Origin of the sequence: Bosea sp. 124 (assembly GCF_003046175.1) — a bacterium.
GTDB lineage: Bacteria > Pseudomonadota > Alphaproteobacteria > Rhizobiales > Beijerinckiaceae > Allobosea.
In genome coordinates, this window is the sequence record NZ_PZZM01000001.1 from 4,658,880 (window position 1) to 4,714,725 (window position 55,846).

Sequence of the window (55,846 nt, forward strand, 5' to 3'; positions counted from 1 at the left end):
GCAGGGGCGCGTCGACCGCGCGGAGGTTGATGCGGTCGTCGCCTATCTTCGCCGCGATCTCGGCCTGCACCACCGCGACGAGGAGGAGGATCTGTTCCCGCTGCTGCTCCGGCGCGCCCTGCCGGAGGACGATCTTGCTGGTGCGCTGGCGCGCCTCGCCGAAGACCACCGCCAGTCCCGGGTGATGGTCGAGGCCATCATCGAGATGCTGGTGGCGCGCCCCGGCGAGGATTCCGTCAAGCTCGGACGAGCGGGCCGCAAGCTGTTGCTCGACTATGCCGCGAGCGAGCATCATCATCTGGCGGCCGAGAACGGCATCGTGCTCGCGATCGCCCGCATCCGGCTGACGCGCGGCGATCTCAGGACCATGAGCCGGTCGATGCGGGACCGGCGCGGAGTGCCCGCCTGATGTCGCGCACTCTCGACCATCTCTTCGACCGCAACGTGACCTGGGCCCAGTCGAAGACCCGGGACGATCCGCAGTTCTTCCGGCGCATGGCCGAGCAGCAGGCGCCGCGTTATTTCTGGATCGGCTGCTCCGACAGCCGCGTCACGGCCAACGACGTGCTCGGCCTCGATCCCGGCGAGGTCTTCGTCCACCGCAACATCGCCAATGTCGTCCATACCAGCGACATGAACATCCTGTCGGTGATCGAATATGCCGTCGAGCAGCTGAGGGTCGAGCACATCATCGTCTGCGGGCATTACGGTTGCGGCGGTGTCCAGCGGGCTCTGGTGACGGAACGCGGGGCCATGCTGGACCACTGGCTCCAGCCCATCTCGATGCTGCACCGCAAGCACATGGAGACCTTCGAACGGATACCCGACGAGGCGGCTCGGCTCGACCGGATGTGCGAGATCAATGTCGAGATGCAGGTTCGCCGCCTCGCGCAGACGCCCATCGTGGAGAACGCCTGGGCCCGCGGCCAGGAACTCCATCTGCATGGCTGGATCTACGCGATCGAGGACGGCCTGCTGCGCGATCTCGGGCCGCATCTTTCCTCGATCGGCCAGCGCGACCGGCTTCCCTCGATCGACCATCGCGTCCTCCACCCGGCGGAAGCGGTGAGTGCCCTCCGGCGTCAGGCACTCGATGCGTTCGGGAGCCTGCCCGAACACGACGCCTCGAATCCACCCTGCTGCAGGGCGGGCGACCGCAATCCGCCGCATCAAGGCTGACCACGAGACAAGAGCGATCCCGATGCAAGACAACGAACTCATCACGGCCCTGACCTATACCGACAGCGATACCGCCGACCGGGCATTGCGGGCGGTCGCCCTCGAATTGCTGCAGCGGGGCTGCAAGCTCGCCGGGCTGGTGCAACACAACACGCCGCGCCCCGGTCGATCGCGCTGCGACATGATCCTGGAGGAGCTGGCGAGCGGCGAGCTGATGGGGATATCGCAGGATCGCGGCCCGCTGGCGCGGGGCTGCGCGCTCGACGTCGACCAGTTGCTGGGCGCGATGCAGATCGTGCGGGCGGCGCTCGACACCCGGCCGGACCTGGTCATCCTGAACAAGTTCGGCAAGACCGAAGCGGAAGGGGCAGGCTTCCGCCCTCTGATCGCCGAGGCCATCGAGGCCGAGCTGCCGCTGTTGATCGCCGTGCCCTGGCGCAACATCGAGAGCTGGCGCCACTTCGCCGGCGAGATGACGCGGGAGTTCGATCTCGCTTGCCTGCCGACTGACGGCCGCAGCCTTTGCGACGCACTCGGACTGGGAAGCCATCCAGCCGATGCCACGAAGCAGGGCGTCGCCTCGCAGCGGATGCTGTCCTGAAGGCGTTTCCGGCGAACTGACCTGCCGCCGGTTCCGGGAACTCCGCGATGGGGGGCATGAAGCCTGCGGTCGCGTAGCCAGCAACGGACATTCGGGCGTGAGTTGAAGATCGAGGCAGTTCGCCTGGTCAGGGACCGAGGGGTGAGCGTTGCGCAGGCATCTCGGGATCCGTAGATCCCGAGAACGCGCCGCGCGGATGGGTCAAGGAGTTCGCCGCCGATTCAGGTCAGGCCTTTCCCGGGCGCGGTTCAATCTCGACAGGTCACGCGCTGGCAGCCTCGCTGACAGTCCGCTCCGCCTCCATTTCCTTCATGTCCTCGAAACGGTCGGCGATGCGCGGATGCGCGCGGCCACCGTCCGATGCACCGATCGCAACCAGGACCTCGTCGGGACCCGGAGCATCGGCGATCTGGAAGGTTGCCGTGATGAAATGCGAGCGCTTGCCGGTTTCGCTCTTGTGGATCATCGGCAGCGAGATCAGCGCTCCCGGCGCGGTCCGGGTGTTGGTGAAGCTCAGGAAGGTCGAGCCCGAAACCGCTTCACGGAATGTATTGCCGAAACGCAGGGTGTGGATCAGTGCCGAGGCATGCTCGATCTCGCCATTGACGCCGACGATCGCAGCCTTGCCATAGGCCTCGACGCGCTCGTTCGGCAGTACGGCGGTCAGCCGCCGGGTCATCTCCAGACCGAGCGGGCGCGCAATACGCAGGATCTCGGGGCGAAGGTTCTCGACGAAGCCCTGGCCAGCCCAGGGATTCTTCACCACGGCTGCGACAACCACCATGGTGATCGGCCGCGGTGCCGCTTTGCCGCCCTCGATCATCGTCTCCTCGACGAAGGTCGCGATCTTACGCACACCGATATCCATGGCCTTCTCCCGCCGACTTGGCTTCAGTAACGGTTGAAACTAGTGCCGCGCGGCCGAGTGTCTTCCTGCGATTGCTAGGAAGCCTAGCATCCCGCATGCTGCGAAGCTAAGTAAGGTGGCAGCTCGACGAGGTGACATGGCCAGCCCCGTTTCACAGATGCATTCGCTGCGCGAGGTGGCCAGCCGGATCAATGCCGGTGTCGATCTGCCCGGAATCCTGCTCGATCTGGCCAAGGCCGCTTGCGATCATGGTGGCTGGAGCATGGGGTCGATCATGTCCGTCGACGTGGCGCATGGCTATGCCCATGTCTCTGTCCGCCATGATCCGACCCTGCTGCGCCGCAAGCTCGAAGACCGCTGGGAGCTGGCGACCAGCCCGGCGCTGGTGGCGCTGCAGACCGGAGAGCCGGTCTATATTCCCGATGCGCGCGCCTCCGACGAGTTTCCGGGCTATCGGCGCGAGGCCTTTGAGCGCGACTATCGTTCGGTTCTGGTGATGCCGCTGACCAGCGTCGATGCCGAGGGGCGCCCCATGGTCCTCACCCTGGCGTCGCGCGTGGTCAAGCCCCTGCCTTCGGACGACCTCGCCTTCATGGGCATGGTCGCCCATCTCGGCGCGATCGCCGTCGAACGGGAGCATCGCTTGCGAGCCGAGCGGCATGCCGCCGAGGAGCAGCGCCGCGCGCTCCATGCCCAGGGCGGCCTGCTGCAGGAAGTGCTGTCGGGCGGCTCGACCGAAGCTCTGGCGGCGCGGCTGCACGAACTCCTGCAATGCGCGGTTATGGTCGTCGATTTCGCCGATAACGGGCTCGTCGCGGAAGGTTCGCCCGTGCCCGACTCGTATGATGCGGTCGGGTGGAAGGGCGTGCTGGAGGCGGGGCAGGCCGATGCCATCGTCTCGACGGTCAGGGCTGCGGCCGGCCGTGGCGACACGAAGCCGACCACCATCGCCCTCGATGCCGCCGCTGGCAGGCTGACGCTCGCGGCGGTGATCGAGCCCCTGAGCGTCGATGCCGAGATCGTCGGCGCGCTTGTCCTGTTCGAGGAGGGGGAGGGCGACGATCTGCGCCGGCTCATGCTGGAGAGCGCCAAATTCGCGCTGAGCGTTCAGATGATGCGCAGCGTGATCCGGTTCCGCTTCGAGACGCGCACACTGACGGAGCTGTTCTTCGAGATCGTCGAGCGGCGCTGGCGCGACCCGCAGGACATCGTGCGCCGGGCGCGTCATCTGGGTTTGCAGCTCTCCCGGCCGCTGCGCATGCTCGTCGTCGACTTTCCCGGAGCGGCAGGCAGCGAGCGCGACGTCTCTCTGGAGGCGCATCAAAGTGTCCATCGCCTCGCCCGGCAGCATGGGCTGGGCAGCCATGTCATCGCGATCGGAACTGGCCTCGTCTGCCTGTTGTCGGAACAGGCCGGCGACAGGCGCGAGCGGCTGGATCGTTTCGCGCAGCGTTTGATCGAAACGCTGCGCCATGTTTTCCGCGGCGACCCGATCGCCATCATCGGCGGCGTCTGCCTCGGTCTCGACGATTATTCGGGCGAATGGGAGCGCGCCTGGCGTATGCTGCGGATCGCACGCAGCTTCCGGCGAAGCGGCGTCTTGTCGGCGCTCGACTTCGGCCCCCTGCCGATGCTGATCGGGGCGGCCGACTCGGCCGAGGTGCGGGCTTTCGTCGACGGCAGTATCGGTGTCGTCGTTGCCCATGATCGACAGCAGGGCACGCCCTATCTCGAAACGCTCGCGGCCTATCTCCGGGCCGGATGCCGCAGCCAGCCCTGCGCCGATGCCATGGGGCTGCACGTTACCACCTTGCGCTACCGGCTCTCCCGGATCGAGGAATTGTTCGACATCAATGCCGACACGCCTGAAAGGCGCTTTACACTCGAACTGGCTCTCAAAATGCACCACGTCATCGAGAGCAGCACCGTTTCAGCCCCCTGAAGCGCCGGAAGCTTTTGTGAAACCTTCCTCCGAATCGGAGGAAGAATACCGTCTTGGGTCTGCCTAGCCTCTCTTCATTGGTGACGACACCGAAGAGGACCGGCGATGCTGGCGACGGCGCCCCAACAGCCCGCTACGATTGATCCCGTCGCCTTGCGTCGGGCCTTTGGCACCTTTCTGACCGGTGTCACGGTCATCACGACCCATGACGCCGAGGGCCGCCCGCGCGGCATGACGGCGAATTCCTTCACTTCGGTCTCGCTGGATCCGCCCTTGTTGCTGGTCTGCGTCGGGAGGGGAGCGTCGAGCTTTTCGGCCTTCGACACCGCCGACAGCTTCGCCGTCAACCTGCTGCAGGAGGAGCAGAGGGAGCTCTCCAACCTCTTCGCTTCCAAATCCGCCGACAAATTCGCGAACGTCCCTTATGACCGCGTCCATACCGGCGCGCCCATCCTCGGTGACTGCCTGACCTGGTTCGATTGCAGCGTGCATCAGCGCGTCGAGGCCGGGGATCATGTCGTGCTGATCGGCCAGGTGCAGGCCTTCGGCACCAGCCCCTCGGCGCCTCTGGCCTTCTGCCGCGGCCGTTATGCCGCCGTGAAGGATCCGCTGCCACCGGGTTGGCTCGCCTCGAGCAGCATGGTCGTGAACTATCTTGTCGAATGGGACAGCAAGCTGCTGCTCTGCCGCGATGCCGGGGGTGGCTGGAGCCTGCCGCAGGCGACACGCCGCATCGTCGATGGCCGGCTGCCGCTCGCCAATGGCGAAAGCCTGCCGCTGCTGCCCGAGGACACCTTCCTCTATTCGGTCTTCGACGTCGCCGATGGCGACCCGGGCCATCTGGTTTATCGGGCGAGGCTTGCAGGTGATGCCGGCAGCGTCCCGCTGCCCGATGGCGTGCGCTTCTTCAGCTATGACGAGCTGCCCTACGAGCAGATTCTGACGCGGGAAACGCGCAGCGTCCTGCGCCGCTATGTCAGCGAGAGCAGCGGGCGCCGCTTCGGCATCTACATCGATTCCCACGATGGCGGGCGCTTCGCGATGGTCGAGGACACGCAAGCCTGGGCCGGCATTCCACAACTCTGGGAGCGCGGCGGCGCATCATGAAGACGACGGTCGAAACCCTTCAGGGCTCGCGCATCGGGCTGTTCATCGACGGCGCGTTCGTGCCGCCGCAAAGCGGTCGATACGTTCCGAGCTACGATCCGACCACCGCCGAGCCTTGGTACGAGTTCGCGCAAGGCGATGCGCGCGATGTCGACGCCGCCGTGCGCTCGGCTCGGGCGGCGCTGATCAACCCGGCCTGGCGGCGGATGACGCAGACGGACCGGGGCAAACTGGTGCGCCGGCTTGGCGATCTCGTTCTCGCCAATGCCGAGGAACTCGCGCAGCTCGAATCCCGCGACAACGGCAAGCTGATCAAGGAGATGCGCGCCCAGATGCGGGCGATCCCGGATTCCTACGCTTATTTCGCCGGCATGGCCGACAAGCTCCAGGGCGACACGATCCCTGTCAACAAGCTCGACACGCTGAACTTCAACCTGCGCGAGCCGATCGGCGTGGTCGGGATGATCATCCCGTGGAACTCGCCGCTGATGATGCTGACCGGCACGCTCGCGCCCTGCCTCGCCATCGGCAACACGATCGTGGTCAAGCCCTCCGAACATGCCACCGCCTCCGCGCTGGCGCTGGCGGAACTGGTGATCGAGGCGGGCATTCCGCCGGGCGTCGTCAATGTCGTGACCGGCGACGGCGTCACGACCGGCGATGCGCTGACGCGCCATCCTGGCATCGCGAAATACGTCTTCACGGGCTCCACGGATACGGGCCGCAAGATTGCCGGCAATGCTGCCGGCAATCTCGTGCCCTGCCAGATGGAACTGGGCGGCAAGTCGCCCCATGTCGTGTTCTCGGACGTGGATATCGAGCGCGCGGTCAATGGCGTCGTCTCCGGCATCTTTGCCGCCGCTGGCCAGACCTGCGTGGCGGGCTCGCGCTGCTTCGTCGAGGCGCCGGTCTATGAGCGCTTCGTCGAGGCGCTGGTCGAGCGCACGAAACGGGTCAAGGTCGGCCATCCGATGGCAGACGACACCGATATCGGGCCGCTCGCGCTCGCGGCGCAGCTCGACAAGGTCGAGCACTTCGTCGGCTCCGGCGTGCGCGAGGGCGCCAAGGTCGCGGTCGGCGGGCGCAAACCCCAGGACGAGGCGCTGGCGCGCGGCTGGTATTACGAGCCGACGGTGCTCACCGAAGCGCGCAACGACATGACTTTCATGCGCAACGAGATCTTCGGCCCAGTCGTCGGCGTCGTGCCCTTCTCGACGGAGGAGGAGATGATCTCTCTCGCCAACGACACCGAATACGGGCTCGCCTCCGGCATCTGGACCCGCGACATCGACCGCGCCATGCGCTTCGCACGCCATGTCGAGGCCGGCACCGTCTGGATCAATACCTATCGCTCCGCAGCCTTCATGTCCGCCAATGGCGGCACGAAGAAGAGCGGTTACGGCCGCCGCGGCGGCTTCGAGGTCATGCGCGAGTTCTCGCGCCTGAAGAACGTGGTGATCGACTACTCGGGCGCCATGCAGGACCCGTTCGTCATTCGCCTGCGCTGACGCGCTCTCAACGGCTCTATGGAGGCAACCGATGAAGTTCGCTCTCTCGCTCAATATGGAGCGCTTTTCTCCCGACGCCACAATGGCGGAGACGATGTCGAACATGCTGGCCCTCGCCCGCATGGCCGACGAAGGTGGCTTCGAAACGCTCTGGACGCCCGAGCATCACACGATCGAATGCACGATCTCGCCCAATCCGTTCCAGACGCTGACATGGTTGGCTCAACATACGAGCCGCGTCAGACTCGGCACCGGCACGCTGGTCGCGCCGTACTGGTCCCCGATCCGCCTCGCGGGCGAAGCCGCTCTGTGCGACCACCTGACCAATGGCCGGCTCGAATTCGGGATCGCGCGCGGCGCCTATCAGTATGAGTTCGACCGCATGGCCGGCGGCATGCCCCAGCAAGAGGGCGGCGCCTATATGCGCGAGCTCGTGCCGGCGGTGATGAAGCTCTGGGCGGGCGATTACGCCCATGACGGCCACCGTTGGAAGTTCCCGCTTGCAGCGGCCGTGCCGAAGCCGCTGCAAAAACCGCATCCGCGCGTCTGGATCGCCGCGCGAGATCCCGACACCTTCGACTGGGCGGTCGGTATCGGCGCCAGCATTCTTTCGACACCGCTTTCGGCTCCGGTGGCCGAGATCGGCGTGCTGGCCGACAAGTTCAACAAGGCCTGTGCCGACCATCCCGAACGTCCGCGGCCGCGTTTCATGATGCAGCGGCGCACCTGTGTCTATGATCGCAAGGATGATTGGGAGAGGATGGTCCGTTACAGCGTCGATTACGGCCGCTACTTCGAAAATCTGATGCAGAACATCGGCACCGTTAAAGACGGTTTCCCCGAGGGCGTTCCCTTCGAGGCTGTCGCCAACCGCGGCAACTACAACCCAGCAGCCCTGAGGGACAATCTGGTCTTCGGCACGCCAGACGAGGTCATCCCTAAGCTCGAAGTCTACGAGGCTGCCGGTGTCGACCAGTTCTGCCTGGGCCTGACCTACAACCTCCCGTTCGAAATCCAGGCGCGGGCGCTGCGGCTCTTCATCGACGAGGTCATGCCGCACTTTGCCGCCCGCGAGGCGGCTGCGGAGCGGGAGGTCGCCAGGCCGCACCTGGCAGCGGTCGGAGCCTGACGAGATGACGGTGCTCGCTGCCTGCGCCCTTCTTCCGGATGTCGCGGGAACGTTCGTTCGCGATGACGTCGCGCTGAATTACCGGGTCAGCGGCACGGGCGCATTGCCGCTCGTGCTGGTGCACGGCGTCGGCTCCTATTGCGAAGCCTGGGACGGCGTGATCGCGCGTCTCTCCGACAGCTTCCGCATACTCAGTTTCGATCTGCGCGGCCATGGCCGCTCGGAGCGGCTCAAGGGGCGCTATGAGATCGACGATTTCACGAAGGATGTGCTGGCGTTGGCCGATCATGTCGGCTTCGGGCGTTTCGATCTCGCCGGATTCTCGCTCGGCGGGTTGATCGCGCAGCGCCTCGCGCTGACCCATCCGGAGCGGCTGCGGCGGCTCGTCCTGCTGTCGACGGTCTCGGGGAGGACCGACGAGGAGAGCGAGCGTGTGCTGGCGCGGCTCGCCGCGCTCATGGCCGGTGACCGTGGCTCGCATTACGACGCCTCGCTGTCGCGCTGGCTGACCGAGGATTTCCAGGCGCGCAATCCAGAGTTGATCGCGGAACTGCGCCGCCGCAATGCGCAGAACGATCCCGATTGCTACGCCGCGGCCTATCGCGTGCTGGCCGAAACCGATTTCGGCGGACTGATCGACCAGATCCGCCTGCCGACGCTGATCGCCACCGGCGAACACGACCAGGGCTCCAACCCGCGCATGTCGCGCTACATGCATGAGCGCATCACCGGCTCGCGGCTGCATATCCTGCCGGGCCTGCGCCATTCCCTGCTGAACGAGGCGCCCGATCAGGTCGCGGCGCTGATGCGGGGCTTTCTCATGGGAACGGACGAGGGGGGCAAGGCGTGATCGTCGAGGAACGCATCTATCGCATCCGCACGGGCCGGATGGGCACCTATCTGAAGCTGGTGCGCGAGGAGGGGCTTGCGATCCAGCAGCCGATCCTCGGCCATCTCATCGGCTATTTCACCACCGAGATCGGCGCCTTGAGCCAGGTCACGCATCTGTGGGCCTATGCTGATCTGGAGGATCGGCGGCAGCGGCGCCAGACGCTGGCAGACGATCCGCGCTGGCAGGCTTTTCTGCCCAGATTGTCCGAGAATATCGAGCAGGCCGAGAACAAGATCCTGCTGCCGACGGATTTTTCGCCGCTGCGCTGATCGCGCGGCGCTCTCGGGAGAACGGGCGGAAAGCCGGCCTCGCAAGACAGCGCACAAGACAACCAGAAGGGGATAGCGGTGAGCGAAAGGCTGCGTATCGAAAACCTCTACAAGGTCTTCGCCAAGGATCCGTCCGAGGCCCTGCGGATGCTGCGCGCGGGCGGCACGAAGGAGAGCGTCTCCGAAAAGCTCGGCCATGTCGTCGGGCTCGACGACGTCTCGCTCAGCGTGCCGTCGGGCGCGATGTACATGGTCATGGGCCTGTCTGGCTCCGGCAAGTCGACGCTCGCCCGCTGCATCAACCGGCTGAACGAGCCGAGTGCCGGGCGCATCCTGCTGGATGGGCAGGACATCGTGCCGCTCGGCGAGAAGGCGCTGCGCGAGGTCAGGCGCACGCGCATGTCGATGGTGTTCCAGCATTTCGCGCTGCTGCCCAACAAGCGTGTCATCGAGAATGTCGAGTTCGGGCTGAAGTTGCGTGGCGTCGCTCCTGCCCAGCGTCGCCGCCGGGCGGAGGAGGTTCTCTCCGTCGTCGGGCTCGGACGCTGGGGCTATCACCTGCCGCATGAGCTTTCGGGCGGCATGCGCCAGCGCGTCGGGCTTGCGCGGGCGCTGGCGACCGATGCCGACATCCTGATCATGGACGAGGCCTTCAGCGCGCTCGATCCGCTGATCCGCACCGAGATGCAGGACGAATTGCTGCGCCTGCAGCGCACGTTCAACAAGACCATCCTGTTCATCACCCATGATTTCCAGGAGGCGCTGAAGCTCGGTACCCGCATCGCGATCATGTCGGAAGGCCGGCTGGTGCGCGAGGGCACGCCACAATCGATCGTGCTCGAGCCCGGCAGCGACTATGTCGCGGCCTTCACGCGCGAGGTCGACCGGGCGCGGCTGTTCGACGCCCGGTCGGTCATGAAGCAGCCAGCCGAGATCTGGCGCGGCCCAGCCGGCATTGTCGTCGGCGGTGGCGAGGGCGGCTTCCTGCTCGACCACCAGGAACATGTCGTCGCCGGGCTCGATGGAGCCGAGATCGCTCGGCTGCAGGCGACCGGCGAACTGCCGGACCAGCGCCGCTCCTATGTCTGCGTGCCGGAAGCGACCAAGCTCGTCGACGTCGCGCGCAGCTATCGCGCCGATCGTGCCGTGGGCGTCGTCGACGACAGCGGCAGGCTGGTCGGCCTGCTCGGCGCCGAACAGATTCTCGCGCGCATCGCCAGCCTGCCGGCCCCGGGAGCAGCATCATGATCAAGGCTGACGATCTCGCGATCTTTCCGATCGACCAGTGGATCCAGGAGGGCGTCCGCTGGCTGGCGCTGAACCTGCGGCCGCTGTTCCAGGCGATCAAATGGCCGGTCGAGAGCCTGCTCGGCTTCAACGACTGGGTGCTGCATGCGATCCCGTTCCCGGCGATGCTCGTCATCGTCGGCTTCATCGCCTGGCGCAGCGCGGGCATCGGAGTCGCGATCTTCAGTGTCGTCTCTTTGATCGTGATCGCCATGCTCGGCGTCTGGGCCGAGGCGATGACCACCCTGTCGCTGATCGCGACCGCGATCGTGTTCTGTGCGTTGATCGGCATCCCGATCGGAATTCTCTGCGCCCGCAGCGATCGGATCTGGCACATCGTCCGCCCGATCCTCGACATCATGCAGACCACGCCGACCTTCGTTTACCTGGTGCCGGTGGTGATGCTGTTCGGCGTCGGCACGGTGCCGGGCGAGGTCGCCGTCGTCACGGCCGCGGCGCCGCCACTGATCCGCTTCACCAATCTCGGCATCCGCATGGTGGAGCACGAGATCGTCGAGGCAGGCCTCGCCTTCGGCGCCGATCGCCGCCAGTTGCTCTGGGAAATCCAGCTGCCGCTGGCGATCCCGACCATCCTCGGCGGCCTCAACCAGACCGTGCTGACGGCGATGGTGATGTCGGTCGTCGTCGCGATGATCGGCGCGGAGGGCCTGGGTCTCGTCGTGCTCCAGGGCCTTGGGCGCCTCGATGTCGGTCGCGCCGCCGTCGGCGGCATCGCCATCGTCCTTTTGGCGATGATGCTCGACCGCATCACCCAGAAACTCGCCGAGCCCAAGCGCGGCCAGCGCGCGCCGCTGCTTCAGGCGCTGACGCGTCTGCTGCGGGGAAGGCCGCGCGAGGAGATTGCCGCCGAGACCGCGGCGGGGGCGAACCGGCAGGCGGCTTGATCCGTCCGTTTCGACGAAGAACCCGCCCGCAAAAGGCGGGCAGGGGACCAGAACCAGTCACACTCAAAGAGGAGAACGCGATGATCAGCCTGTCAGCCAAGCCGTTTATCAAGACCGTTGCAGCCGCGGCGCTCGCTGCCGTCACGCTACATGGGGCGGCATTCGCCCAAGCGCTGCCGGGCAAGGGCAAGACCGTGCGCTACGCCCAGAGCGACAGCCTCGGCGCCAATTACGTCACCGCCCAGATCATCAGCCGGGCGATGAAGGAGCTGGGCTACGAGGTGAAAATCTCGACGCTCAACACGACGCTGTTCTTCCAGGCGGCGGGGCAGGGCGACCTCGACCTCGCGACCGACGTCAACATGCCCCAGCGCGAGCCTGCCTTCCGCGCGGTCGAGAAGCAGGCCGAGTTGATCGGTACCGGCATGATCGTCGGCGGCGGCATCAACGGCTACCTGATGGACAAGAAGACCGCGACCGCGCACAACATCACCACGCTGGCGCAGATGAAGGACCCCAAGCTGGCCGCGCTGTTCGGCAAGGATGGGCGCGCCGACCTGATCAACTGCGACCCGGGCTGGAGCTGCGGCGACGTGGTCGATTTCCAGCTTGAGAAGTTCGGCCTCAAGGACACCGTCCGCTCGGTGCGTGGCAAGTACGAGACGCTGATGGTCGAGGCCGTGGCGCGGGTGAAACGCGGCGAGCCGGCCTTCTTCTACGCCTGGAGCCCATCCTGGGTGAACAATGCGATGATCCCGGGTGAGGATGTCGTCTGGCTGCCGACGCCCGAAGACGCGCTGCCGCCGAATGTGCCCAACCGTGGCTCGGCCCTGGTGCCCGGCGTCAAGGGCTGCGCCGGCGGCGCCGACCCCTGTCGGATGGCGATGTCGTCGTGGAACTGGGCCTCCGTCGCGAACAAGGCGTTCGTCGCGGCCAATCCGGCGATCAAGGCACTGATCGAGCAGATCAAGTTCCCCTTGGCGACCTGGTCGGCCTGGGAGTTCAACATCAACAAGAACGGAGCCAGCAGCGCCAACGTGAACCGCATGGCCGATGAGTGGATCTCGCAGAACAAGGCGATGTTCGACGGCTGGGTGAGCAAGGCCAAGGCGGCCGTCTAGTGCACTGTTTCCGGGGGGCCGTGGTCGAGAAGTCGCGGTCCCCCGATAATGCGACGGAAATACGAGCTGTAAAATATAGCTATGCCCGGTCTTTGTTTTGCCGCGCCCAGTGCTCTTCCGGGGACGCGGACTGGCTAACGGAGTGCGTCAGAACGAATTTTCGAGCCAAGCAAGTGGCAGCGGCGGTTGGGGTGAATATTGAGGCGAGAGATCATCTCGTTGCCAAAAAATACCATTTAATCAATGATTTCAGTGATTTCTGGCGGAAGGGGTGGGATTCGAACCCACGGTGGGCTTGCACCCACGGCGGTTTTCAAGACCGCTGCCTTAAACCACTCGGCCACCCTTCCTGTGCCGCAGTCATTGCCGGGCACGGAGCGGTTTGGCAAGCGCCGTCAGCACGGAACGCGTCCGGACTTTCATCAGCAAGCAGGCGGAGCGGCTTCCGGCTCAGCTCCCGCTCTTCTTGCGCGCCGGTCATTGCGGCGGGGTTGATGGGGGCGTGGCGGCGATGTCACGGCGCGTCTGAAAGACGCTGCGGCGCTCGCGAAAACCGGCCTCGGAGGGGACCGGGTTGACAGTTGCCGCATTTCCGACACCTTTGTGCCCGCTCAAGGGCAGACGGGGATAGCCCGTTGACGCTGTCGCGACTCGTCGCCCGGCGCTAACGATCCCTTAACAGGATTGACCGAAAACTCTGGCTTCGCCGCTGTCGCGGCTCGGCCGGCCTTTGGGTTTTCGGCGCAGAAAGCGGAACGACGGCATGATGCGAGGCGCTCGCCCTTCGGCACCGGGAACCCTTTCCGCAGCGACCGATACGGGCCACGCCCCGCCTTCCTCCGATCTCACGACCCGCGCCCTGCGCCTCGGCTGCGTCGCGCTCGCCGGTCTCTTCCTTGCCAATTGCGCCAACGATCAGGTCGCGCGTCGCGGCAAGTCGAAGGAAATCGGCGCGTTCCCGCAGTCGAAATACGGCCCGGCCAGCCAGCGCGTCGTTGCCGAGGGCGAAGAGGTGCCGAAGGGCGGCGGCCGTCAGTTGATCGGCAAGACCTATTCCGTCGCCGGCAAGCGCTACACGCCTTACGACAAGCCTGTCGGCTATACGGCCGTCGGCACTGCCTCCTGGTATGGCGAGGCGTTCCATGGTCGCCGCACCGCCAATGGCGAGGTCTATGACCGCCACGGCATCAGCGCGGCGCATCCGACGATGCCGCTGCCGGCTTATGCCCGCGTCACCAACATGCTCAACAACCGCTCCATCATCGTGCGGGTGAATGATCGCGGCCCTTATCATGGCGGCCGTGTCATGGACGTTTCGCAGAAAACCGCCGAGGCGCTGGCCTTCCGCCATCTCGGCACGGCGCGGATCAAGCTCGAATATCTCGGCCAGGCCTCGCTCGGCGGCTCGGACGACAAGTTGCTGCTGGCGACGCTGCGGACCGATGGCCAGCCGGCCGCGATCCCGGGCACCAGCGCCCGCACCATGGTCGCAAGCTCCGCCCCGGTTGGGGCAGGGCGCTCGCAGAGTGCCGATCTCGACGAAACGCCCGCGGTTGTCGAGGAGCAGGCCACATCCCGGCCGGTCGCCCAGAGCTATTCCACGGCTTCCGCCGCGCCGGCTCAGGCCTATGCGCCGCAAAGCTATTCGACCGCGTCAGCCGAAACCGTGCGGACGATCTCGCCTGGCACGCCGGTGGCCGCTTCGCTGGTCTCGACCTCGTCGGTCGCCGGTGTCCCGGTCCGGGGCGCGCCGCTGCCTCCGAGCCGTCCCTTCGATCTCGACACGATAGCAAACGCCGGCAAGCCGGTTCTGGTTCCGGCCGTGATCCGCTCGACGCTGCCGCCGAGCCGGAACACCGTGGCGAGCCTGTTCGCCGCGCCGGAGCGCGCGCCGACGCAGCGTTTCGCGGCGTCGCATCCGCTCAACCAGGCTCTCCTGCCGCAGCCTTTGCAGCCGCTGTCGCGGAATTGAACCGTTCGCGCCTTGACCCGGCGCGCCCGGCTCTGCTTCAGATCGGCGATGAGCGCGTCCCGTCCCATCTCTGACAGGATCCCATCCCCGCCCGCATGGCGGCGCAGCCGGATCGGCGTGCGAGCGCAGCGGCTGGCCGCAGGGCTCGCACTTGCCGCTGCCCTCGCCGCTATCCTCGCTGCGCCTGTGGCGCTCGCGCAGGGCTTCCAGTCGCCCGCCCCCTTCGCCGTGCTGCTCGACTCCGCCAGCGGCACCGTTCTCTACGAGAAGGCGGCCGACGAACTGATGGTGCCGGCGAGCCTCGCCAAGATCGCGACTGCGCTCGTCGCCTTCGAGGAGATCGTGCAGGGTCGGCTGACGCTCGACAGCGAGATCGGCATTTCGGAGAACGCCTGGCGCAAGGGCGGCGGCGTCTCCGGCGGCTCGACCATGTTCGCCCAGCTCAACAGCCGGGTGAAGCTCTCCGACATCCTGCACGGCATCATCGTCCAGTCCGGCAACGACGCCTCGATCGCGCTGGCCGAGGCTGTCGCCGGCGACGAGGCGACCTTCGCCCGGATCATGACCGAACGTGTCAGGGCGATCGGATTGACGAAGTCGGTCTTTCGGAACGCGACCGGGATGGGCGATCCGCAGCAGAAGGTCACGGCGCGCGAGTTGGCGCTGCTCTCCGACCACATCATCAAGACCTATCCGGAACTCTACAAGATTTTCGGGCAGCGCGAATTCACCTGGAACAAGATCAAGCAGCAGAACCGCAACCCGCTGCTGACGATGGATATCGGCGCGGACGGGCTCAAGACCGGCAATATCGACGATTCCGGCTTCGGCCTCGTCGGTTCGGCGGTGCAGAACGGTCAGCGCCTGATCGTCGTCGTCAACGGTCTCAAGACCGCGCGCGACCGCGCCAACGAGTCGCGCAAGCTGCTGGAATGGGGTTTTCGCGCCTTCGAGCCGCGCCGGATCTTCGAGGCCGGCGAGGTCGTTGGCGAGGCCAGCGTGTTCGGCGGCGAGAAGGGGCGCATTGCCCTCAAGGCCAAGGGGCCGGTCGCCCTGCTGCTGCCGCGTGGCAGCAGTGAGCGCCTGAATGCGCGCATCGTCTATCGCGGGCCGTTGACGGTTCCGGTTCAGGAGGGAGCGGAAGTGGCGCGGCTCCTGGTCACGCGCGGCGAAGTCAAGACGCTCGACATCCCGCTTTATGCGGCCGAGACGGTGCAGGCCGGCACGTTGCAGAGCCGCGCGCTCGACGCGCTGATGGAGGCTGCTACAGGCTGGGTCCGCAAGGCGCTGGGCCGCAGTTGAGCCCGGGCATGGCACCGGGACGTTTCATCACGCTCGAGGGCGGGGAGGGGGCGGGCAAATCGACGCTGGCGCGCAGCTTGGCGGACCGCGTCGAGGCGCTCGGCCTGCGCGTAAGCGTAACGCGCGAGCCGGGCGGCTCGCCCAAGGCGGAAGCGATCCGCGAGGCGATCCTCTCGGGGCGGGTGAAGCAGCACGGCGCCTTCGTTGAGGCGCTGATGTTCTCGGCCGCGCGCATCGACCATATCGACCGCCTGATCCGCCCGGCGCTGCAGCGGGGCGAATGGGTGATCTGCGATCGTTTCATCGATTCGACCCGGGTCTATCAGGGCGCGCTTGGCCGCATCGATGCGGGGCTGCTGGCCGAACTCGAAGCCGTCACGATCGACGGGCTGATGCCCGACCTGACGCTGATCCTCGATCTCGACCCGACCATCGGGCTTGCGCGTGCGGCGCGCCGCCGGGCGCCAGGCGAGGGCAGCGACCGTTTCGAAAGCGAGACGCTGGCATTCCATCGCACGCTGCGGCAGGCCTATCTCGCCATTGCCGAAAGGGAACCGTCGCGTTGCGTCGTGCTCGATGCGGCGCAGCCTCCAGCCGTGCTGGCGCAGGCCGCCTGGACCGCCATCCGCGAGCGCCTGCCGGCACCGCAGGTCGCCTAAGATAGCGGGGGCTTGCTCTCGCGGGCAGGGCGGACCAAACACGTCCGGGATTTCCAACGAGAGTTCCGCGACGAGAGACCGGCCCTATGCTCCAGACCAGCGACGAACCCGACCGCCTGCCGAGCGCGCCGCATCCGCGCGAGACGCTGGCGCTGATCGGGCACGAGGCGCAGGAGCAGGCCTTCCTGGCGGCGCTGGCTTCGGGCCGGATGCACCATGGCTGGCTGCTTGGCGGGCCGGAGGGCATTGGCAAGGCGAGCTTCGCCTATCGCGCCGCGCGGTTCGTGCTGGCGTCGGGCGATCCGACGCGTCGGGCCGTGGGCGCGACCTCGCTGGCGATGCCCGAGGGTGACCCTGCGACGCGGCGGGTGATGGCGCAGTCACATCCGGACCTGCACCTGCTGAAGCGTGGCCCGAGGCCTGATGGAAAGCCCGGCTACACCAGCAATATTCCTGTCGATTTCGTCCGGCGCGTGCTCGACCGCTTCGGCTCGAGTGCCGCGGAGGGGGGCTGGCGCGTCTGTATCGTCGATTCGGCCGAGGATATGGAGCGCCCATCCGCCAATGCGCTGCTCAAGCTGCTGGAGGAGCCGCCACCGCGGGCGCTGTTCCTGATCGTTGCGCATGCGCCCGGCCGCATGCTCCCGACGATCCGCTCGCGCTGCCGGCTGATGACGTTCGGCGCGCTCGACGAGGCGCAGGTGGCGCAGGCCGGCATGGTCGCGCTGGAGCGGATGGGCGGCCCGTTCGACGCCTCGGCCCTGACGCGCGCGGCGCGGCTCGCCGACGGCTCGGTGCGGCGTGCGCTGACCTATGTCGACCCCGAGACGCTGGCGCTGGTCGAGGCGGTGCGGGCGCGGCTCGACGCGCTGCCCGGCATCGACCTGAACGCGCTGATGGCACTGGCCGAGGATGTCGCCGGCAAGGCGGGCGAGAGCGATTTTTCGATCATGATCGAAACGGTGCAGAGCTGGCTCTCCGACCATCTCCATGCGCATGCGGCGGCGCAACCGGCGCGTCTTGCACCGCTGGCGGAGGTATGGGACAAGCTGGGGCGTGCGGCCCGCGATGTCGAAACCTATAATCTCGACCGCCGCCCGCTCGTAATGACCATGTTTCATGATCTGTCGGATGCGGTTGCCCGCTCGCGCGCAGCGTGAAGCGAACTTCCGGATCGACCATGGCCACGGCCCCGAAATTCTACCTGACGACAGCGATCCACTACACCAACGGGCCGCCGCATATCGGCCACGCCTATGAGATGGTGGCGTCGGACGCGATCGCGCGCTTCAAGCGGCTCGACGGGTACGACGTCTTCGCGATGACGGGAACCGACGAGCACGGCCAGAAGGTGCAGCGGACTGCGGCACAGAACGGGTTGTCGCCGAAAGACTTCGTCGACGGCATCGCCGGGCGCTTCCAGCAGATGGAAGAGCGGCTCGGCTGCTCCTTCGACCGTTTCATCCGAACCACCGATCCCGACCATGTGCCCTCGACGCAGGAACTGTGGCGCCGGATGGAGGCGAATGGCGACATCTATCTCGCCAAATATTCCGGCTGGTATTCGGTGCGCGACGAGGCCTTCTACGGCGAGGAGGAGACGACGCTCCTGCCCGACGGCACACGCCTCGGCGGACAGGGCACGCCGGTCGAATGGGTCGAAGAAGAGAGCTATTTCTTCCGCCTCAAATCCTATCAGGATCGGCTTTTGAGTCTCTACGAGGAGGTGCCGGACTTCGTCTCCCCGCCGACGCGCAGGAACGAGATCGTCTCCTTCGTGAAGGGCGGGCTCGAGGATCTCTCGATCAGCCGGACGACCTTCGACTGGGGTCTGCCCGTGCCGGGCGATCCGAAGCATGTTATGTACGTCTGGGTCGATGCGCTGAACAACTATGTCACCGGGACGGGTTTCCCCGATCCGGCGAACCCGCGCGCGCATTACTGGCCGGCCGATGTCCACATCATCGGCAAGGACATCGTGCGTTTTCACGCGGTCTACTGGCCGGCGTTCCTGATGTCGGCCGGGCTGCCCCTGCCCAAGCGCGTCTTCGGCCACGGCTTCCTGCTCACCAAGGGCGAGAAGATGTCGAAGTCGCTCGGCAATGTCGTCGACCCCTTCGAACTGGCCGATGCCTATGGCGTCGACCAGCTGCGCTATTTCTTCCTGCGCGAGGTTTCCTTCGGCCAGGACGGCAATTACAGCCACGACGCGATCGTGGGGCGGATCAATGCCGACCTCGCTAACGATCTCGGCAATCTGGCGCAGCGCTCGCTGTCGATGATCGCGAAGAACTGCGAGGGCAAGGTGCCGGCCTGCGGCGTGCTGACGGAGGGCGACGTGGCCATGCTGGCGCTCGCCGACGGGGCTCTGGCGAAGGCGCGTGGCGCCATGACGGATTTCGCGCTCCATGTCGTGCTCGCCGAGATCTGGGCGGTGGTGGCAGAAGCGAACCGCTATTTCGCCGCCAACGAGCCCTGGCGCCTGTCGAAGAGCGACCCTGCGCGGCGCGACACGGTGCTCTACGTCACCGCCGAGGTGCTGCGGCAGGTCGCGATCCTGGTCCAGCCAGTGATGCCGGCCGCCATGGGCAAGCTGCTCGATCTGCTGGGCGTCGCTTCCGATGTGCGCGATTTCGCCACGCTCGGTGCGAGCGGCCGGCTGACGGCCGGCACGGCGCTGCCCGCACCGAGCGGCATCTTCCCGCGCTATGTCGAGCCGGAGGCCGGCGAGGGCGCCTGATGCTGATCGATACGCACTGCCATCTCGACTTCCCGGATTTCGCCGAGGAGCTGGACGGTTACGTCGCGCGGGCCGAGGCAGCCGGCGTCGGCCGCATGGTCACGATCTCGACGCGGGTCGCGCGCTTTGCCGCCTATGCGGCGATCGCCGAGCGCTTTGCGTCCGTCTGGTGCAGCGTCGGCACGCATCCCCACGGCGCCCATGAGGAGCTCGACGTGACGCCTGAGCAGCTCGTGGCGCTGTCGGCGCATCCGCGCTGCGTCGCCATCGGCGAGGCCGGGCTCGACTATCACTACGACAAGAGCCCGCGCGAGGCGCAGGCCCAAGGCTTGCGCGTTCACATCGCCGCCGCCCGGCTGACACAGCTTCCGCTGGTGATCCATGCCCGTCAGGCCGATGACGACATGATCGCGATCCTGCGCGAGGAGATGGGGAAGGGCGCCTTCCCCGCCATCCTGCACTGCTTCACCGCCGGCGAAGCCCTGGCGCTGGCCGGCGTCGAGCTTGGGCTCTACATCTCCTTCTCCGGAATTCTCACCTTCAAGACGTCGGAGGAGTTGCGCCGAATCGCCCGGATGGTGCCGCGCGAGCGCCTGCTGGTCGAGACCGATGCGCCTTATCTCGCGCCCGTTCCGTTCAGGGGCAAGCGCAACGAGCCGTCCTATGTCGTTGAGACGGCAAAGGTTCTGGGCGAGACAATCGGCGCCTCCTTCGACGAGGTCGCGGCTCTGACCACGGCGAATGCGCGCCGCTGCTACTGGAAAATGGACCATGCCGCGCCGGTGGCGCAGGTGGCCTGAAACAGCGCACGGTCATGACCCAGACGCTCACGATCCTCGGTTGCGGCTCTTCCGGCGGCGTGCCCCGGCCCGGCGCCGGCTGGGGCGCCTGCGACCCGTCCGAACCGAGGAACCGCCGGCGGCGCTGCTCGATCCTGGTCGAGCGCAGCGGGGCGGCCGGCACGACGCGGCTGATCGTCGACACCTCGCCGGACCTGCGCGAGCAACTGGTCGATGCCGCGGTGCCCGATCTCGATGCCGTCCTGTTCAGCCACGACCATGCCGACCATACCCATGGCATCGACGACCTGCGCTCGCTCGTGCTGCACAACCGGCGGCGTGTCGTCGTGCATGCCGATGCTGCGACGACGCGCTCGTTGACCCAACGCTTCTCCTATCTGTTCGAGACGCCGGCCGGCAGCGCCTATCCGCCGATCCTCGACTGGCGACCCTTGACGGCTGGAGCGGCCGTGACGGTCCGGGGCGCCGGCGGCGAGATCGTCGCGCTGCCCATCGCCGTCGAGCATGGTCCGAATTACGAGGCGCTGGGCTTCCGTTTCGGCGGTGTCGGCTATGTGCCCGATGTCAGCCTGATGCCGCCGCGGGCCAAGGCGGCGCTCGCCGGGCTCGACATCCTGATCCTCGACTGCCTGCGCGAAACACCGCATCCGAGCCATTTCAACCTGGCGCAGGCGCTGGCGGCGATCGCCGAGTTGCAGCCGCAACGGGCGATCTTGACGAACCTGCATTCCGATCTCGATTACAATCGTCTTCTCAAAGTGTTGCCGCCCGGCATTGACGTCGCGTTCGATGGCATGACCGTCCGGGTGGCACTTGGCTCAGAGATCGAAAAGCCCGGGGCGGCATCAGTTTAGGTTCCATAATATGTCTTATGCGAATCAATGGTCGACGCTCGGCCGGGGTTGAGGCCGGAGCTTGCGCCAAGCCTTTCCGGCATGGCTTTCCGGCGTCGTTTGGCCTGCCCTGCCGGACATCGGCGATCGAAACACGCGACGGCGTGTTCAGCGCCCGGCGATCAGCCGGAACGGGGCGCCGATGATGGTGATCGGCAGCTTGACGATCGCTTCAAGCGATCCGCTGGCGATCTCTTCGGCGTTGGCCGAGGATCGCGGCGTCGTAAAGCCGCCTTCGAGCACCGCGTTCAGGCGCGGCGCCACAGCCGCGAGCTGCGCGAATTTGCCGTGGTTGCTGGAATCGAGCCCTTTGACGTCTGTCATGTCGACCACGATGGCGCCCAGAGCCGCCAGTTCGTCCGAATCCGACGCCGCACCCAGCCGGCTCGTGCCCCCTGCCAGGAAGTTCGAGGCTCCGAGCGCCTTGTCGTCTTTCGAGAGTACGATGAAGAAGGGCTTGGCCGGCTTGCCGAAGCGCCGCATCTGCGACTTGAAGACGTCGATGTCGATGTCGGGGGCTGCAAGGACGAGCCGTCCGAGCTTGGACACGTGCGGCAGGCCACCGGAGATGCGGATCTGGCGCAGCGCCTCGACCGTTACCCAGTTGCCCATGGAATGCGCCAAGATGTTCACCTGCTCCGCATTGCTGGCGAAGAGCAGCCGGATGGTGCGTTCGAGATCGTCGCGGGCCGCCGTGGCGCTGTTGGTGTCATAGACGTACTGCGTCACCTGCCCGCGCGACGCCCAGGTGAACAGCACGGGCACCCCCGGCGCCTGGGCATCGTGAACGACCTGCGCAAAGCGATAGAGACCCTCGGCAAACATCGTGTTGTAGCCGTGGATGAAGAGAAAGACGTTGCGTTTGCCCTTCGGCCTGGCGGCGAGCTGCGCATTCAGCGTGCTGACGAAGGCCTTTTCGTCGTCGAGATAGTTGGCCTGACGGACGACGAAATCGGTCTTCGAGCTGCCCGGCGCTGTCGACGCCCATTCGACCTCGCCCTGGGCATGCTTCTCCGGCACCGAAACGACGATCTTGGCGAAGTCCAGGGGTGTGCTGCGTTCGCCGTTGAACAGAGTGCCCGGGCGGTCGTCGCGCTTGCGGGTCGTTGCCACGAGCAAGGTATGAGCGGTCGAGCCGGGGTCGATCTCCGCGACGGGTGCGAGAAAGCCCTCCTCGGGCCGCGAACCACATCCTGCCGCCAGAAGCGAGGCCATGACGACCGAGCCGATGCAGACGCGCTTTGCCAAGGCGGCCAGGCCGCCCCCCCTCACCGCTCTCGACGACAACCGCATGGGTCAAATCTCGCACAAGGCAACGGACGCAACTGGAACAGTTTTAGGGAAGCCGCTCCGCGAAGATAAAATCAAGTGGTAAGTCGCATGCTAATCGCGATTTGTCGCAGCATCGCTGTTTTCGGCTCGAATCCGACCGTTCGTCTGACGGACGTCGAACCAGGAACCGATCGGTCGTGTCGAGAATGCGGTCGCTCTGTTGCCGATAGAGCCGGGCTGCCCGGATTCATCGACGAAACAGCATCGGCGGATTGCGTGTGCTTCAAGCGACGCTGCGTCGCGTTCAGGCTGGACTGACCTTCCGGGCGAGCGCGAACAGGGCAAGCGCCGCCATCCCGGAGAAGGCGATCAGCAGCAGCATGCTCGGCACCTGCCCGGCCCGCTCGATCAGCACCGCAAAGGCGAGTGGTGCCGCCGCCTTGATCGCGAGACCCGGCGCGGAGAGCTTGCCCAGCATCGCGCCATAGCCGGCCGGCCCGAACAGTTGCAGCGGCACGGTTCCGCGCACGATCGAGCTCAGACCCATGCTGATGCCATAGGCGATCGCGAACAGCCCGGCCAGCGTGGCCGTCATGCCGCCGACGAGCAGCAGCATGAAGCCCAGCGGCATCAACAGTGCGGAGACCCAGGCCGTGGTCACCGGCTGGAGCGCCGTGCCAAAGAGCATTTCGACCAGCCGCCCGGCGACCTGGGACGGGCCGACCATCGCCCCGATGCCGACAGCGACGGCTGCGCTCAGGCCCAGCCCCTGCAGCATCGTCAGCATGTGCACCGACATCGCCGAGACTACGAAACCTTGCAGGGAAAAGGCGAGCGCGAGCAGGAGGAAGGCCGAGCGCCGCGCGTCGCCATGGAGATAATCGCTGGTGGTGACCTGCCCCGTCGGGCCTGCCGGCGCGGCATGGGCGGCCGGGTGCACCCGGCCCGGCAGCAGGAACAGATGCAACGGCACGCAGAGCGCGAATTGCAGCACGGCGTAGATGCGGTAGATTTCGCGCCAGTCGAACTGGTCCAGCAGCACCGTGGTCAGCGGCCAGAACAGCGTCGAGGCGAAGCCGCCGATCAGCGTGAGCTGGCTGATGGAGCGGCGGGCGCCGGCCCCGCGCGCCTGCGTCAGGGCGGCGAAGGCCGCGTCGTAGAGCACCATCGTGGCGACGGCTTCCAGCACGATCATCGCCGCGAAATAGCTGATCGGCCCCCTCGCCTCGGCGAGTGCGAACAGCGCCAGCCCCGCCAGCGCTGAGCCCGTGCTCATCACCAGCCGCGTCCCGTAGCTGTCGATCAGGCGGCCGGCGGCCGGCGCCACCAGGCCAGCGGCCAGCAGCCCGGCGGCGAAGCCGCCATAGGTCCATTCCGGCGCCCAGCCGAAGCTCGCGGTGATGCGCGGCGCCAGCACCGCGAAGGCATAGTACAGCGCGCCGTAGCCGATCACCTGGGTCACGCCGAGCGCGAGGATGAGAGGAAGGTCGCCGGGGCGTCCCGGCGCTGGCGTCGGGCTGGGCAAGCTGGACATCAGGCTTCGACGATCTCGCGCCCGGCCGGCGAGCCGCAGCCGCAGCCCGCCTTGCCCTCATCCTTCGCCACGGCATCCTCGGTGCAGCAGGCATCGCGGGCCGCCGGTGCAGGCCCGCCGCAGCAGCCCGACGTGGCCTCTCCCGGCCCGCCGGGCGTCGCACTGCACACGCCGGTCTCGGGTAAGACCAGCTCCACGCGCCTTGCCGCCTCGTGGTCGCCAGCGACCGCGGCGACGATCGAACGAACCTGCTCATGGCCGGTCGCCAGCAGGAAGGTCGGAGCGCGCCCGTATGATTTCATACCGGCGATGTAGAAGCCCTGCTCGGGATGGGCAAGCTCGGCTGCTCCATGCGGTCGGACCGTGCCGCAGGAATGTTCGTTCGGATCGATCAGCGGCGCCAGGGCCGGCGTGCATTCCAGGGCCGGATCGAGTTGGACCCGCACTTCGCGCAGAAAGTCGAGATCGGGCCTGAAGCCCGTGGCGACGACGAGTTCGTCCGCCTCGACGACACGGCCGTCATCGCTGGCCAGCCGCAGCGCGCTGCCTTGCCGGCCGATCGTCTCCAGCCGGAAGGCGGTCTCGACCGAGACGAGGCCGCTCGCGACCAGATTTGCGATCCGGGTTCCGAGTTCGCCGCGGGCCGCGAGCTGGTCGGCCGCGCCGCCGCCAAAGGCGTTGGCGAGGCGGGCCCCGCGATAGAGCCAGGCAATGTGCGTGGCGGGTGCCCTGCCCTTCAGCTCGGCCAGTGCCGTCAGCGTGCCGATGGCCGAATGGCCGCCGCCGATCACCGCGATGCGGCGGCCGGCATAGCGCGCGGCGGCCGAGCCGAGCACGTCCGGCATGCCATAGCTGATCTGCCCTGCGGCCTCCCGCTCGCCGATGGCCGGGAGACCCGACGAACCAGCGGGATTGGGGGAGAGCCAGGTGCCGGAGGCGTCGATGACGGCGTCGACCTGTTCGGTCTTGTCCTCGCCTCGCTGCCGGTAGCGGATGATGAAGGGGGCGCCGTCTCGTCCTGCGGTCTTGACCTTGTCGAAGCCGTGCCGGGAGATGGCGGTGACGTCTGCCCCGAGCCGGAGCGCCTGCCCGAGCCCGGGCAGTCCGGCGAGCGGAATCAGATACCGCGTCAGCAGATCGCCGCCGGTCGGGTAGGTGTCGCGTGGCGGCGGGGGCCAGCCGCTGCCCGCGAGCAGCCGGGCCGCCGCGGCATCGATGTTATACGCCCAGGGCGAGAACATCGGCACATGAGCCCATTGGCGCACGGCATGGCCGACAGCCGGGCCGCGCTCGAAAACGAGCGGCGTCAGCCCGCGCTCGATTGCATGGGCGGCGGTCGCGAGGCCTGTGGGCCCAGCCCCGATGATCGCGATCGTCTTCGTCATGATACCCTCCCGCATATCCGGAATTATCGAAATGATTGGCAAATTCAGGCGACGTCCGAAGCTGCGGTCCGGCAACGCTCGTCGACGCAGCACTCGTCGACGAGGAAGCCGACCAGCGCATTCATGACATCGTAATTGGCGCGACAGATCAGCGTTCGGCTCTGCCGCTCCTGTGTGACCAGACCCGCATGGATCAACGCCTTCAGATGAAAGGAGAGCGTCGACTGGGCGATATCGAGCCGCTGCTGGCATTCTCCGACCGAGAGGCCGGCATGGCCCGCCTTGACGAGCATGCGATAGAGCGACAGCCGGGTGGGGTTGCCCAGCGCTTCGAGCCGTGATGCCGCATCATTCGTGTTCATGCCGCAATGATGAGCGGGGCCGAGTCTGCCGTCAAACTATATTTCTGGTTTTGTCGAAATGAAACTGGCAGCGCAGGCGGAAGCCCTTATGGAGCGGCTCAGGCGAGCACGGCCTGATCGCTCAGATAGATCAGTTTTCCTGCGGCGATGACGGCGACGACGCGTGGATGGACGGTGTCTTCGACGAGCACCAGGTCTGCCCGCCTGCCCGGCGCGATGACGCCGCGGTCATGCAGTCCGAAGGCCTCGGCGGGCGCCTTCGAGACCAGAGCCCATGCATCCGCGAAAGCGGCGGAGCCGTTTCGCGCGAGGATGAAAGGCGCCAGCAGCAGCGCCGCGTAGTAATAATCCGAGGCGAGGATGGTGCAGAGGCCGGCGCGCACCATCTCCTCAGCCGTCGGGCAGCCTGTATGCGAGCCGCCGCGCACCACATTGGGAGCGCCAAAGACGATGGCCTCGCCATGCTCGGCCGCCTCGCGCGCGGTCGCCTCGTCGATCGGGAATTCCGCTACCGCGACGCCGAGGCCGCGATACCAGCGCCGCATCTCCGGCGTCATGTCGTCATGGGAGAGCATCGGCACGCCATGGGCCCGAGCGGCCGCCGCCAGCCGGGTCAAGGAGCCGGCGACCTCGTTCTTGCGGCCATAGACGCGCTCGACCAGCGCGGCGAAGGCGTCGGCGGAGAGGCCCGAGCGCTCGACCATCTTGCCGACCTTCTCCGGGCGGTGGCGGGTCTTCAGCGTGCCTTCGGTGTGGTCGTTGAAGGCGAGCAGCCCGACGCGGCCGGTGGCGAGCCAGTCCAGGATCTCTGGCTCGGCATCGAGATTGAAGGTCTCGTGGCGGAGATGGAAGCGCGTATCGGCGCCGAGTTCCGGCGCAAGGACGGCGATGCGCTCGAACAGGCGGCGGGCATTCGCAGAACTGCGCAGCCCCGGCTCCCAGGACCAGGTCACGCCATGGAAGGCCGTGGTGATCCCGCTGGCGAGCAGGGCGCGGTCGGCATCACGCAGGGCCAGGTCGACGTCGAAGGCGACCCCGGGGCGCGGCATGATATGGCGTTCGAAGGCATCGCCATGGCAGTCGACGATGCCGGGCAGCACGAGAAGGCCGGTAGCATCGAGGCGCAGCGCCGCGGGTGGGGCCCGGCCGTCGAGCGCGGCGATGACGGCGCCGTCGGTCACGATGTCGGCGCTGGCGAGGTCGTCGAGCAGCACCCGTCCGCCCGTGATGTGAATCGCCATCTCGCCCTCTTCCGCAGCCGGCGGCTGCGCCGCAGGGGGACGGGCCATGAGGCCTGCCCATGACGAATGAATGACACGGATTGTCATCGAAGCGTGGCGCGGGCGTCACCGCTCCGTCATGCCGCAGGCTTACCGCCGCCGCAGATCCCAAAGGAGAACCGCGATGCTGAAGACGCTGACCTGTGCGCTTGTCGCCGCTGCCGCGCTGCTGTCCGTGCCTGCCGTCCAGGCGCAGGAGGCGATCCGCTTCGCCGTGACCGACATCGACGGTGCCGAGTCCCTCCAGCGCGAGTTCGGGCCCTTCAAGGCCGCGCTGGAGAAGGTGGCCGATGTGAAGGTCCAGTTCTTCGCCGTCTCCGGCCGCACCGCCGCGGTCGAGGCGATGGCGGCCGGTCAGGTCGATTTCGTGCTGACGGGCCCGGCGGAATATGTGGTGTTCAAGGCGCGCACCCAGGCGGTGCCGGTGGTCGGCTGGCAGCGGCCGGACTATTTCGCGCAGGTTGTCGTCCTGGCTTCCGGACCGGTCAAGTCGGTCGCCGATCTGAAGGGCAAGACGATCTCCTTCGGCGAAATCGGCTCGTCCTCACAGCATCTCGGCCCGGCGCAGGCGCTGGCCGATGCCGGCCTGAAATACAATGTCGACTACAAGCCGATCTTCGTGAAGCGCAACGTCGCGGTCGAGGCGATGAAGCGTGGCGACATCGGCGCCATCGGCCTCAACCTGACCCATCTGCAGCGCATCCGCGAGAGCGACACCAAGACCGGCTTCGCCGTGGTGGCGCGTGGCCGCGATCTTCCCAACGACGTGATGATCGCGAGCCCGAAGGTGAAGCCCGAGGTCGTGGCCAAGATGCGCAAGGCCTTCCTCGAACATGGCGGCGACCTGATGAAGGCCGTCACCACGGGCACGGACGACAACCGCAAGTTCCTCGGCGGCGTCTTCCTGCCGGACGTCAAAGACACCGACTACGACTATGTCCGGGCGATCTACGCCACGATCGGCATCACCGAATTCAACAAGTTCATCGAGTGACCGTGGTACGGCTCGACGCCATCCCCGCGATGACGGAGGAGCCCTCCCCCGTCATCGCCATCGCCGGTCTGCGCAAGAGCTTCGGCCCGCGCACGATCATCCGCAGCCTCGACCTGACGGTTCCGGCCGGTGAGTCGCTTGCGCTGATCGGTGCCAACGGCACCGGCAAGTCGACGCTGCTGCGCATGATCGTGCGTCTCGCCGAGGCCGATGCGGGGCGCATCTCGGTGCTGGGCGAGACGGTCGGTGGGCTGCGCGGCACGGCGCTGAAGCGTTTTCGGGCGCGCGTCGGCGTCGTCTTCCAGAAGCACAATCTCGTCGGGCGCCTGAGCGCGCTGTCCAATGTGGTGCATGGCGTGCAGTCGCGCCGCTCGGGCCTGCGCACCTGGGCGCAATCGCTGGCGCCCGCCGCGGTGCGCGAAGAGGCCATGGCCTGTCTCGACGCGGTCGGCCTTGCCGACAAGGCACTTCAGCGCGCCGATTCCCTGTCCGGCGGCCAGTCGCAGCGCGTCGCGATCGCGCGCATGCTGATGCAGCGCCCGGAGCTCGTGCTGGCCGACGAGCCCGATGCCAGCCTTGATCCGCGCGCCGGCCGCGAGGTCATGGAACTGCTGTTCCGCCTGACCCGCTACAAGGGGCTGAGCCTGGTCTTCGTCTCGCACCATATGGCCCATGCGCTGCGCTTCTCCGACCGGATCGTGGGTTTGAGTCAGGGCGGAATCGCGCTCGACCGCCGGGCGTTGCATTGCGACGAGGACGAACTCGCGGCCTTCTTCGAAGAGGCGGGCGACGCGCCTGCTGCTCTTGAGCCGGCAACCGCGCCGGTGGCGGCGCTCGCATGAGCCTCTCAGCCTCCCCTCGCCTCGCCGCCACGACCGACCGCTTCGCGCGGCCGAGCGCGGCGACCTTCATCGGCTCGTTTCTGGCCCTGGCGCTGGTGGTCTGGTCGTTCAGCGGCTCCGAACTGTCGGCCGAGAAGCTGATCCGGGGCGTGCCCTATATGGGCAACATCCTCGGACGGATGTTCCCGCCGGATCTGTCGCGGCTCGATTCGATCCTGTGGTCGCTGGCCACCACCTTCCAGATGGCTGTGTCGGGCTGTGTGCTCGGGCTGATCCTGAGCTTCCCGCTTGCGGTCCTGGCCGCCGACGGGCTCTCCCCGCATCCCGTCGTCCGGGTGCTGGCGCGCGGGCTGATCGCCTTCTTCCGCACGGTGCCGGACCTGATCTGGGCGCTGTTCTTCGTTATCGCCGTCGGGTTGGGGCCTGCGGCCGGCGTGCTCGCGTTGATGATCGACACGATCGGCTATGCCGGACGCTTCTTCGCAGAGGCGATGGAGGAGACGGACAAGGGCCCGCGCGAGGCGCTCTCGGCCATCGGCGCGAGCAAGACCGGCCTGATCTTCTCGGCGGTGGTGCCGAACGCCATGCCCTCCTTCATCGCGACCTCGCTGTTTTGCGTGGAGAAGGCGACGCGGGCCTCGGTGGTGCTCGGGCTGGTCGGGGCGGGTGGCATCGGCGTCGAGCTCAAGGTCGCCTTCGACCTGTTCGACTACGATACCGCACTGACGATCATCCTGGCGGTGTTTGCGCTGGTCGTGGCGGTCGAGCAGGTCGGTGCTACGCTGCGGCGGCGCATTCTCTAGCGCTCGCCCGCTCAACCGACACGGCGATAGGCATAATAGCGGCCAGCGGGCACGCCCTCCGGCAGCGCCACGGGCGTGAGCGCCGGGTGGTCGAGGTCCCATCCGCTGAGCACCAGCGCGTCGGGCGCGGCGAGGCCTGCGACATGCTCGGGCAACCAGGCGAACAGCACGCGGTCGCGCTCGGGCACTCCGGTCGTCACATCGACATGGATCAGCGCCGCGCCGCGGCCGTGGCGTAGGGCGAAGGCGGGCAACGTCTCCGCCATGTCGCCGATCACCAGCCTGCCGGCGGGGGGCATCGAATGCGGATTGGGGCTGACGTCACGCTCGAAGACGTGGATGTCGCGCCCCGGCAGGATCTCGCGCAGATGATCATAGGTCCGGCCATTGCCGAGGCCGAGTTCGAGCACGAGGCCGGGGCGCCCGGCGCTCTCGGCTGCGGCCCAGTCCAGCATCCGGCGCTGGGCCTCGAGGCGGCGGATGAAGCTGTCGAGTCGGCTCATGCGGTCTGATCTCCCGGCCTCGACTGGCATAGCAGCGCCGGCCGTGGGCCCGATACCCCCTCCAAACGACAGGGTTGTCAGGTCGATCGGTCAATGCCCTAATCCGGCGTGATGACCGTCTTTCCGCTTCGGCGGGTGACCAGCGGCCGCCAAGAGCCGCCTTCGACACTCTCAGGGAGGTATCCGTTTCCATGACCACGTCACGTTCCCTTGCCGCGCTCGCTGCGGCAGCCGGGCTCTGTATCGTTGCCGCCAGCGCAGCCCAGGCCCAGGCCTGGCCGCAGAGGCCGATCACCTTCATCGTGCCCTTCCCGGCCGGCGGCGGCACCGATGCCTTCGCCCGCCCGCTCGCCGCGCAGCTCGACCAGCAGCTCGGCCAGCGCATCATCATCGAAAATCGCGGCGGGGCCGGCGGCACGGTCGGCGCCTCGGCCGCCGCCAAGATGCAGCCGGATGGCTACGGCTTTTTCGTCGGTGCGGCGCATCACGCCATTGCGCCAGCGCTCTATCCGAAGCTCGACTACAACATCCAGACCGACTTCATCCCGATCGCGGTGATCGCGCAGCCGCCGCAGGTCATCGTCGTTCATCCGAAGGTGGAGGCGAAGACGGTCGCCGAACTGATCGCCTTCGCCAAGGCCAATCCCGACAAGCTGAACTATGCCTCGGCCGGCAACGGCACGACGCATCATCTCGCCGGCGAATTGTTCAAGCTGCAGACCAAGACGAACTTGACGCATGTGCCCTATCGCGGCGCCGGACCTGCCCTGCAAGACATCGTCGCGGGCCAGGTCGATATCCTGTTCGACGGCCTCGGCTCCTCGGCCCCACAGATCCAGAGCGGGCGCCTGCGTGGGCTCGCCGTTGCTGCGCCGACGCGCTCGGAGGCTATCCCCGACGTGCCGACCGCCAAGGAAGCCGGACTCGAAGGTTATGAGGTCGCGACCTGGTATGCGCTCTGGGCGCCCAAGGGCACGCCGCCGGAGATCGTCACGCGGATGCGCGCCGAAGTCGCCAAGGCGCTGCAATCGCCCGTAATCTCCGAGGCCTGGAAGAAGAACGGCTCGCCGATCCCGACGCTCGCGGGCGACGATTTCGGCAAGTTCATCACCGCCGAGGTCGCGCGCTGGGCCACCGTCGTGAAGGACGCGCAGGTCAAGCTGGAGTGAGACAAGCTGGAATGAGACGAGGGCGGTTCGCACCGTCCGCCCTCACAGCTCCGTCACATCCTCATCGCCCGCACCGTCGATCACGGCGCGGGCGATCGTCATTGCGAAGCCCGCGCGCGCCATCGCCGCGAGATCCTTCTGCCGGGCGGTGGCCCGGTCGCCGCGACTCCAGGGCCCGAGCCGCTTGCGCTGCGCCGTTTTGCGAGCTGCCGCCAACTCCTCTTCCGCGCTGCCGCTGCTCGCCTGGGCAGCGAGATCTCGCGGGACGCCCTTGGCGGAGAGGCTGGCTGCGATGGCGCGCGAGGACCGGCCGCGGCGTTGCAACGTCGCGGCCCTGGCCTCGGCAAAGCGCTGGTCGTCGACGAGCCCGGAGGCGACGCAGCGGGCGACGACCTCGTCCAGCATCGCGTTGAACGCGGCGGGCTCCTGACCGTGATGCCGGCAGCTCAGCACGACCTTGCGCGCCAGGACGCGGCGCAACTGCGCTGCCGGCGCGGCATAGCGTTCGAGATAGTACATCGCCGCGCGCTGGAGGTAGTCGGCGGTGATGCGGCGTGGTGCGCGGCGCTCTGGCCGGCTGGTGCCTGGCCGCCCTGCGGGCGCGTCCATCAATCGGAGCCCGGCTTGGCACGGCCCGCCTTGATCGAGGAGCGCTTGTCCTTGGAGACCAGCCGGCGCTCTTTCGAGGCCTTGGTCGGCTTGGTCGGACGGCGGGTCTGCGGACGCACCGCCGCTTCGCGGATCATCTCCAGCAGGCGCTCCAGCGCTTCCTCGCGGTTGCGCTTCTGGCTGCGCTGGGCCTGCGCGACAATGACGATGACGCCGTCCTGCGTCAGCCGGCTGCCGGCGAGCTTCATCAGCCGGATCGCGACGTCGTTGGGCAGCGAGGACGAGCGTCGAGCGTCAAAGCGCAACTGCACCGCGCTCGAGACCTTGTTGACGTTCTGGCCGCCCGGACCGGAGGCACGCACGAAGCTCTCCTCGATCTCGCTCTCGTCGATGGCGATGGACGGCGTGACTTGAATCATGGGAGGAACCGTAGATCATTTTCCGGAGATTTTCAGCCTTGCAGCCTTCCAGCGACATCGCCCGGCTGATCGAGATCATGGCGGCGCTGCGAACGCCCGGCACGGGCTGCCCGTGGGATCTGGAGCAGGATTTCGCCTCGATTGCGCCCTACACGATCGAGGAGGCCTATGAGGTGGCCGATGCGATCGCGCGCGGCGACCGGCTCGATCTCAAGGACGAACTCGGCGACCTTTTGCTCCAGGTCGTCTTCCATGCCCGGATGGCGCAGGAGGAAGGCGCCTTCGCCTTTCCCGACGTAGTCGAGGCGATCACCGCCAAGCTGATCCGGCGCCACCCGCATGTCTTCGGCGAGGCGCGCGACCTGACGCCGGCGCAGGTCAAGGCGCTCTGGCACCAGATCAAGGCGCAGGAAAAGGCGGACAAGGCCTCGGCCCGCCATGCGGCCGGCCTGCCGCAGCAGGTCGAGGAGAAGGGCGTGCTGGCCGGCGTGACGTATGGATTGCCCGCCCTCACCCGCGCCTGGAAGCTGCAGGCCCGCGCCTCCACCGTCGGTTTCGACTGGAACGATGCCCGGCTCGTGCTCGACAAGATCCGCGAGGAAACCGCCGAGATCGACGAGGCGCTGGCCTCGGGCGACAAAGCGGCGATTGCCGAGGAGATCGGCGACCTGCTCTTCGTGGTCGCCAATCTTGCCCGCCATGTCGATGCCGATCCGGAAGGCTGTCTGCAGGCAGCCAACGCCAAATTCGAGCGCCGATTCAAAGGAATAGAGACCATTTTGGAGACGCAAGGCAAGGCTGCCGTCGATGCGAGCCTCGCCGAGCTTGAAGAGCTGTGGCAGGCCGTGAAGCGCTCCGAGAAGGCGGGCTCCTGAAAGTCCGCAGCGCTGGTTCGAACCTTGCTTCGATCGAGCGGGGCCAGTGCCGGGCGCATTTCGGCGCTCGTGGTTGGCTCCGGATAGCGCAAGACGCCGGGCGTGACATGGCGGACGTGATACGACAGATACGAAGACGATGACCCAGAGACGCCCCGAGCCCGCCCGCGACCGCCGCATCGAGCGCCTCGCAACCTTGCCGCTCTTCCACAAGCTGGAGGGACGAAGGGTCGTGCTGGCCGGCGACAGCGAGGGGGCGCTCTGGAAAGCCGAACTGCTGGCTGCGACCGGCGCCGATCTGCACATCTTCGCCGGTCAGGACGCCAGCCCGTTCAAGGCTCTTGCCGCCGCCCCATCCGATGGGCGAATCACCGTCCATGCCCGCGGCTGGCAGGCCGACGATCTGCAGGGCGCGGCATTGGCCATCGGCGACATCGAGGACGAATCCGACATCCGCGCCTTCGTCGCGGCCGCGCGGCATGCCAGCGTGCCGGTCAACGTCGTCGACAAGCCGGATTTCTGCGATTTCTCGTTCGGGACGCTCGTCAATCGCTCGCCGCTGATCGTCGCGATCTCGACCGATGGAGCGGCGCCTGTCTTCGGGCAGGCGATCCGCGCGAGGATCGAGACCTTGCTGCCGGCCGGGCTCAAGGCCTGGGCGCAGGCGGCGAAGGACTGGCGGCCGGCGGTGCAGGCGCGCGCGCTGCCGTTCGCGCTGCGCCGCGCCTTCTGGGAGCTCTTCGCCGGCAGGGCGATGACCGATTCCGAGCGGGCGCCGGACGAGAGCGACAGGGCGGCCCTGTTCGCAGCGCTCGACATGATCGAAGGCAGCCAGGACGGCATCGGCCGCGTCAGCCTCGTGGGAGCCGGCCCTGGTGATCCCGATCTGCTGACCTTGAAGGCGATCCGGGCGCTGCAGAGCGCCGACATCATCCTCTATGACGACCTCGTCTCGCCCGGCGTGCTGGAACTCGCCCGTCGCGAGGCCCGGCGCATGATGGTCGGCAAGACGGGTTATGGCCCCTCGGTGAAGCAGAGCGACATCAATGCGCTGATCGTTTCGCTGGCGGGCCAGGGCAAGCATGTGGTGCGGCTCAAAGGCGGCGATCCGGGTATTTTCGGGCGCGCCGGCGAGGAGATCGCGGCCTGCCGGGCGGCCGGTATCCCCGTGACAATCGTGCCGGGGATCTCGGCGGCGCAGGGTGCTGCCGCCTCGCTCGGCCTGTCTCTCACCCATCGCGACCATGCCCGCCGGCTGCAATTCGTCACCGGCCATGCCAGAAGCGGCGACCTGCCCGAGGATCTCGACTGGCGGGCGATGGCCGATCCGCATGTGACGACGGTGATCTACATGGCGCGAGCCACTTTGTCGGGTTTTCGCGACCGGGCCATTGAAGCCGGGCTCGATCCGGCGACGCCGGCCATCGCCATGCAATCGGCGACGCTGCCCGACGAGGCGCGCATTGCCGCCACCATCGCGACGCTGCCGGAGCGGCTGAAAGAGCTTCCCAAGGGTGGGCCGGTGCTGGTGATGGTCGGTCGTGCTCTCGGCGAGGTGCTGGCCGGAACGTCCTCCGTCGTGGACCGCCGCCGCGCCTGAGGATCCGCTCATGACGCCGCCCGGGCTCGCCTCATTCCGCTCAAGCGACTATGGCATGGGTGAATCGCAGGCAGGAGATCAGCCATGAAAGCGCGTGCAAGATGGGTCGAGGGCATGGCCTTCATGGGCGAGGCCGGCAGCGGCCATGCCGTGGTGATGGACGGCGGGCCTGACTATGGCGGGCGCAATATCGGCATCCGGCCGATGGAGATGCTGCTGATCGGGCTCGCCGGCTGCACCGGCTTCGACGTCGTGCAGATCCTGAAGAAGGGGCGCGAGCCGGTGACGGGCTGCGAGGTCGAGGTGGAGGCGGAGCGCGCCACCGAGGACCCGAAGGTCTTCACGAAAATTCATCTCGGCTACAGCATCAGCGGGCCGGGCCTCTCGCCGGCGAAGGTCGAACGGGCCGTCACATTGTCGAAGGAAAAATACTGTTCCGCTTCGATCATGCTCGGCGCCACCGCCGCGTTCACCTATGCGATCGACATCGTCGACGAATTGCAGAAGGCAGCAGCCGAATGAGCGAGACCGCATTTTCCGGACTGATCAGCTCCGAAGCGCTCCAGGCGCGGCTCGGCGACAGCACCCTCGTCGTGCTCGACATCCGCTCCTCCGTCGATGGCGGCGGCAAGGCGGCCTTCGAGGTCGGCCATGTGCCGGGCGCTGTGCATTCCGACTATGTCGCCGATGGCTGGCGCGCCAAGGTCGGCAACGCTCCCGGCATGCTGCCGCCGCTCGACCATCTCGCGGCACTGTCGGGACGGCTCGGCATCAAGCCGCATGACGACGTGGTGATCGTGCCCGCAGGCGTCAGCGCCACCGATTTCGCGGCTGCCGCGCGGATCTACTGGACGCTGAAGCTGATCGGTCACGGCCAGCAGGCGATCCTCGACGGCGGCTTCAAGGCGTGGGCGGCGGATGGTTCGCGCCCGGTCGAGAGCGGTCCTTCCTCCCCCTCGCCTGCCGCGCCCTATCCGGTCGTGATGCAGCAACGGCTGCGCAGCACCAGCGATGCGACGCTGATCGCTTCCCGCAGCAAGCTCGCCACCTTGGTCGATGGACGCTCGGCCAGCTATTTCGAGGGCCGCGAGAAGGCGGCCGAGGCGATGCGCGCCGGACATATCCCCGGGGCCGTCTCGCGCGACTATGCCGAGGCTTTCGACCCGGCGACGGGCGGGCTGAAGCCGCAGAGCGCGCTGACGGCGCTGTTCGGCGACGTGCCGCAGGGGCCGGCCATCTCCTATTGCAACACCGGCCATACCGCTGCGCTGAACTGGTTCGTGATGTCGGAACTGCTCGGCCGCGACGAGGTCGCGCTCTATGACGGCTCGATGACCGACTGGACGCAGGACCCGGAACGGCCGGTGGCGACAGGCGGCGCCTGACGCCCAGAGCTTTCGCCGTGTCGGGATTTGCCAAACAGGCTGAAACGGTTCAAAGGAAGCGCGCGCGAGCCCAAGCCGTGCCGCCCCCTTTCAGAACTGTCGAGCAGCCTGCCGATGAACGCCGTCGCGCCGAAGATTTCCTTTGTTTCGCTCGGGTGCCCGAAAGCGCTCGTCGATTCCGAGCGCATCATCACCTCGCTGCGCTCGGAGGGCTATGAGCTCTCCAAGAGCCATGCGGGGTCCGATCTCGTCATCGTCAACACCTGCGGCTTTCTCGACAGCGCCAAGGCGGAATCGCTCGAGGCGATCGGCGCGGCCATGGCCGAGAACGGCAAGGTCATCGTCACAGGCTGCATGGGCGCCGAGCCCGAGCAGATTCGCGACGTCTTCCCGAATGTGCTCGCGATCACCGGGCCGCAGGCCTATGAGAGCGTCGTTTCGGCCGTCCACGCCGCCGTGCCGCCGCGCCACGACCCTTTCGTCGATCTGGTGCCGGACCATGGTATCAAGCTGACGCCGCGCCACTACGCCTATCTCAAGATTTCAGAGGGTTGCAACAACCGCTGCAGCTTCTGCATCATCCCGAAGCTGCGCGGCGATCTCGTCTCGCGACCGATCGGCGAGGTCCTGCGCGAGGCGGAGAAGCTGGTGAAAGCCGGCGTCAAGGAACTGCTGGTCATCTCGCAGGACACCAGCGCCTATGGCCTCGACATCAAGTACCAGCCCTCGGTCTGGCAGGATCGCGAGGTGCGCACCCGCTTCTTCGAGCTTGCCCGCGAACTCGGCCAGATGGGCGTCTGGGTGCGGATGCACTATGTCTACCCCTACCCCCATGTCGACGAGGTCATTCCGTTGATGCAGGAGGGGCTGATCCTGCCCTATCTCGATATCCCCTTCCAGCACGCCTCTCCCAATGTTCTCAAGGCGATGAAGCGCCCGGCTCATCAGGACCGGACGCTCGACCGCCTGCGCAAATGGCGCGAGATCTGTCCCGATCTCGCCATCCGCTCGACCTTCATCGTCGGCTTCCCCGGCGAGACCGAGGAGGATGTCGATTTCCTGATCGAATGGCTCAAGGATGCGAAGCTCGAGCGCGTCGGCTGCTTCAAATACGAGCCGGTGAAGGGTGCGCCGGCCAATGATCTCGGCCTGCCGCTGGTGCCCGAGGACGTCAAGGAAGCGCGCTGGCACCGCTTCATGAAGGCGCAGGCCGAGATCAGCACGCGCATCGTCAGGAACCGCGTCGGCAAGCGCATCCAGGTCATCATCGACGAGGCCGGGCCGACGGTCGCCAAGGGCCGTTCGAAATGGGATGCGCCCGAGATCGACGGCAATGTCTATGTCGCGAGCCGGCGCCCGCTGCGCCCTGGTGACATCGTCAACGTCAAGATCGAGCGCGCTGACGCCTACGATCTGCACGGCGTCGCGGTCTGACCGCCACCCGTCGCAGGCTGCGCCGCGACGGAGCCGCTTCAGAACACCTGGCAGATCCGGCGGATGACCTTGCCGTTGCGGTCACGCGCGCTGGTGCCGTCATTGCCGCATCCCCCCTGCACCGAGCCCTCGGCCTGAGCGGACCGGGCGGGCTTCGGCGGCGTGTCGCAGGTCTCCGCCGGGCAATCGGTGCGGGCGCGCCGGGGTTCGTTCGCACGCGACAGCCGGGGTTTGCCCTCATCCATCGCGGCAATGGCCGTGGCCCGCGGGGCCATGTCGCCGCGGCCCTGGCTTCCGCTCTGCTGGGCCAGTGCGACCGTCACGATGGTGAGCGAGGCGAGAAACAGGCCGGCGATGCGAAGATGGCGAGACATGACGGTCGGTCCGAATGAGCATCAGCGAATGCTGACAGCCATTCGTCGTGGCGGCGCCCTGCCCGGTTCATTCCGGCGCGACGATTTCCGTCAGGCCGGCATGCGCCTTGGAAACAGCCTGCGACCGAGCCACCAGCCGATGCGCTGCGCCGCCATGGCGAGCGCGATCGCATAGCCGATCAGCGCGAGCATCCAGCTTACGGCGCTCAGGCTCAGTGCGCCGAGGACGAGGGCGCCTCGGCCGAGGACCTTCAGGATCGCGCGCGTGGTCGTGCCCTTCGCCGCGCCGAGTTTCGCCGCCTTGCCGATGTCGCCGGCATCGTCGGCAAGGCTCAGGACCTGGCGCAGGCCGCGCTGGCCGGTGCGGACGTACACGGCTCCCGTGTCCTGACCGAGCGCGGCGAAGCGTGCCATCGCGGCCGGCCTGACGATGCCGCCGGCCGCGACGCGCGCGGCGGCAACGTCGAAGCGCGACGCCGCGGTGAGGCTCGCCTTCAGGGCCGGTCGGTCGATCGCACCGGCGGCCGTGCGGGTGAGTTGTGCGGTCAGGGCCGGCGACAGCAGCCTCGCCTTGCTCGCCGCCTTGACGGCGCTCAGGCCGTTGCGTGCCGGGAGAGCGCCGCCGAAGCTGACCCAGGTCGCGGCGCTGATCGCGAGCCCGGCCGCGGCGATGGCGAGCACGGTCGTGTCGGTACCCTCCCCGCCCAGCCATTTGCGGCCTTCGAGCGCGAGATCGCGCAGATCGCCATAGCCGGTGACGTCGCCGACGAGCGCGCCGGCTAAGGCGGCTCCACTCTCGCGGTCCCCGGCCACGAAGCCGTGCCCGAAATCGGCGACGGCCTGTATGATCGCGCCGTCTTTCAGCGCCAGCAGGCGTCGCTGCTGCTCCGGCGAGACCTTGATGCCGTGTTCGGATGCCAGCGCAACGAGGCTGTCGGCAAGCCCGGAATCGCGGGCGGCGATGGCGCTCTCGATCTCGGCCCCGATGCGGGCGCTCGACAGGGCGCCGGCGAGTCGCAGATCGGTCAACGCGACGGGATCGCCCGCCACGGCGAACATGTGCCAGTGCAGCCAGCCCGGCGGCAGCACGAGCGCGCCTGCCGCGGCCAGAGCGAGCCCGAGCCCGAGCGCCAGCGAAACCTTCTTCATTCCGACGCGACGCTCCAGACCGCTCCCGCCCGGGCCTTGCCGGATGGGAGCTGCCTCTAGCAGCCGATTTGGGCAAGATTGCCGCAGCAGGCTGCGACCAGCGCCCGATCCCGCATCAGGGGATCAGCACCGTCGAGCCGGTGGTGCCGCGTCCTTCGAGAGCGCGATGGGCGTTGGCGGCGTCCGCCAGCGCGAAGCGGGCGTTGACCGGCACGACGACCTTGCCCGAGGAGACCGCTCCGAACAGATTCTTCGCCATCTCGACCATGGTTTCGCGTTTGGCGATATGGGTGAAGAGCGTCGGGCGGGTCACATAGAGCGAGCCCTTGGGGCCGAGCAGGCCGAGATTGAACGGCTCGACCGCGCCCGATGCGTTGCCGAAGCTGGCGAGCACGCCGAACGGGCGAAGGCAGTCGAGCGAGGGCAGGAAGGTGTCCTTGCCGACGCCGTCATAGACCACATCGCAAAGCTTGCCGCCGGTGATCTCCTTGACGCGTGCGACGAAATCCTCATCGCGGTAAAGGATGACGTGGTCGGCGCCATGAGCCTTGGCGAGATCGCCCTTTTCCTTGGACCCGACCGTGCCGATCACGGTCGCGCCGAGTGCCTTGCCCCATTGGCACAGGATCAGCCCGGTGCCGCCGGCGGCGGCATGGACCAGGATGGTGTCGCCCGGCTTCACCTTGTAGGTCCGGTGCAGCAGGTATTCCGCCGTCATGCCCTTGAGCATCATGCTGGCGGCGGCCTCGAAGGAGACCGCCTCCGGCAGCGCCACGGTCGAGTTGACCGCGACGATCCGTTCCTCGGCATAGGAACCCAGCGTCGCGACATAGGCCACGCGGTCGCCCGGCTTGAACTCGGTGACGTCGGGGCCGACGGCGAGAACCTCGCCCGCGCCCTCATTGCCCGGCACGAAGGGAAGCTGCGGAGCCGCATAGAGCCCGCTGCGGAAATAGGTGTCGATGAAGTTCAGGCCGATGGCCCGGTTGCGCACCCGCAATTCGCCGGGGCCGGGTTGGGGCAGCGTGATGTCCTCGAGCTGCAGCACCTCGGGCCCGCCGGTCTTGTGGATGCGGATCGCCTTGACCATGACTTCATCTCCTCGGATTTCGTGGCAGGACCATAAGGCCTTGGGCTTCCCGCGCAACGGCGCGGCCACGCGGCCAGGGCATCACATCTGTGCGACAGGAACGTCCCGGAGCCGCGCGGTTCCCTGCGACGCGCCGGCCTGTGGTCAAGGTCCGGTTCTTGGGCTAGCCAAGACGGATGAGCACGCCGCAGGATTTTCAGGGCGATAGCGCCCAAGTCGATATCGCCCGGGTCGACATCGCCATCGTCGGAGCCGGCGCCGTCGGTCTTGCCGCCGCGCTGGCGCTGGCCGAGAGCGGGCGCAGCGTCGCGGTTCTCGGACCGATGCAGGCGCCCCGGGACGGGCGCACGATCGCGCTGCTCGACGGCTCCTGGCGGCTGCTGGCCGAGTTCGGCCTGACCGACATCCTCGCCGACCGCTCCGCGCCGCTGAATGTGATGCGGCTCGTCGACGACACCGGCAGCCTGTTCCGCCAGCCGCCGGTCGAGTTCCGCGCCTCGGAGGTCGGGCTCGATGCCTTCGGCTGGAATGTCGAGAATGCCGAACTCGTCGAGGCGCTCGCTGCGAAAGTGCGGGAGAATGCCGCGATCCGGCTGGTGCCCGGGCTGGTCTCGGAGATCGCCGAGGATGCATCCGGCGTGACGCTGGCCGGCGAGGGATTTCTTCCCTTGCGGGCCAGCCTCGTCGTCGGGGCCGATGGACGGCGCTCGCGGGTGCGGGCGGCCGCGGGCATTGCGGCGCGCGACTGGCACTATCCGCAGAGCGCGCTGACCGCGATCTTCGCCCATAGGCGAGACCACCGCGAGGCCTCGACCGAGTTTCACACCCGCAAGGGGCCCTTCACGCTCGTGCCCCTGCCCGGCCGGCGCTCCTCGCTGGTCTGGCTACTCGATCCGCAGGAGGCCGACGCGGTCGCGGCGCTGGACGATGCTGCCTTCGCGCGCCGCGTCGAGACCCAGGCGCATTCACTGCTCGGCGCGATGCGGCTCGACGGGCCGCGCGGGCGGGTGCCGATGGCGGGGCTCTCGGTCGAGCGCTTCGGCGCGGGCCGCATGGTGCTGATCGGCGAGGCGGCCCATGTTTTCCCGCCGATCGGCGCGCAGGGCCTCAATCTCGGCTTGCGCGACGTGCTGGCGCTGCGCGAGGCGGTGGCGGATGCGGCCGATCCGGGCGATGCCTCCGTCATCGCCGCCTATGACCGGGCTCGGACGGCGGATGTCCGCCTGCGGACAGGCGCGGTCGACGCGCTGAACCGGACGCTGCTCACGGACCTGCTGCCGGCCGATCTGCTGCGTGGCGCGGGGCTGCTGGCGCTGTCGCGGATCGGGCCGCTGCGGCGCCTTGCGATGCGGCAGGGGCTGGCCGGCGGGATGCGGCGCTAAGGGCAAGTTCCAACCCGAATCCGCCAGGCCTTCCGGGCGGCCGAGCCTTATCCGAGCACATCCTCCGTGTCCTCGCCGCTCGCCGCGACCTTGCGCAGGGCGGCCATCTTGTCGCGAAAGACGGGAGCCAGCGGCAGCGGAGTCGAGACGAGGCGGCGGCCGCCGGGCTCCTCGGCCTGCGCGTCGAACAGGCCGCGCGCCGTCTGGTGCGGATCGGCCAGCGCCTCGTCCAGCGTTCGGACCACCGTGCAGCAGCAGTCGCGCGGTTCGAGCTGGTCGCGCCAATGGGCGGCCGACTGGCCGGCGAGAATCGCCGCGATGGCGGTGCGGGTCGCCTGCGGGTCGGTCCGGTCGTCGCGCAGCTCGGGTTCCAGCCCGATCGTGTCGCAGAAGATCTGCCAGAACTTCGGTTCGAGTGCGCCGACGGCGAGGAACCAGCCATCGGCCGTGGCGTAGAGGCCGTAGCGCGGGCTCGCCCCCGTCAACAGCCCCTCGCCGCCTTCCGGGTAGCGCCCGGAGGTCTGGCCCTGCGCCAGACCGTACCAGGCGAAGGTCGGCATCGCGTCGCTCATGGCGATGTCGAGATGGCAGCCCTTGCCGCTGCGCTCGCGCTGGCGCAGCGCCAGCAGGATGTTGAGCAGGGCCGGCATGGTGCCGCCGGCGATGTCGGCGACCAGCGGCGGCGGCAGCGGCGGCGGCTCACCACGCTTCAGCGACTGGCCGAGCAGCCCGCCGATGGCCTGGTAGTTGATGTCGTGCCCGGCCTCTCCCGCGCGCGGGCCGGACTGGCCGTAGCCGCTGATCGAGCAATAGATCAGGCGCGGGTTGATCCGGGTGAGCGCCTCGAAGCCGAAGCCGAGCCGCTCCATCACGCCCGGCCGGAACTGCTCGATCAGGATGTCGGCCCCGGCAATCAGGGACGTCAGGCGCGCAAGCGCGTCGCCGGCCTTCAGGTCGATCTCGACGCTGGCCTTGCCGCGGTTGAGCACGGCATAGGGCGCCGAGGTCTCGCCGAAGCGCGGCGGGAAGCGGCGCAAATCCTCGCCCCCCGGCCGCTCGATCCGGATGACGTGGGCGCCGGCCTCGGCGAGAAACAGGCTGGCGAGCGGGCCCGGCAGCAGGGTCGAGAAATCGAGGACCGTGAGGTCGTCCAGCGGCAGCATCGGCGCTCCGGCACGGGCCGGCTTGGCCGGCGGGTCAGGGGAAGAGATCGGCCGCCATCCTGCCCGTCTTCACCAGCCACAGGAAGCCCGTCAGCGTGACCATCGAGACGATGGTGCCGACAAGAATGCAGGCCGAGGCGCGCTCGATGCCGACCTTGTACTGGGTCGAGATCACGAAGATGTTCAGTGCCGGCGGCAGGGCCGCCATGATCACCGCCGTGAAGATCCAGATGTCGGGAAAGTTGCCGATCGCCGAGAGCAGCACCCAGACCAGCAGCGGATGCAGCAGCAGCTTGATTGCGACTAGGACCGGCACTTCGGCGGGGAGCCGTTTCATCGGCCGCAGCGCGACGGTGACGCCGAGCAGGAAGAGTGCGCAGGGCGCCGCCGCCTGCGACAGCCACAGCGTCATCTTGTCGAGCGCCGTCGGCAGTTCGAAATGCGTCGCGGCGGCGAGCACGCCCAGAAGCGTGGCGATGTTGAAGGGATGGGTGGCGACCTGCCAGACGACCCGGCGGGCGGTGTCGAGCGGGCTCTTCTTCTCGACGCCGGCCAGCGCCATCAGGAAGGGGATCAGGGAAAACAGCAGCAGGCTGTCGAAGACGAAGACCAGCACCAGCGGCGCACTGGCCGCCGGGCCAAGCGCCGCCAGCAGCAGCGGCGGGCCCATATAGCCGATGTTCGAATAGGAGCCGGCGACGCCCTGCATCACCGCCTGCGGCAGGTCCTTGCGCGTCGCCCTCAAGCCTACCGCCAGCGACAGGGCGAAGGCCAGGAAGGTCGAGAGCGTGGTCGCGAGGATGAAGCGGCCATTGGCCAGCTCGGTCACCGGCTTGTCGGCAATCAGCCGGTAGAACAGCGGCGGCAGCGCGACATAGATCAGGAAGAACTGCAGCCAGATCAGCCCGGATTCGGGCAGGCGCTTGCGCCGGCCGATGATGAAACCGAGCAGGATCAGCCCGAAGAAGGGCGCCACGAGATTGGCGATGTTCGCGAGGTCGGCCATGCGGGCGGAGGTCCGAGCGGTTGCGCCGATCACGGAAGCCGGATCGGAAAGCGAGATGGCCGCTGTTTAGCCGGTAGGCGCAGTCACGCAAGCCGTATCGGCGCCGTGCCCGCAGGCGGAGAGCGGGGATCGGGAGAAAATGCCTAGGAATTTATGGCTGGAATTCGTTCCTAGGTTTTCTGCCCTGCCCAGAAGCGTTTCCGCTGCTCGTGATCCAATGGACGATGGACGGCGCCGGCCCGCTCCGCCACATTCGCCGCAATGCAGCATGGAGCACCCCCATGACGACGAAGACGCCGCGCCAGTTCTTCCGCCCGCTCGCGATCGGCGCGCCGGAGCCGTTTCGGGAGCTCCCGCTCAGGCTTGAAAGAATGATCCATTTCGTGCCGCCGCATCTGGAGAAGGTGCGCGCCAAGGTCGGCGAGCTCGCGCCCCAGGTCGATATCGTGCTCGGCAATCTGGAGGATGCTATCCCGGTCGAGGCCAAGCAGGCGGCACGCGACGGCTTCATCGCCATGGGCAAGGCGGTCGATTTCGGACAGACCGGCCTTTGGGCGCGGGTGAATGCGCTGAACTCGCCCTGGTTCCTCGACGACATCACCGCGATCATGGCCGAGATCGGCGGCAAGCTCGATGTCGTGATGGTGCCGAAGGTCGAGGGCCCCTGGGACATCCACTATGTCGACCAGTTGCTGGCGCAGTTCGAGGCCAGGCACCAGCTTCCCAAGCCGATCCTGATCCATGCCATCCTCGAGACCGCCGAGGGCGTCAAGAATGTCGAGACGATCGCGACCGCCTCGCCGCGCATGCACGGCATGAGCCTGGGTCCGGCCGATCTCGCCGCGTCGCGGGCGATGAAGACGACGCGCGTCGGCGGCGGGCACCCCGACTACAAGGTGATCGCGGACCCCTCCCCCGATGGTGCGGCGCGCGCGGTCGCCCAGCAGGATCTCTGGCACTACACGCTGGCCAAGATGGTCGATGCCTGTGCGGCTGCCGGCATCAAGCCGTTCTACGGGCCTTTCGGGGATTTCTCGGACGCCGATGCCTGCGAGGCGCAGTTCCGCAACGCCTTCCTGCTCGGCTGCGCCGGGGCCTGGACGCTGCATCCGTCGCAGATCGGCATCGCCAAGCGGGTCTTCAGCCCGGACCCGGCCGAGGTCGCCTTCGCAAAGCGCATCATCGAGGCGATGCCGGACGGCTCTGGCGCCGTGATGATCGACGGCAAGATGCAGGACGACGCCACCTGGAAGCAGGCGAAAGTGATCGTCGATCTGGCGCGGCAGGTCGCCGGCCGCGACCCGGCGCTGGCCGAGCGCTACGGGATGTGATCGCCGCTGCGGCCTGACCTGTTGATTTTGACGTATTTGCGACGCAATTCTCACGCAAGCGCGGGACTTCACCCTCGCCCGCGATCTGTCGCCCTATCGCCTACGATACGGATCTATCTCTCATGGAAGCACGTTCCGCCAAGTTCAGGATTGGACAGGTGGTCAAACACCGGGTCTACCCGTTCCGGGGCGTGATCTTCGACGTCGATCCGGTGTTCTCCAACACGGAGGAGTGGTGGCTCGCCATCCCCGAGCATCTGCGGCCGTCGAAGGACCAGCCCTTTTATCACCTCTTCGCCGAGAACGACGAGACGGAATACGTCGCCTATGTCTCGGAGCAGAACCTGGTGATCGACGAGTCCGGCCGCCCGGTGCGCCATCCGCAAGCCAAGGAGTTCTTCAGGCGCGACCGCAAGGGCCGCTACACGATCGACCGTGCCGGCCTGAACTGAGCCTGCCGCAGCGGTCTCTCCTTCGTCAGCGATCGACCCAACAAAAAGGCCGCCCTTCCGGGCGGCCTGATTTTTTGCGGCGGATGCGCCGGGGATCAGGGCTTGGGCGGCACAGCGGGGGCTGCACCCGGAGCCGGTGCAACGCCCGGGAGGGCCGGAGCGCCCGGGGCCGCATTGGCGCCACCGGCGCCGAGCCGCTGGCGCAGTTCTTCCTGGCGCTTGGCGAGTTCGTCCTGAAGCTGCTTCTGCTGCTCCTCGAGCACCTTCGGATCGATGGCGGCGCCGTCGAAGCCCTTGGCGAAATCGCTCAGCGGAATGGCGAAGGAGACCTCGCGGGCGCCCTGGTTCTGGACGCTGACGCTCAGCGTCGTACCCTTCTTCATCGCGTTGATGAAGTCGTCCTTGACCTGCGCTTCGGCGAAGCAGCCATTCGGGAAGCAGATCGCGAAGCGGCCGGGGGTCGGCTGCGCCGTATCGACGCCGAAGCGGATGCCGGGCTGGAGCAGCAGACCGAGCGGCATCAGGAAGCGCACGATCTTGTTGGCGTCGCCCTTGACGTCATAGATCGCGACCGCCAGCACCGGCTGGCCCTGATCGGACACGAAATCGCGCGTGGTGTAGCAGATTTCCTTGTTGGCGGTCTGGTCCTTGCCGCAGACCTTGGTCCAGGTGGTCTGGGACGGCTCGGGCTTCACCTGAACCACGGTCGGGCCGGTGCCGGCCTGACCGGCCGGGGCCTGGGCGGGCTGCTGGGCAGGCGCAGGCTGCGCCGCGCGCGGCGTCGTCGCGGGACGCTGCTGCGCGAAAGAGGCCAGAGGGGCGAGGCCGATCGCCGTGCTGAGGGCGATGCCCAAGGCACGCGAGGACAGGCGAAACGAAGCGGACATTGATCTTTCCTTATCAGGCGAATTCGGGATCACGACTTCGCAAGCCGCGCGCGTCACCACCGACAGCCCCATCGCATATCCGCGCCGGCCATCGCAAGCCGTGCACATCAGGGGCGAATGAGGCGTTTGCATGACACCTTGGTTCGGCTTTAGCGAGTTCCGTTACGGGATTCCAGCCCGAATAGCTGCGCGACAGCGGCGCCGCCATGTTATTCTCGCCGCGGGAATCAGGTTGAACGATGGATGTGCTTCAGGTGGCCAGGGCTGTCTCACGCGCCGCGGCCGGAACGATCTTCGCCATGCTGGCGTTCATCCTCGCGATGGGCGGGCTGTCGCATGCCGAATCGACGAAGCCGACCCTGCCGGTCGTCGACCACGCCATCGCGATGCATGGCGAGCCGGCGTTGCCGCGCGGCTTCACGCATCTGCCCTATGCCGACCCAAACGCCCCGAAAGGCGGGCGCATCATCTTCGGGCAGCAGGGCACCTTTGACAGCCTGAATCCGCTGGTCGTGCTCGGCGTCGCGCCCGATGCCGTGCCGCGCTATGTCCAGCAGAGCCTGTTGCTGCGCTCGGCCGACGAGCCCTTCACCGCCTATGGGCTGCTGGCCTCGCGGGTCGAACTCAATGAGGCGCGGACGAAGCTCGCCTTCGAGATCGACGCGCGTGCGACCTTCTCGGACGGCCGGCCGGTGACGGCGCAGGACGTGCTGTTCACCTTCGAGATGCTGAAGACCAAGGGCAAGCCGTTCCACCGCTCCAGCCTGGCCCGCGTGACGAAGGCCGAGGCGCCCTCCCCGCGCCGGGTCGAATTCGAGCTGGGCGACGGCTCCAATCGCGAATTGCCGCTGGTGATCGGCGCGATGCCGATCTTCGCCCAGCACGCCACCAACGCCGAGACCTTCGGCGAGACCAGCTTCAAGGCCGCGCTGGGGTCGGGCCCCTATGTCGTCAGCGAGGTCGCGCCCGGCGCCACGCTGACTCTGAAGCGGCGCAAGGATTTCTGGGCCGAGGACCACCCGCTGACGCGCGGGCTCTTCAATGCCGACGAGATCCGCTACGATTTCTACCGGGACGCCAATGCCCTGTTCGAGGCGTTCAAGGCGGGGCTCTACGATGTTCGCGTCGAGCCAGACCCGACGCGCTGGATGACCGGCTACGACGTGCCGGCGGTGCGCGACGGGCGCATCCTGCGCGAGACGCTGCATTTCGACGCGCCCAAGGGCATGACCGGGCTCGTCTTCAACACGCGTCGACCGTTCTTCGCGGATGTGCGGGTGCGCGAGGCACTCGGCATCCTGTTCGATTTCGAATGGGTCAACCGCAATCTGTTCCATGGCGTCTATCGCCGGGCGGGGAGCTTCTTCTCCAATTCGGAGCTGTCGGCGCTGGGCGTACCGGCGGGCGCCCGCGAAAAAGCGCTGCTCGCGGCCTTTCCGGGCGCGGTGCGGCCGGACATCCTGGCGGGAACCTGGACGCCCTCGGCGACGGACGGCTCGGGCCGCGACCGCGAGCAGGCCCGGCGCGCGCTCGATCTGCTCAACCAGGCCGGCTTCGGCATGGTCGATGGCGTGCTGCGCAGCATGAAAGGTGGCGATCCGCTCGCCTTCGAGATCACCGTGACGAACCGGCCGCAGGAGCGGCTGGCCCTGAACTATGCCCAGTCGCTCGGCCGGCTCGGCATCGCGGTTTCGGTCAGGCTGATCGACGACGTGCAGTATTGGCGCCGGCTTTCAGCCTTCGATTTCGATATGATCCAGTGGACCTGGCCGGCTTCCGCTTCTCCGGGCAACGAGCAGATCGGGCGCTGGGGCTCCGCCAATGCCGGCCGCAAGGGCGCGCTGAACTATGCCGGCGTCGCCTCGCCTGCCGTCGATGCCACCCTGCAGGCGCTTCTGGCTGCTCGCGAGCGCGAGGATTTCGTCGCCGCGGCGCGCACGCTCGACCGGCTGCTGCTCTCGGGCTTCTATGTCGTGCCGCTCTACTACCTGCCGGACACCTGGCTGGCGCATGGGCGCGACATCGTTCTGCCGGCGCGCAAGCCCACCTATTTCCTCTCCAACGAAGTTCTGGCGCGCCTTCCGGCCGCGCCGGCGCCTGCGAACTGAAAGAGCTTTCGATGCGGGCCGAACAGGACGAAGCCGCCCTCCTGCTCGACGGCCTGCATTTCGACACGCTGCTGCGGGCGCTGGCGGCAGGGCGCGGCTATGACGCAGCGCTGCGCGACCCGCCGGGGCGGCAGGGCTGGAGCGACAGCGTTCCGGGCTCCCTCGGCTTCGGGCAGCTCGAGGTCAAGGTCGACCAGCTCGCCAGGCTGCTGGCGATGAACCGGGCGCAGCCCGGTGCCCGCGTCGCGATCCTGGCGCCGCTGGGGCCTGAGGCGATCGTCTCGATCCTGGCCTCGCTCCGGGCCGGTCTCTCGCCGATGCTGCTGCCGCTGCACGGCAACGAACGGGAGCTGCTGCGCCTGATCGAGGCATCCGACGCGGTGATGGCGATCGGTGTCGGACGCGTCGGCACGCTGCGGCCGCTGCTGATGCTGCGGGAGCTGGCGGTCAGGGCCTTCGGGACGCGTTTCGTCGGCGGCTTCGGCGAGATGGTACCGGACGGCATCGCGCCGCTCGACCTGCTGATGGCAAGCGCGACGCTGCATCCCCTGCCCGAAACTGCGGAGCGGGTGGCGTTTCAGGTTGTCGATGCGACGACGCTCGCCGGGCCTCTTTCGGTTTCCGAGCGCGACGTGCTCGGCAAAGCGCTGGAGATTTCGCGCCTGCTCAAGCCGATGGCCTCGTCGCGGATCGTGACGACGCTCGTCGGCGGCGATCTCGCGGCGCTGGCGAGCGGACCCGCCATGGCGTTGCTGACCGGCGTCGAGCTTTTGCCGCTCGGCCTGTTCAACCTCGGCGATCTGCAGGCCTGTATCGAGGGCGGTCGCAACGTGCATCTCGTGCTGCCCGGGGCGATGGAGCCCGCGCTGGCGCATTCGCGACTGGCGGGCCATCCGGCGCTGGCGAGCCTGGTCTTCGTGCATCGCCCGGCCGGGAACCGCACCGTGCCGGCGATCGATCGGCCCGATATCGCGATCGTGGATGTCGATGTGGCGAGCGCGGCCGAGATTTCGGTCAGCCGGCGCTGATCGACATCGGCAGCAAGGACGGTTTTACGCCGCCTTCTTGCGTTCGGCGATGCGGGCGATGTCGGTCAGCAGGCGGCGCGTGCCTTTGAGGCGCGCTTCGGCCGTCTCGAAATCGTCGATGAAGACGACGCGCATGTCGGGGCGCACCTTCGCCAGCGTGCCCTGTTTCGCGACATAGCCGACAAGCCCTTCGGGATTGGCGAATTCGTTGTCGCGGAAGGCGACGATGATGCCCTTGGGGCCGGCCTCGACCTTCTCGACATTGGCCCGCTTGCACAGCGCCTTGATCGCGACGATCTCCAGCAGCTGCTGGACCTCTTCCGGCAGCGGCCCGAAACGGTCGACCAGTTCGGCGCCGAAGGACTGGATGTCGCCGTCGTCGTCCAGTGTCGAAAGGCGCTTGTACAGCGTCAGCCTGAGCGTCAGGTCGGTAATATAGTGCTCCGGGATCATCACCGGCGCGCCGATCTGGATCGTCGGCGACCATTGCGTGGTGCTCTCGAAATCGACGCCCGATTTCAGTGCCGCGACCGCCTCCTCCAGCATCTGCTGGTAAAGCTCGTAGCCGACCTCCTTGATATGGCCGGACTGCTCGTCGCCGAGGAGGTTGCCGGCGCCCCGGATGTCGAGGTCGTGGCTGGCGAGCTGGAAGCCGGCGCCCAGCGTATCGAGCGATTGCAGAACCTTGAGGCGGCGCTCGGCCTGCTCGGTCAGCTTGCGGTTGGCCGGCATCGTGAAGAGCGCATAGGCGCGCACCTTCGAACGGCCGACGCGACCCCGGAGCTGGTAAAGCTGGGCGAGGCCGAACATGTCGGCGCGATGCACGATCAGCGTGTTGGCGGACGGGATGTCGAGGCCGGATTCGACGATCGTGGTCGAGAGCAGCACGTCGTACTGGCCTTCATAGAAGGCCGTCATCACGTCCTCGAGCTGGCCCGCTGCCATCTGGCCATGGGCGATGCCGACCTTGGCCTCGGGCACCTGCTTGTCCAAGAAGTCCTTGACGTCGGAAATGTCCTCGATGCGCGGCACGACATAGAAGGAGCGCCCGCCGCGATAGCGCTCGCGCAGCAGCGCCTCGCGCACGATCAGCGGATCGAACGGCGTGACAAAGGTGCGCACCGCGAGGCGGTCGACCGGCGGCGTTGCGATGATCGAGAGCTCGCGCACGCCGGTCATGGCGAGCTGCAGCGTGCGCGGTATCGGCGTCGCGGTCAGCGTCAGCATGTGAACCTCGGCGCGGAACTCCTTCAGCCGCTCCTTGTGGTTGACGCCGAAATGCTGCTCCTCGTCGACGATGACGAGGCCGAGGTCCTTGAACTCGATGGCCTTGCCGAGCAGCGCATGCGTGCCGATGACGATGTCCATCGTGCCGTCCTTGATGCCGGCCTTCACCGCCTTGAGGTCTTGTGCCGAGACGAAGCGCGAGGCCTGGCCGACATTGACCGGCAGGCCTTTGAAGCGCTCGGCGAAGTTGCGGTAGTGCTGCCGCGCCAGCAGCGTGGTCGGTACCACCACCGCGACCTGCTTGCCGTTCAGCGCGCAGGCGAAGGCGGCGCGCAGCGCGACCTCGGTCTTGCCGAAGCCGACATCGCCGCAGACCAGCCGGTCCATCGGCCGGCCGGCCGCCATGTCGTCGAGCACGGCATCGATGGTGTTCTGCTGGTCCTCGGTTTCCTCATAGGGGAAGCGGGCGCGGAACTCGTCATAGAGCCCTTCCTGCGGCACCAGACGGGGAGCTTCCTTGAGGGCGCGAGCTGCCGCAATCGCGATCAGCTTGCCGGCCATCTCGCGGATGCGCTGCTTCAGCTTGGCCTTGCGGGCCTGCCAGCCACCGCCGCCGAGACGATCGAGCGGGACCTCGGTGTCCTCGGAGCCATAGCGCGAGAGCAGCTCGATGTTCTCGACGGGCAGGAACAGCTTTGAATCGGCAGCGTAATGGATTTCAAGGCAGTCATGCGGTGCGCCGACGGCCGTGATCGAGCGCAGGCCGATGAAGCGGCCGATGCCGTGATCGACATGGACGACGAGATCGCCGGGCGAGAGCGAGGAGAGCTCCGCGATGAAATCCTGCGGCCGGCGCGACTTCTTGCGCGGACGGACGAGGCGGTCGCCGAGGATGTCCTGTTCGCCGATGACGGCGAGCTTGCCCGCCTCGAAGCCGGTCTCGAAGCCCCAGACCGCGAGTGCCGTCGTGCCGGGCTTGAGGTCGAAGGCGGCCCGCAGCGAGCCGGTCATCTGCACGGTCTTAAGGCCGTGGTCGGCGAGCACATGCGCCAGACGCTCGCGCGACCCTTCCGACCAGGCTGAGAGGATGACGCGCTTGCCGTCCTTCTCCAGCGCCTTCACATGCGCGACGGCCGCATCAAAGACGCTGCCCGCATTGTCGGCGCGCTCGGCGGCGAAACTGCGGCCCTGCCGGGCGCCGAGATCGACGACTAGCTTGCCGTCGCTGTCGGGCAACTGGAAGGGGGTCAGCGCTGCGACGCCGGACTGGTCGATGATGCCGCGCCAGTCGGCCGGCGACAGGTAGAGGGCGTCGGGCTTGAGCGGCTTGTAGGGCGCGCCGCCGGCGCTGGGCTGGTCCATCGCTGCCTTGCGGGCGTCGTAATAGTCCTTGATCAGGCTGATGCGCTCGCCGACGGCGTCCTCGGCCTGATGGTCGAGGATCAGCGGCACGTCGGGCAGATAGGTGAAGAGCGTATCGAGCCGCTCGGTCAGCAGCGGCAGCCAGTGTTCGAGGCCCGCTGGCCTGCGGCCTTCGCTGACCGCTTCATAGAGCGTGTCGTCGCGGCCGGGCGTGCCGAAGGTCGTGATGTAGCTCTGGCGAAAGCGCTTGATGCTCTCGCTCGTCATCTGCGCTTCGGACATCGGTACGAGGTCGAGCCCACGCAACTGCCCGGTTGTGCGCTGCGTTTCCGGATCGAAGGTGCGGATCGATTCCAGCGTATCGCCGAAGAAATCGAGCCGGATCGGCGCCGGCATACCCGGCGGATAAAGATCGACGATGCCGCCGCGCACGGCGAACTCCCCGGTCTCGCGCACGGTCGAGGTGCGCAGATAGCCGTTCATGTCGAGCCAGCGCGCGAGCTGGTCGGTATCGACCATGTTGCCCGGCGCGGCCGAGAAACTCTCCGACGCGACCTTGGAGAAGGCCGGCACGCGCTGCAGCGCGGCGTTGACGGTGGTCAGCAGCAGGCGCGGCTTGTCGCCTGACTTGGTCTTGGCGAGGCGCGACAGCGTCGTCATGCGATGCGCGACGATGGAGGGCGCCGGCGAGACGCGATCATAGGGCTGGCAGTCCCAGGCCGGGAACGACATCACCTCGAGATCGGGCGCGACGAACTGCAGCGCGTTCTCCAGCACCTGCAGGCGCTGGCCGTCGCGGGCGACGAAGACGAGCATGGCCGGCGCTTCAGCCTTCTTCGACCGGGCGCGGGTCAGGTCGGCGAGGACGACGGCATCGAAGCCGTCGGGCACGCTGGCGAGCGTCGGCTTGTCGCCGCGATTGAGCGCATCGAGGATGCGGTCGATCTGCAGCTTGGCGATCTGGGCGGGAGGCGGGATGCTCATGAAGCGATAACTTGCCGGCTGAAGGTTTGAACGAGCGACGCGCGACCGAACTCCCTCCCCCCGCTTGCGGTGGGGAGGGTTTGGGTGGGGGGACGGAAAGCAGGAACGCGGACCTGGGACGTCTCGCCGAGCGGCACTGCCCCCCACCCTAGCCCTCCCCACCGCAAGCGGGGGGAGGGAAAGCGGTTCGCGCGCTTCGTCGTCTCAGACATGAATCGGCTTCTCGTGGTGGTGGAACGCCTTCAACCGCCGGAAAAGCTCGGTGTCGTAGTTCGACGGAACCTCCGCCTCCCCGGTGATCCAGCTCAAGAGGTCGCGATCCAGCACCTCGATCAGGCCTTCGAACGCGTCGAGTTCGGTTTCGCTGAGCGTGCCGATATGAGCGTCGGCGAAGCCGCCCATGATCAGGTCGTTCTCGCGCATGCCGCGATGCCAGGCGCGGAACAGGATCTTGCGCCGGCGCGGGTCGAGATCGGCGCTGGTTCGGGACGAGCCGGACATCGAGAATCCTCTGGCAAAAGATTGGGACGACGAAACGGAAACAAGGCCGGCCCCGTCGCGAAGCCTGCCGTCGCGGGTTATATAGCCTCGGCAAAGCGTGAAGTCAGCGGCGGCATCGCTGCAAAATTCGCGCTCCTGACATGAACGAGTCACCGCTTGCGCCCGTCCCTGCTCGACCCACTGTTCGCACCCGTGACCACGCTGTCGGGCGTCGGTCCCAAGACGGCCAAGGCGCTCGACAAGCTGCTTGGCGACGAGACGCGCGGGGCGCGCGTCGTCGACCTGCTGTTCCATCTGCCGACGGGGGCGATCGACCGGCGGCCGAGCCCGTCGATCGTCGATGCGCCGGTCGGCGGCATCGCGACCTTCTCGGCGCAGGTGACGGAGCATCGCCCGGCACCGCCGACCAAGGCGAAGGCTCCCTACCGCATCATCGTCGAGGACGAGACCGGCGACGTCACGCTCGTCTTCTTCCATGCCGATGTCCGCCATCTGCTGCAGACCATGCCCGTCGGCGCCTACCGCATCATCTCGGGCAAGCTCGAATTGTGGGACGGCATGCGCCAGATGGTGCATCCCGACCGCCTTCTCGACCCCAAGCTTGCCGCGGCGCTGCCTTCGATAGAGCCGGTGTATGGCATGACCGAAGGCGTCGGCCCGCGCGTGATGACGCGAATTGCGGCAGCGGCGGCAGAGAAATGCCCCGATCTCGCCGAATGGCAGGACCCCGCCTTCCTCGCGAAGAGTGGCTTTTCGTCCTTTGTCGAGGCGATGCAGGGCCTGCATCACCCGCCCGATCTCAAGGCGGTCGAAGGCGATACGATTGCCCGGCGCCGCGTCGCCTATGACGAGTTGCTGGCGAGCCAGATCGCGCTTGCACTGGTGCGCCGGCAGCAGAAGAAGATCGCGGGTCGCACGACGGCTGGCGATGGCCGGCTCCGGCAGGCGATCGAGAGCGCCCTGCCCTTCACCCTGACCGGCGGCCAACGCCAGGCGCTCGCCGACATCCATGCCGATATGGAAAAGCCCGAGCGCATGCTGCGGCTTCTCCAGGGAGATGTCGGCTCGGGCAAGACCGTGGTCGCGCTGCTGGCGATGGCGGCTGCCGCCGAGGCCGGGCGGCAATCGGTGCTGATGGCACCGACCGAGATTCTGGCCCGCCAGCATGCCGAACGACTGGAGCCGCTGGCGGCGAAGGCGGGCTTAAAGCTCGCGCTGCTCACCGGCCGCGAGAAAGGTCCGGGCCGGGCGCGCGTTCTCGAAGGGTTGGCGAATGGCGAGATCGCGATCGCTGTCGGAACGCACGCGCTGTTCCAGGAAGGCGTCGCCTTCCGCGACCTCGCGCTCGCCATCGTCGATGAGCAGCACCGTTTCGGGGTGCATCAGCGCCTGCTGCTCGGCTCCAAGGGCGAGGCCGTCGATATTCTGGTGATGACCGCGACGCCGATCCCGCGCACGCTGTCGCTGACCTGGTTCGGTGACATGGACATTTCCGTGCTGGCCGAGAAGCCGGCCGGGCGAAAGCCGATTGCGACCAAGGCGATCTCGTCCGAGCGTCATGACGAGGTCGTCGGAGCGGTTGGCCGGGCGGTCGAGGCCGGTGCGCAGGTCTACTGGGTCTGCCCGCTGGTGCAGGAATCCGACACGCTCGACGTGGCGGCGGCGCAGGAGCGCTATGAGGCGCTGCGCGAGATGTTCGGCGCACGGGTCGGGCTGCTGCATGGCCAGATGCCGGGGCGCGACAAGGACGCCGCCATGGCGGCCTTCGTCGCCGGCGAAACGCGCATCCTCGTTTCGACCACCGTGATCGAGGTCGGCGTCGACGTGCCCAATGCCAGCGTGATGGTGATCGAGCACGCCGAACGCTTCGGCCTCGCGCAGCTTCACCAGTTGCGCGGCCGGATCGGACGCGGGTCGGCCGCATCGACCTGCCTCCTGCTCTACAAGGGGCCTCTGGGCCCGGTGGCGGAAGCGCGCCTGACGATCATGCGCGAGACCGAGGACGGGTTTCGCATCGCGGAAGAGGATCTGCGCCTGCGCGGCGAGGGCGAGGTTCTCGGCACGAAGCAGTCAGGCTCGCCGGATTGGCGCATCGCGCGGCCCGAGATCGATGGCGATCTGCTGGCAGCGGCGCGCGACGATGCGCGGCTCCTGATCGAGCG

At 67.5% G+C, this 55,846-nt stretch carries 51 protein-coding genes, 1 tRNA gene and 1 pseudogene (2 of these 53 only partly in view); 35 read left to right on the forward strand and 18 right to left on the reverse strand.

Features of this window, described 5'->3' with window-relative positions; translation table 11 throughout:
• From C8D03_RS22055 to C8D03_RS27190, 4 genes and pseudogenes are all read left to right on the forward strand, one after another.
• Positions 1 to 409, forward strand: partial view of a hemerythrin domain-containing protein gene (locus C8D03_RS22055; RefSeq protein WP_181301167.1) — the 3' portion only. Its footprint begins 158 nt before the window's first position; only the last 409 of its 567 coding nucleotides appear in the window; its start codon lies off the left edge, out of view; it ends in the stop codon at positions 407 to 409.
• The gene (locus C8D03_RS22060; RefSeq protein WP_108049708.1) at positions 409 to 1,179 is read left to right on the forward strand and encodes a carbonic anhydrase; all 771 of its coding nucleotides are present in this window, start codon (positions 409 to 411) and stop codon (positions 1,177 to 1,179) included. The genes C8D03_RS22055 and C8D03_RS22060 overlap by 1 nt, the downstream gene beginning before the upstream one ends.
• 22 nt (positions 1,180 to 1,201) lie before the next feature.
• On the forward strand, positions 1,202 to 1,780 hold the full coding sequence (locus C8D03_RS22065; protein WP_181301169.1) for a DUF2478 domain-containing protein: 579 nt from the start codon (positions 1,202 to 1,204) through the stop codon (positions 1,778 to 1,780).
• A gap of 63 nt (positions 1,781 to 1,843) precedes the next feature.
• A pseudogene (locus C8D03_RS27190) lies at positions 1,844 to 2,028 on the forward strand (transposase); the annotation flags it as partial.
• Positions 2,029 to 2,042: 14 nt separating this feature from the next.
• On the opposite strand, the gene C8D03_RS22070 reads toward C8D03_RS27190, so the two are convergent.
• Positions 2,043 to 2,648, reverse strand: a complete 606-nt coding sequence (locus tag C8D03_RS22070) for an amino acid synthesis family protein (RefSeq protein WP_108049712.1) — start codon at positions 2,646 to 2,648, stop codon at positions 2,043 to 2,045.
• Between the two features lie 136 nt (positions 2,649 to 2,784).
• Here C8D03_RS22070 and C8D03_RS22075 point away from each other — a divergent pair, with 136 nt between their 5' ends.
• The 9 genes from C8D03_RS22075 (at position 2,785) to proX (ending at position 12,808) form a co-directional block, all read left to right on the forward strand.
• Positions 2,785 to 4,590, forward strand: a complete 1,806-nt coding sequence (locus C8D03_RS22075; protein WP_108049714.1) for a helix-turn-helix domain-containing protein — start codon at positions 2,785 to 2,787, stop codon at positions 4,588 to 4,590.
• Between the two features lie 105 nt (positions 4,591 to 4,695).
• Complete coding sequence (locus C8D03_RS22080) at positions 4,696 to 5,697, forward strand: flavin reductase (protein ID WP_108049717.1); 1,002 nt, start codon at positions 4,696 to 4,698, stop codon at positions 5,695 to 5,697.
• Positions 5,694 to 7,205, forward strand: a complete 1,512-nt coding sequence (locus C8D03_RS22085; RefSeq protein WP_108049719.1) for an aldehyde dehydrogenase — start codon at positions 5,694 to 5,696, stop codon at positions 7,203 to 7,205. The genes C8D03_RS22080 and C8D03_RS22085 overlap by 4 nt, the downstream gene beginning before the upstream one ends.
• Positions 7,206 to 7,236: 31 nt before the next feature.
• Entirely contained in the window at positions 7,237 to 8,334 is a 1,098-nt protein-coding gene (locus C8D03_RS22090) for an LLM class flavin-dependent oxidoreductase (RefSeq protein ID WP_108049722.1), read from the forward strand.
• A gap of 4 nt (positions 8,335 to 8,338) precedes the next feature.
• On the forward strand, positions 8,339 to 9,184 hold the full coding sequence (locus tag C8D03_RS22095; protein WP_108049724.1) for an alpha/beta fold hydrolase: 846 nt from the start codon (positions 8,339 to 8,341) through the stop codon (positions 9,182 to 9,184).
• Positions 9,181 to 9,495 carry an NIPSNAP family protein gene (locus tag C8D03_RS22100; RefSeq protein WP_108049726.1) on the forward strand — a complete coding sequence of 105 codons (315 nt, stop codon included), beginning with the start codon at positions 9,181 to 9,183 and terminating at the stop codon, positions 9,493 to 9,495. The genes C8D03_RS22095 and C8D03_RS22100 overlap by 4 nt, the downstream gene beginning before the upstream one ends.
• 78 nt (positions 9,496 to 9,573) lie before the next feature.
• Positions 9,574 to 10,743, forward strand: a complete 1,170-nt coding sequence (locus C8D03_RS22105; RefSeq protein ID WP_108049728.1) for a quaternary amine ABC transporter ATP-binding protein — start codon at positions 9,574 to 9,576, stop codon at positions 10,741 to 10,743.
• Positions 10,740 to 11,687, forward strand: a complete 948-nt coding sequence (locus C8D03_RS22110) for an ABC transporter permease (protein ID WP_108049730.1) — start codon at positions 10,740 to 10,742, stop codon at positions 11,685 to 11,687. The genes C8D03_RS22105 and C8D03_RS22110 overlap by 4 nt, the downstream gene beginning before the upstream one ends.
• Before the next feature lie 80 nt (positions 11,688 to 11,767).
• On the forward strand, positions 11,768 to 12,808 hold the full coding sequence (gene proX, locus C8D03_RS22115; protein ID WP_108049732.1) for a glycine betaine/L-proline ABC transporter substrate-binding protein ProX: 1,041 nt from the start codon (positions 11,768 to 11,770) through the stop codon (positions 12,806 to 12,808).
• A 260-nt stretch (positions 12,809 to 13,068) separates the two neighbouring features.
• On the opposite strand, the gene C8D03_RS22120 is transcribed toward proX, so the two are convergent.
• Positions 13,069 to 13,158: transfer RNA gene (locus C8D03_RS22120), tRNA-Ser, on the reverse strand.
• 413 nt (positions 13,159 to 13,571) lie between these two features.
• On the opposite strand from C8D03_RS22120, the gene C8D03_RS22125 reads away from it, so the two are divergent.
• From C8D03_RS22125 to C8D03_RS22155, 7 genes are all read left to right on the forward strand, one after another.
• Positions 13,572 to 14,780 carry a septal ring lytic transglycosylase RlpA family protein gene (locus C8D03_RS22125; RefSeq protein WP_248308573.1) on the forward strand — a complete coding sequence of 403 codons (1,209 nt, stop codon included), beginning with the start codon at positions 13,572 to 13,574 and terminating at the stop codon, positions 14,778 to 14,780.
• A gap of 117 nt (positions 14,781 to 14,897) precedes the next feature.
• Positions 14,898 to 16,082, forward strand: a complete 1,185-nt coding sequence (locus C8D03_RS22130; protein ID WP_248308574.1) for a D-alanyl-D-alanine carboxypeptidase family protein — start codon at positions 14,898 to 14,900, stop codon at positions 16,080 to 16,082.
• Between the two features lie 8 nt (positions 16,083 to 16,090).
• Positions 16,091 to 16,741: a dTMP kinase gene (tmk, locus tag C8D03_RS22135; protein ID WP_108049736.1), complete on the forward strand. Its 651-nt coding sequence runs from the start codon at positions 16,091 to 16,093 to the stop codon at positions 16,739 to 16,741.
• Between the two features lie 86 nt (positions 16,742 to 16,827).
• On the forward strand, positions 16,828 to 17,901 hold the full coding sequence (locus tag C8D03_RS22140; RefSeq protein WP_108049738.1) for a DNA polymerase III subunit delta': 1,074 nt from the start codon (positions 16,828 to 16,830) through the stop codon (positions 17,899 to 17,901).
• Between the two features lie 20 nt (positions 17,902 to 17,921).
• On the forward strand, positions 17,922 to 19,481 hold the full coding sequence (gene metG, locus C8D03_RS22145) for a methionine--tRNA ligase (RefSeq protein WP_108049740.1): 1,560 nt from the start codon (positions 17,922 to 17,924) through the stop codon (positions 19,479 to 19,481).
• Complete coding sequence (locus C8D03_RS22150; protein WP_108049742.1) at positions 19,481 to 20,281, forward strand: TatD family hydrolase; 801 nt, start codon at positions 19,481 to 19,483, stop codon at positions 20,279 to 20,281. The genes metG and C8D03_RS22150 overlap by 1 nt, the downstream gene beginning before the upstream one ends.
• A 14-nt stretch (positions 20,282 to 20,295) precedes the next feature.
• On the forward strand, positions 20,296 to 21,135 hold the full coding sequence (locus C8D03_RS22155; RefSeq protein ID WP_108049744.1) for an MBL fold metallo-hydrolase: 840 nt from the start codon (positions 20,296 to 20,298) through the stop codon (positions 21,133 to 21,135).
• 147 nt (positions 21,136 to 21,282) lie between these two features.
• On the opposite strand, the gene C8D03_RS22160 is transcribed toward C8D03_RS22155, so the two are convergent.
• The 5 genes from C8D03_RS22160 to C8D03_RS22180 all read right to left on the reverse strand — a co-directional run bounded on the left by C8D03_RS22160 (position 21,283) and on the right by C8D03_RS22180 (position 26,968).
• Positions 21,283 to 22,422, reverse strand: coding sequence for an alpha/beta hydrolase (locus C8D03_RS22160; RefSeq protein ID WP_248308575.1), 1,140 nt, complete (start codon positions 22,420 to 22,422; stop codon positions 21,283 to 21,285).
• A gap of 328 nt (positions 22,423 to 22,750) precedes the next feature.
• A complete protein-coding gene (locus C8D03_RS22165) occupies positions 22,751 to 23,980 on the reverse strand; it encodes an MFS transporter (protein ID WP_108049748.1) in 1,230 nt (409 codons plus the stop codon).
• Positions 23,980 to 25,365 (reverse strand): NAD(P)-binding domain-containing protein, encoded by a 1,386-nt coding sequence (locus C8D03_RS22170; protein ID WP_108049750.1) that lies wholly within the window; start codon positions 25,363 to 25,365, stop codon positions 23,980 to 23,982. The genes C8D03_RS22165 and C8D03_RS22170 overlap by 1 nt, the downstream gene beginning before the upstream one ends.
• Positions 25,366 to 25,409: 44 nt before the next feature.
• The gene (locus tag C8D03_RS22175; protein ID WP_108049752.1) at positions 25,410 to 25,727 is read right to left on the reverse strand and encodes an ArsR/SmtB family transcription factor; all 318 of its coding nucleotides are present in this window, start codon (positions 25,725 to 25,727) and stop codon (positions 25,410 to 25,412) included.
• A 98-nt stretch (positions 25,728 to 25,825) separates the two neighbouring features.
• Complete coding sequence (locus tag C8D03_RS22180) at positions 25,826 to 26,968, reverse strand: alpha-D-ribose 1-methylphosphonate 5-triphosphate diphosphatase (protein ID WP_108051895.1); 1,143 nt, start codon at positions 26,966 to 26,968, stop codon at positions 25,826 to 25,828.
• Between the two features lie 163 nt (positions 26,969 to 27,131).
• Between C8D03_RS22180 and C8D03_RS22185 the strand changes: the two genes are divergently transcribed.
• From C8D03_RS22185 to phnE, 3 genes are read left to right on the forward strand one after another with little or no spacing between them, the layout of a single operon-like run.
• Positions 27,132 to 28,001: a PhnD/SsuA/transferrin family substrate-binding protein gene (locus C8D03_RS22185; RefSeq protein WP_108049754.1), complete on the forward strand. Its 870-nt coding sequence runs from the start codon at positions 27,132 to 27,134 to the stop codon at positions 27,999 to 28,001.
• Positions 27,998 to 28,843, forward strand: a complete 846-nt coding sequence (locus C8D03_RS22190) for a phosphonate ABC transporter ATP-binding protein (RefSeq protein ID WP_210203951.1) — start codon at positions 27,998 to 28,000, stop codon at positions 28,841 to 28,843. Before C8D03_RS22185 ends, C8D03_RS22190 begins: the two co-directional genes overlap by 4 nt.
• A complete protein-coding gene (gene phnE / locus C8D03_RS22195) occupies positions 28,840 to 29,646 on the forward strand; it encodes a phosphonate ABC transporter, permease protein PhnE (RefSeq protein ID WP_108049756.1) in 807 nt (268 codons plus the stop codon). Before C8D03_RS22190 ends, phnE begins: the two co-directional genes overlap by 4 nt.
• A gap of 11 nt (positions 29,647 to 29,657) precedes the next feature.
• Here phnE and C8D03_RS22200 read toward each other — a convergent pair whose 3' ends face one another.
• Complete coding sequence (locus C8D03_RS22200; protein WP_108049758.1) at positions 29,658 to 30,149, reverse strand: class I SAM-dependent methyltransferase; 492 nt, start codon at positions 30,147 to 30,149, stop codon at positions 29,658 to 29,660.
• A 191-nt stretch (positions 30,150 to 30,340) separates the two neighbouring features.
• Here C8D03_RS22200 and C8D03_RS22205 point away from each other — a divergent pair, with 191 nt between their 5' ends.
• Entirely contained in the window at positions 30,341 to 31,318 is a 978-nt protein-coding gene (locus C8D03_RS22205) for a Bug family tripartite tricarboxylate transporter substrate binding protein (protein ID WP_108049760.1), read from the forward strand.
• Between the two features lie 42 nt (positions 31,319 to 31,360).
• On the opposite strand, the gene C8D03_RS22210 is transcribed toward C8D03_RS22205, so the two are convergent.
• Both C8D03_RS22210 and arfB read right to left on the reverse strand, forming a co-directional pair.
• Complete coding sequence (locus C8D03_RS22210; RefSeq protein ID WP_108049762.1) at positions 31,361 to 31,927, reverse strand: regulatory protein RecX; 567 nt, start codon at positions 31,925 to 31,927, stop codon at positions 31,361 to 31,363.
• Positions 31,927 to 32,346, reverse strand: coding sequence for an alternative ribosome rescue aminoacyl-tRNA hydrolase ArfB (arfB, locus tag C8D03_RS22215; RefSeq protein ID WP_108049764.1), 420 nt, complete (start codon positions 32,344 to 32,346; stop codon positions 31,927 to 31,929). Before arfB ends, C8D03_RS22210 begins: the two co-directional genes overlap by 1 nt.
• A 38-nt stretch (positions 32,347 to 32,384) precedes the next feature.
• On the opposite strand from arfB, the gene mazG reads away from it, so the two are divergent.
• From mazG to rimO, 5 genes are all read left to right on the forward strand, one after another.
• On the forward strand, positions 32,385 to 33,221 hold the full coding sequence (mazG, locus tag C8D03_RS22220) for a nucleoside triphosphate pyrophosphohydrolase (protein WP_108049766.1): 837 nt from the start codon (positions 32,385 to 32,387) through the stop codon (positions 33,219 to 33,221).
• Positions 33,222 to 33,360: 139 nt separating this feature from the next.
• Positions 33,361 to 34,821 (forward strand): siroheme synthase CysG, encoded by a 1,461-nt coding sequence (cysG, locus tag C8D03_RS22225; RefSeq protein ID WP_108049768.1) that lies wholly within the window; start codon positions 33,361 to 33,363, stop codon positions 34,819 to 34,821.
• An 84-nt stretch (positions 34,822 to 34,905) separates the two neighbouring features.
• A complete protein-coding gene (locus C8D03_RS22230; RefSeq protein ID WP_108049770.1) occupies positions 34,906 to 35,343 on the forward strand; it encodes an OsmC family protein in 438 nt (145 codons plus the stop codon).
• Complete coding sequence (locus C8D03_RS22235; RefSeq protein ID WP_108049772.1) at positions 35,340 to 36,206, forward strand: sulfurtransferase; 867 nt, start codon at positions 35,340 to 35,342, stop codon at positions 36,204 to 36,206. Before C8D03_RS22230 ends, C8D03_RS22235 begins: the two co-directional genes overlap by 4 nt.
• A gap of 114 nt (positions 36,207 to 36,320) precedes the next feature.
• Entirely contained in the window at positions 36,321 to 37,640 is a 1,320-nt protein-coding gene (gene rimO, locus C8D03_RS22240) for a 30S ribosomal protein S12 methylthiotransferase RimO (RefSeq protein WP_108049774.1), read from the forward strand.
• Between the two features lie 38 nt (positions 37,641 to 37,678).
• On the opposite strand, the gene C8D03_RS22245 is transcribed toward rimO, so the two are convergent.
• From C8D03_RS22245 to C8D03_RS22255, 3 genes are all read right to left on the reverse strand, one after another.
• Entirely contained in the window at positions 37,679 to 38,014 is a 336-nt protein-coding gene (locus C8D03_RS22245; protein ID WP_108049775.1) for a hypothetical protein, read from the reverse strand.
• A gap of 90 nt (positions 38,015 to 38,104) precedes the next feature.
• Positions 38,105 to 39,163, reverse strand: a complete 1,059-nt coding sequence (locus tag C8D03_RS22250; RefSeq protein WP_108049777.1) for a hypothetical protein — start codon at positions 39,161 to 39,163, stop codon at positions 38,105 to 38,107.
• Positions 39,164 to 39,278: 115 nt separating this feature from the next.
• Positions 39,279 to 40,253 carry a quinone oxidoreductase family protein gene (locus tag C8D03_RS22255; protein WP_108049779.1) on the reverse strand — a complete coding sequence of 325 codons (975 nt, stop codon included), beginning with the start codon at positions 40,251 to 40,253 and terminating at the stop codon, positions 39,279 to 39,281.
• Between the two features lie 176 nt (positions 40,254 to 40,429).
• Between C8D03_RS22255 and C8D03_RS22260 the strand changes: the two genes are divergently transcribed.
• Positions 40,430 to 41,635, forward strand: a complete 1,206-nt coding sequence (locus C8D03_RS22260; protein ID WP_108049781.1) for a UbiH/UbiF family hydroxylase — start codon at positions 40,430 to 40,432, stop codon at positions 41,633 to 41,635.
• A gap of 47 nt (positions 41,636 to 41,682) precedes the next feature.
• On the opposite strand, the gene C8D03_RS22265 is transcribed toward C8D03_RS22260, so the two are convergent.
• Together C8D03_RS22265 and C8D03_RS22270 are read right to left on the reverse strand one after the other, a co-directional pair.
• On the reverse strand, positions 41,683 to 42,798 hold the full coding sequence (locus C8D03_RS22265) for a CaiB/BaiF CoA transferase family protein (protein WP_108049783.1): 1,116 nt from the start codon (positions 42,796 to 42,798) through the stop codon (positions 41,683 to 41,685).
• 34 nt (positions 42,799 to 42,832) lie between these two features.
• A complete protein-coding gene (locus C8D03_RS22270) occupies positions 42,833 to 43,804 on the reverse strand; it encodes an AEC family transporter (protein WP_108049785.1) in 972 nt (323 codons plus the stop codon).
• A gap of 281 nt (positions 43,805 to 44,085) precedes the next feature.
• Here C8D03_RS22270 and C8D03_RS22275 point away from each other — a divergent pair, with 281 nt between their 5' ends.
• Both C8D03_RS22275 and hspQ read left to right on the forward strand, forming a co-directional pair.
• Positions 44,086 to 45,135, forward strand: a complete 1,050-nt coding sequence (locus tag C8D03_RS22275) for an HpcH/HpaI aldolase/citrate lyase family protein (protein WP_108049787.1) — start codon at positions 44,086 to 44,088, stop codon at positions 45,133 to 45,135.
• 122 nt (positions 45,136 to 45,257) lie between these two features.
• Positions 45,258 to 45,587 carry a heat shock protein HspQ gene (gene hspQ, locus C8D03_RS22280; protein WP_108049789.1) on the forward strand — a complete coding sequence of 110 codons (330 nt, stop codon included), beginning with the start codon at positions 45,258 to 45,260 and terminating at the stop codon, positions 45,585 to 45,587.
• Between the two features lie 95 nt (positions 45,588 to 45,682).
• Here the strand turns inward: hspQ and C8D03_RS22285 are convergent, their stop codons facing one another.
• Entirely contained in the window at positions 45,683 to 46,474 is a 792-nt protein-coding gene (locus C8D03_RS22285; protein ID WP_108049791.1) for an invasion associated locus B family protein, read from the reverse strand.
• Between the two features lie 239 nt (positions 46,475 to 46,713).
• Here C8D03_RS22285 and C8D03_RS22290 point away from each other — a divergent pair, with 239 nt between their 5' ends.
• Together C8D03_RS22290 and C8D03_RS22295 are read left to right on the forward strand one after the other, a co-directional pair.
• On the forward strand, positions 46,714 to 48,582 hold the full coding sequence (locus C8D03_RS22290) for an extracellular solute-binding protein (RefSeq protein ID WP_248308576.1): 1,869 nt from the start codon (positions 46,714 to 46,716) through the stop codon (positions 48,580 to 48,582).
• A gap of 11 nt (positions 48,583 to 48,593) precedes the next feature.
• Entirely contained in the window at positions 48,594 to 49,610 is a 1,017-nt protein-coding gene (locus tag C8D03_RS22295) for an AMP-binding protein (RefSeq protein WP_108049793.1), read from the forward strand.
• Between the two features lie 24 nt (positions 49,611 to 49,634).
• Here the strand turns inward: C8D03_RS22295 and mfd are convergent, their stop codons facing one another.
• Entirely contained in the window at positions 49,635 to 53,183 is a 3,549-nt protein-coding gene (mfd, locus tag C8D03_RS22300) for a transcription-repair coupling factor (protein ID WP_108049795.1), read from the reverse strand.
• A gap of 204 nt (positions 53,184 to 53,387) precedes the next feature.
• On the reverse strand, positions 53,388 to 53,684 hold the full coding sequence (locus C8D03_RS22305) for an FAD assembly factor SdhE (RefSeq protein WP_108049797.1): 297 nt from the start codon (positions 53,682 to 53,684) through the stop codon (positions 53,388 to 53,390).
• A gap of 156 nt (positions 53,685 to 53,840) precedes the next feature.
• Here C8D03_RS22305 and recG point away from each other — a divergent pair, with 156 nt between their 5' ends.
• Positions 53,841 to 55,846: the 5' portion of an ATP-dependent DNA helicase RecG gene (gene recG / locus C8D03_RS22310; protein ID WP_108049799.1), read on the forward strand. The gene runs 97 nt beyond the window's last position; the window shows 2,006 of its 2,103 coding nt (coding positions 1-2,006); the start codon lies at positions 53,841 to 53,843; the stop codon falls past the right edge of the window.

Bases quoted from the DNA above. Each gene is read 5' to 3' on its own strand.
- C8D03_RS22060 (WP_108049708.1), top strand. From the start codon at position 409: ATGTCGCGCACTCTCGACCATCTCTTCGACCGCAACGTGACCTGGGCC.
- C8D03_RS22065 (WP_181301169.1), top strand. From the start codon at position 1,202: ATGCAAGACAACGAACTCATCACGGCCCTGACCTATACCGACAGCGAT.
- C8D03_RS22070 (WP_108049712.1), bottom strand. From the start codon at position 2,648: ATGGATATCGGTGTGCGTAAGATCGCGACCTTCGTCGAGGAGACGATG.
- C8D03_RS22075 (WP_108049714.1), top strand. From the start codon at position 2,785: ATGGCCAGCCCCGTTTCACAGATGCATTCGCTGCGCGAGGTGGCCAGC.
- C8D03_RS22080 (WP_108049717.1), top strand. From the start codon at position 4,696: ATGCTGGCGACGGCGCCCCAACAGCCCGCTACGATTGATCCCGTCGCC.
- C8D03_RS22085 (WP_108049719.1), top strand. From the start codon at position 5,694: ATGAAGACGACGGTCGAAACCCTTCAGGGCTCGCGCATCGGGCTGTTC.
- C8D03_RS22090 (WP_108049722.1), top strand. From the start codon at position 7,237: ATGAAGTTCGCTCTCTCGCTCAATATGGAGCGCTTTTCTCCCGACGCC.
- C8D03_RS22095 (WP_108049724.1), top strand. From the start codon at position 8,339: ATGACGGTGCTCGCTGCCTGCGCCCTTCTTCCGGATGTCGCGGGAACG.
- C8D03_RS22110 (WP_108049730.1), top strand. From the start codon at position 10,740: ATGATCAAGGCTGACGATCTCGCGATCTTTCCGATCGACCAGTGGATC.
- proX (WP_108049732.1), top strand. From the start codon at position 11,768: ATGATCAGCCTGTCAGCCAAGCCGTTTATCAAGACCGTTGCAGCCGCG.
- C8D03_RS22125 (WP_248308573.1), top strand. From the start codon at position 13,572: ATGATGCGAGGCGCTCGCCCTTCGGCACCGGGAACCCTTTCCGCAGCG.
- tmk (WP_108049736.1), top strand. From the start codon at position 16,091: ATGGCACCGGGACGTTTCATCACGCTCGAGGGCGGGGAGGGGGCGGGC.
- C8D03_RS22140 (WP_108049738.1), top strand. From the start codon at position 16,828: ATGCTCCAGACCAGCGACGAACCCGACCGCCTGCCGAGCGCGCCGCAT.
- metG (WP_108049740.1), top strand. From the start codon at position 17,922: ATGGCCACGGCCCCGAAATTCTACCTGACGACAGCGATCCACTACACC.
- C8D03_RS22150 (WP_108049742.1), top strand. From the start codon at position 19,481: ATGCTGATCGATACGCACTGCCATCTCGACTTCCCGGATTTCGCCGAG.
- C8D03_RS22155 (WP_108049744.1), top strand. From the start codon at position 20,296: ATGACCCAGACGCTCACGATCCTCGGTTGCGGCTCTTCCGGCGGCGTG.
- C8D03_RS22165 (WP_108049748.1), bottom strand. From the start codon at position 23,980: ATGTCCAGCTTGCCCAGCCCGACGCCAGCGCCGGGACGCCCCGGCGAC.
- C8D03_RS22170 (WP_108049750.1), bottom strand. From the start codon at position 25,365: ATGACGAAGACGATCGCGATCATCGGGGCTGGGCCCACAGGCCTCGCG.
- C8D03_RS22175 (WP_108049752.1), bottom strand. From the start codon at position 25,727: ATGAACACGAATGATGCGGCATCACGGCTCGAAGCGCTGGGCAACCCC.
- C8D03_RS22180 (WP_108051895.1), bottom strand. From the start codon at position 26,968: ATGGCGATTCACATCACGGGCGGACGGGTGCTGCTCGACGACCTCGCC.
- C8D03_RS22185 (WP_108049754.1), top strand. From the start codon at position 27,132: ATGCTGAAGACGCTGACCTGTGCGCTTGTCGCCGCTGCCGCGCTGCTG.
- phnE (WP_108049756.1), top strand. From the start codon at position 28,840: ATGAGCCTCTCAGCCTCCCCTCGCCTCGCCGCCACGACCGACCGCTTC.
- C8D03_RS22200 (WP_108049758.1), bottom strand. From the start codon at position 30,149: ATGAGCCGACTCGACAGCTTCATCCGCCGCCTCGAGGCCCAGCGCCGG.
- C8D03_RS22205 (WP_108049760.1), top strand. From the start codon at position 30,341: ATGACCACGTCACGTTCCCTTGCCGCGCTCGCTGCGGCAGCCGGGCTC.
- C8D03_RS22210 (WP_108049762.1), bottom strand. From the start codon at position 31,927: ATGGACGCGCCCGCAGGGCGGCCAGGCACCAGCCGGCCAGAGCGCCGC.
- arfB (WP_108049764.1), bottom strand. From the start codon at position 32,346: ATGATTCAAGTCACGCCGTCCATCGCCATCGACGAGAGCGAGATCGAG.
- cysG (WP_108049768.1), top strand. From the start codon at position 33,361: ATGACCCAGAGACGCCCCGAGCCCGCCCGCGACCGCCGCATCGAGCGC.
- C8D03_RS22230 (WP_108049770.1), top strand. From the start codon at position 34,906: ATGAAAGCGCGTGCAAGATGGGTCGAGGGCATGGCCTTCATGGGCGAG.
- C8D03_RS22235 (WP_108049772.1), top strand. From the start codon at position 35,340: ATGAGCGAGACCGCATTTTCCGGACTGATCAGCTCCGAAGCGCTCCAG.
- rimO (WP_108049774.1), top strand. From the start codon at position 36,321: ATGAACGCCGTCGCGCCGAAGATTTCCTTTGTTTCGCTCGGGTGCCCG.
- C8D03_RS22245 (WP_108049775.1), bottom strand. From the start codon at position 38,014: ATGTCTCGCCATCTTCGCATCGCCGGCCTGTTTCTCGCCTCGCTCACC.
- C8D03_RS22250 (WP_108049777.1), bottom strand. From the start codon at position 39,163: ATGAAGAAGGTTTCGCTGGCGCTCGGGCTCGGGCTCGCTCTGGCCGCG.
- C8D03_RS22255 (WP_108049779.1), bottom strand. From the start codon at position 40,253: ATGGTCAAGGCGATCCGCATCCACAAGACCGGCGGGCCCGAGGTGCTG.
- C8D03_RS22260 (WP_108049781.1), top strand. From the start codon at position 40,430: ATGAGCACGCCGCAGGATTTTCAGGGCGATAGCGCCCAAGTCGATATC.
- C8D03_RS22265 (WP_108049783.1), bottom strand. From the start codon at position 42,798: ATGCTGCCGCTGGACGACCTCACGGTCCTCGATTTCTCGACCCTGCTG.
- C8D03_RS22270 (WP_108049785.1), bottom strand. From the start codon at position 43,804: ATGGCCGACCTCGCGAACATCGCCAATCTCGTGGCGCCCTTCTTCGGG.
- C8D03_RS22275 (WP_108049787.1), top strand. From the start codon at position 44,086: ATGACGACGAAGACGCCGCGCCAGTTCTTCCGCCCGCTCGCGATCGGC.
- hspQ (WP_108049789.1), top strand. From the start codon at position 45,258: ATGGAAGCACGTTCCGCCAAGTTCAGGATTGGACAGGTGGTCAAACAC.
- C8D03_RS22285 (WP_108049791.1), bottom strand. From the start codon at position 46,474: ATGTCCGCTTCGTTTCGCCTGTCCTCGCGTGCCTTGGGCATCGCCCTC.
- C8D03_RS22290 (WP_248308576.1), top strand. From the start codon at position 46,714: ATGGATGTGCTTCAGGTGGCCAGGGCTGTCTCACGCGCCGCGGCCGGA.
- C8D03_RS22295 (WP_108049793.1), top strand. From the start codon at position 48,594: ATGCGGGCCGAACAGGACGAAGCCGCCCTCCTGCTCGACGGCCTGCAT.
- mfd (WP_108049795.1), bottom strand. From the start codon at position 53,183: ATGAGCATCCCGCCTCCCGCCCAGATCGCCAAGCTGCAGATCGACCGC.
- C8D03_RS22305 (WP_108049797.1), bottom strand. From the start codon at position 53,684: ATGTCCGGCTCGTCCCGAACCAGCGCCGATCTCGACCCGCGCCGGCGC.